The 55,005-nt window shown below is 70.7% G+C and carries 39 protein-coding genes; 23 read left to right on the top strand and 16 right to left on the bottom strand.

Going from position 1 to position 55,005, the window contains the following annotated elements:
- On the top strand, nt 1-11,107 hold an 11,107-nt coding region (locus ACZ7L5_RS13575; RefSeq protein ID WP_471516732.1), incomplete at its 5' end, for an amino acid adenylation domain-containing protein.
- A gap of 46 nt (nt 11,108-11,153) precedes the next feature.
- The gene (locus ACZ7L5_RS13570) at nt 11,154-11,357 is read left to right on the top strand and encodes an MbtH family protein (protein ID WP_319367050.1); all 204 of its coding nucleotides are present in this window, start codon (nt 11,154-11,156) and stop codon (nt 11,355-11,357) included.
- A gap of 80 nt (nt 11,358-11,437) precedes the next feature.
- On the opposite strand, the gene ACZ7L5_RS13565 is transcribed toward ACZ7L5_RS13570, so the two are convergent.
- Entirely contained in the window at nt 11,438-12,247 is an 810-nt protein-coding gene (locus tag ACZ7L5_RS13565) for an acetoacetate decarboxylase family protein (RefSeq protein WP_471516731.1), read from the bottom strand.
- A 115-nt stretch (nt 12,248-12,362) separates the two neighbouring features.
- Between ACZ7L5_RS13565 and ACZ7L5_RS13560 the strand changes: the two genes are divergently transcribed.
- From ACZ7L5_RS13560 to ACZ7L5_RS13550, 3 genes are all read left to right on the top strand, one after another.
- Nucleotides 12,363-13,487, top strand: a complete 1,125-nt coding sequence (locus tag ACZ7L5_RS13560) for an aminotransferase class I/II-fold pyridoxal phosphate-dependent enzyme (RefSeq protein ID WP_471516730.1) — start codon at nt 12,363-12,365, stop codon at nt 13,485-13,487.
- Between the two features lie 5 nt (nt 13,488-13,492).
- Nucleotides 13,493-14,236 (top strand): GNAT family N-acetyltransferase, encoded by a 744-nt coding sequence (locus ACZ7L5_RS13555; RefSeq protein ID WP_471516729.1) that lies wholly within the window; start codon nt 13,493-13,495, stop codon nt 14,234-14,236.
- 452 nt (nt 14,237-14,688) lie between these two features.
- Nucleotides 14,689-15,723 (top strand): cation diffusion facilitator family transporter, encoded by a 1,035-nt coding sequence (locus ACZ7L5_RS13550; RefSeq protein WP_471516728.1) that lies wholly within the window; start codon nt 14,689-14,691, stop codon nt 15,721-15,723.
- 24 nt (nt 15,724-15,747) lie between these two features.
- Here ACZ7L5_RS13550 and ACZ7L5_RS13545 read toward each other — a convergent pair whose 3' ends face one another.
- Nucleotides 15,748-17,559: a thiamine pyrophosphate-requiring protein gene (locus tag ACZ7L5_RS13545; RefSeq protein WP_471516727.1), complete on the bottom strand. Its 1,812-nt coding sequence runs from the start codon at nt 17,557-17,559 to the stop codon at nt 15,748-15,750.
- Between the two features lie 260 nt (nt 17,560-17,819).
- On the opposite strand from ACZ7L5_RS13545, the gene ACZ7L5_RS13540 reads away from it, so the two are divergent.
- Nucleotides 17,820-18,611: an RNA polymerase sigma factor SigF gene (locus ACZ7L5_RS13540; RefSeq protein WP_328878153.1), complete on the top strand. Its 792-nt coding sequence runs from the start codon at nt 17,820-17,822 to the stop codon at nt 18,609-18,611.
- A 16-nt stretch (nt 18,612-18,627) separates the two neighbouring features.
- Here ACZ7L5_RS13540 and ACZ7L5_RS13535 read toward each other — a convergent pair whose 3' ends face one another.
- Nucleotides 18,628-19,764, bottom strand: a complete 1,137-nt coding sequence (locus ACZ7L5_RS13535) for a GAF domain-containing protein (RefSeq protein ID WP_471516726.1) — start codon at nt 19,762-19,764, stop codon at nt 18,628-18,630.
- Nucleotides 19,765-19,888: 124 nt separating this feature from the next.
- Between ACZ7L5_RS13535 and ACZ7L5_RS13530 the strand changes: the two genes are divergently transcribed.
- From ACZ7L5_RS13530 to ACZ7L5_RS13515, 4 genes are all read left to right on the top strand, one after another.
- Nucleotides 19,889-20,605: an ANTAR domain-containing response regulator gene (locus ACZ7L5_RS13530; RefSeq protein ID WP_471516725.1), complete on the top strand. Its 717-nt coding sequence runs from the start codon at nt 19,889-19,891 to the stop codon at nt 20,603-20,605.
- Nucleotides 20,606-20,758: 153 nt separating this feature from the next.
- Nucleotides 20,759-21,628, top strand: coding sequence for a hypothetical protein (locus tag ACZ7L5_RS13525; RefSeq protein WP_471516724.1), 870 nt, complete (start codon nt 20,759-20,761; stop codon nt 21,626-21,628).
- Nucleotides 21,629-21,710: 82 nt separating this feature from the next.
- On the top strand, nt 21,711-22,958 hold the full coding sequence (locus ACZ7L5_RS13520) for an aminotransferase class I/II-fold pyridoxal phosphate-dependent enzyme (RefSeq protein WP_471516723.1): 1,248 nt from the start codon (nt 21,711-21,713) through the stop codon (nt 22,956-22,958).
- On the top strand, nt 22,955-24,022 hold the full coding sequence (locus ACZ7L5_RS13515; RefSeq protein WP_471516722.1) for an MBL fold metallo-hydrolase: 1,068 nt from the start codon (nt 22,955-22,957) through the stop codon (nt 24,020-24,022). Before ACZ7L5_RS13520 ends, ACZ7L5_RS13515 begins: the two co-directional genes overlap by 4 nt.
- Before the next feature lie 46 nt (nt 24,023-24,068).
- Here the strand turns inward: ACZ7L5_RS13515 and ACZ7L5_RS13510 are convergent, their stop codons facing one another.
- On the bottom strand, nt 24,069-24,689 hold the full coding sequence (locus ACZ7L5_RS13510; protein ID WP_471516721.1) for a DedA family protein: 621 nt from the start codon (nt 24,687-24,689) through the stop codon (nt 24,069-24,071).
- Nucleotides 24,686-25,459, bottom strand: a complete 774-nt coding sequence (locus ACZ7L5_RS13505; protein WP_471516720.1) for an MBL fold metallo-hydrolase — start codon at nt 25,457-25,459, stop codon at nt 24,686-24,688. The genes ACZ7L5_RS13510 and ACZ7L5_RS13505 overlap by 4 nt, the downstream gene beginning before the upstream one ends.
- Nucleotides 25,460-25,542: 83 nt before the next feature.
- On the opposite strand from ACZ7L5_RS13505, the gene ACZ7L5_RS13500 reads away from it, so the two are divergent.
- The 6 genes from ACZ7L5_RS13500 (at nt 25,543) to dnaK (ending at nt 33,782) form a co-directional block, all read left to right on the top strand.
- Complete coding sequence (locus tag ACZ7L5_RS13500) at nt 25,543-25,950, top strand: hypothetical protein (protein ID WP_362381629.1); 408 nt, start codon at nt 25,543-25,545, stop codon at nt 25,948-25,950.
- Nucleotides 25,951-26,139: 189 nt separating this feature from the next.
- A complete protein-coding gene (locus ACZ7L5_RS13495) occupies nt 26,140-28,188 on the top strand; it encodes a phage holin family protein (protein ID WP_471516765.1) in 2,049 nt (682 codons plus the stop codon).
- 102 nt (nt 28,189-28,290) lie between these two features.
- Entirely contained in the window at nt 28,291-29,352 is a 1,062-nt protein-coding gene (locus tag ACZ7L5_RS13490; RefSeq protein ID WP_471516719.1) for an ATP-binding protein, read from the top strand.
- On the top strand, nt 29,349-31,154 hold the full coding sequence (locus tag ACZ7L5_RS13485) for a vWA domain-containing protein (protein ID WP_471516718.1): 1,806 nt from the start codon (nt 29,349-29,351) through the stop codon (nt 31,152-31,154). The genes ACZ7L5_RS13490 and ACZ7L5_RS13485 overlap by 4 nt, the downstream gene beginning before the upstream one ends.
- Before the next feature lie 64 nt (nt 31,155-31,218).
- Nucleotides 31,219-31,647 carry an OsmC family protein gene (locus tag ACZ7L5_RS13480; RefSeq protein WP_365053885.1) on the top strand — a complete coding sequence of 143 codons (429 nt, stop codon included), beginning with the start codon at nt 31,219-31,221 and terminating at the stop codon, nt 31,645-31,647.
- Between the two features lie 260 nt (nt 31,648-31,907).
- Nucleotides 31,908-33,782 carry a molecular chaperone DnaK gene (gene dnaK, locus ACZ7L5_RS13475; RefSeq protein ID WP_471516717.1) on the top strand — a complete coding sequence of 625 codons (1,875 nt, stop codon included), beginning with the start codon at nt 31,908-31,910 and terminating at the stop codon, nt 33,780-33,782.
- 7 nt (nt 33,783-33,789) lie between these two features.
- Here the strand turns inward: dnaK and narI are convergent, their stop codons facing one another.
- The 6 genes from narI to ACZ7L5_RS13445 all read right to left on the bottom strand — a co-directional run bounded on the left by narI (nt 33,790) and on the right by ACZ7L5_RS13445 (nt 42,186).
- Entirely contained in the window at nt 33,790-34,512 is a 723-nt protein-coding gene (narI, locus tag ACZ7L5_RS13470; RefSeq protein WP_471516716.1) for a respiratory nitrate reductase subunit gamma, read from the bottom strand.
- Complete coding sequence (narJ, locus tag ACZ7L5_RS13465; RefSeq protein ID WP_467483340.1) at nt 34,509-35,003, bottom strand: nitrate reductase molybdenum cofactor assembly chaperone; 495 nt, start codon at nt 35,001-35,003, stop codon at nt 34,509-34,511. The genes narI and narJ overlap by 4 nt, the downstream gene beginning before the upstream one ends.
- The gene (gene narH / locus ACZ7L5_RS13460; protein WP_471516715.1) at nt 35,003-36,652 is read right to left on the bottom strand and encodes a nitrate reductase subunit beta; all 1,650 of its coding nucleotides are present in this window, start codon (nt 36,650-36,652) and stop codon (nt 35,003-35,005) included. The genes narJ and narH overlap by 1 nt, the downstream gene beginning before the upstream one ends.
- Nucleotides 36,652-40,344, bottom strand: a complete 3,693-nt coding sequence (locus tag ACZ7L5_RS13455; protein WP_471516714.1) for a nitrate reductase subunit alpha — start codon at nt 40,342-40,344, stop codon at nt 36,652-36,654. Before ACZ7L5_RS13455 ends, narH begins: the two co-directional genes overlap by 1 nt.
- 116 nt (nt 40,345-40,460) lie before the next feature.
- Nucleotides 40,461-41,276 carry an SAM-dependent methyltransferase gene (locus tag ACZ7L5_RS13450; protein WP_471516713.1) on the bottom strand — a complete coding sequence of 272 codons (816 nt, stop codon included), beginning with the start codon at nt 41,274-41,276 and terminating at the stop codon, nt 40,461-40,463.
- Between the two features lie 46 nt (nt 41,277-41,322).
- Nucleotides 41,323-42,186: a helix-turn-helix domain-containing protein gene (locus tag ACZ7L5_RS13445; protein ID WP_471516712.1), complete on the bottom strand. Its 864-nt coding sequence runs from the start codon at nt 42,184-42,186 to the stop codon at nt 41,323-41,325.
- A gap of 221 nt (nt 42,187-42,407) precedes the next feature.
- Between ACZ7L5_RS13445 and ACZ7L5_RS13440 the strand changes: the two genes are divergently transcribed.
- A complete protein-coding gene (locus ACZ7L5_RS13440) occupies nt 42,408-42,842 on the top strand; it encodes a hypothetical protein (RefSeq protein ID WP_471516711.1) in 435 nt (144 codons plus the stop codon).
- Here the strand turns inward: ACZ7L5_RS13440 and ACZ7L5_RS13435 are convergent.
- A complete protein-coding gene (locus ACZ7L5_RS13435; RefSeq protein WP_471516710.1) occupies nt 42,824-43,669 on the bottom strand; it encodes a helix-turn-helix domain-containing protein in 846 nt (281 codons plus the stop codon). The genes ACZ7L5_RS13440 and ACZ7L5_RS13435 overlap by 19 nt on opposite strands.
- 30 nt (nt 43,670-43,699) lie before the next feature.
- Between ACZ7L5_RS13435 and ACZ7L5_RS13430 the strand changes: the two genes are divergently transcribed.
- The 3 genes from ACZ7L5_RS13430 to ACZ7L5_RS13420 all read left to right on the top strand — a co-directional run bounded on the left by ACZ7L5_RS13430 (nt 43,700) and on the right by ACZ7L5_RS13420 (nt 45,927).
- Complete coding sequence (locus ACZ7L5_RS13430; RefSeq protein ID WP_471516709.1) at nt 43,700-44,788, top strand: ADP-ribosylglycohydrolase family protein; 1,089 nt, start codon at nt 43,700-43,702, stop codon at nt 44,786-44,788.
- Between the two features lie 87 nt (nt 44,789-44,875).
- Nucleotides 44,876-45,178: a 4a-hydroxytetrahydrobiopterin dehydratase gene (locus tag ACZ7L5_RS13425; protein WP_328878131.1), complete on the top strand. Its 303-nt coding sequence runs from the start codon at nt 44,876-44,878 to the stop codon at nt 45,176-45,178.
- 5 nt (nt 45,179-45,183) lie between these two features.
- Nucleotides 45,184-45,927 (top strand): class I SAM-dependent methyltransferase, encoded by a 744-nt coding sequence (locus tag ACZ7L5_RS13420; protein WP_363032738.1) that lies wholly within the window; start codon nt 45,184-45,186, stop codon nt 45,925-45,927.
- On the opposite strand, the gene ACZ7L5_RS13415 is transcribed toward ACZ7L5_RS13420, so the two are convergent.
- Together ACZ7L5_RS13415 and ACZ7L5_RS13410 are read right to left on the bottom strand one after the other, a co-directional pair.
- Entirely contained in the window at nt 45,896-46,372 is a 477-nt protein-coding gene (locus ACZ7L5_RS13415; RefSeq protein ID WP_471516708.1) for a hypothetical protein, read from the bottom strand. The genes ACZ7L5_RS13420 and ACZ7L5_RS13415 overlap by 32 nt on opposite strands.
- Nucleotides 46,369-46,866 carry a hypothetical protein gene (locus ACZ7L5_RS13410; RefSeq protein WP_471516707.1) on the bottom strand — a complete coding sequence of 166 codons (498 nt, stop codon included), beginning with the start codon at nt 46,864-46,866 and terminating at the stop codon, nt 46,369-46,371. The genes ACZ7L5_RS13415 and ACZ7L5_RS13410 overlap by 4 nt, the downstream gene beginning before the upstream one ends.
- A gap of 39 nt (nt 46,867-46,905) precedes the next feature.
- Between ACZ7L5_RS13410 and ACZ7L5_RS13405 the strand changes: the two genes are divergently transcribed.
- Nucleotides 46,906-47,856 carry a helix-turn-helix transcriptional regulator gene (locus tag ACZ7L5_RS13405; RefSeq protein WP_471516706.1) on the top strand — a complete coding sequence of 317 codons (951 nt, stop codon included), beginning with the start codon at nt 46,906-46,908 and terminating at the stop codon, nt 47,854-47,856.
- 250 nt (nt 47,857-48,106) lie between these two features.
- Here the strand turns inward: ACZ7L5_RS13405 and ACZ7L5_RS13400 are convergent, their stop codons facing one another.
- Nucleotides 48,107-51,022, bottom strand: a complete 2,916-nt coding sequence (locus ACZ7L5_RS13400) for a glycoside hydrolase family 48 protein (RefSeq protein ID WP_471516705.1) — start codon at nt 51,020-51,022, stop codon at nt 48,107-48,109.
- Between the two features lie 368 nt (nt 51,023-51,390).
- Between ACZ7L5_RS13400 and ACZ7L5_RS13395 the strand changes: the two genes are divergently transcribed.
- On the top strand, nt 51,391-53,115 hold the full coding sequence (locus ACZ7L5_RS13395) for a glycoside hydrolase family 6 protein (RefSeq protein ID WP_471516704.1): 1,725 nt from the start codon (nt 51,391-51,393) through the stop codon (nt 53,113-53,115).
- 83 nt (nt 53,116-53,198) lie between these two features.
- Here ACZ7L5_RS13395 and ACZ7L5_RS13390 read toward each other — a convergent pair whose 3' ends face one another.
- Nucleotides 53,199-53,969 (bottom strand): phytanoyl-CoA dioxygenase family protein, encoded by a 771-nt coding sequence (locus ACZ7L5_RS13390; RefSeq protein ID WP_471516703.1) that lies wholly within the window; start codon nt 53,967-53,969, stop codon nt 53,199-53,201.
- A gap of 139 nt (nt 53,970-54,108) precedes the next feature.
- Between ACZ7L5_RS13390 and ACZ7L5_RS13385 the strand changes: the two genes are divergently transcribed.
- Entirely contained in the window at nt 54,109-55,005 is an 897-nt protein-coding gene (locus ACZ7L5_RS13385; RefSeq protein WP_471516702.1) for a class I SAM-dependent methyltransferase, read from the top strand.

The raw sequence follows: 55,005 nt of genomic DNA, 5'->3' as shown, positions 1-55,005 counted from the left end.
GCATGTGTTGTGTCTGGTGTTGCATCACATTGCGGGTGATGGGTGGTCGTTGACGCCGTTGTTGCGGGATGTGGCGGTGGCGTATGAGGCGCGGTTGGCGGGTGTGGTTCCTGGGTGGGTGCCGTTGCCGGTGCAGTACGGCGATTACACGGTGTGGCAGCGTGCGTTGCTGGGCGGTGAGGATGATCCGGGCAGCGTCGCTTCACGCCAGTTGGCGTTCTGGGAGGGGGCGTTGGCGGGGTTGCCGGATGAGTTGGTGTTGCCGTTCGACCGGCCGCGGCCGGTGGTGGCGGGGCATCGGGGTGCTTCGGTGGCGTATGGGTTGGATGCGTCGGTGCATCGGCGGGTGGTGGCGTTGGCCCGGGAGTGCGGGGTCAGTGTGTTCATGGTGCTGCAGGGTGCTCTGGCTGCGTTGCTGACCAGGTTGGGGGCGGGGGAGGATGTTCCGCTGGGGTCGCCGGTCGCGGGGCGGATGGACGAGGCGCTGGACGATCTGGTGGGGTTCTTCGTGAACACTCTGGTCCTGCGTACGGACACGTCGGGTGATCCCACGTTCCGTGAATTGCTGGAGCGGGTGCGGGAGGCGGATCTTGCTGCGTTTGCGCATCAGGATCTCCCGTTCGAGCGGTTGGTGGAGGTGCTCAACCCGGCCCGGAGCATGGCCCGGCATCCGTTGTTCCAGGTCATGCTGGCGTTGAACAACACCACCCACACCACCCCCACCCTCCCCGGACTTGAGCTGGAGCTCCACCCGCTCGACACCGGCACGACCCAATTCGACCTCGCCCTCAGCGTGGCCGAGGAATTCGACAGTGACGGCCGACCGGCCGGCATCACCGGACAACTGACCTACGCCACTGAGCTCTTCGACGGCATCACAGCCGAGCAAATGCTCCGGCGCTACAGCCGTCTGTTGCGGCAGGTCACGAACGACGCCGACCAGCGACTGTGGTCGGCGGACCTTCTCGGCGTCGACGAACGCAGGCTGCTCCTCGAAGGACACAACGCCACTCGAACGGCCCTGGGCGGTGAGCTACTGCCCGATCTCATCGCCCGGCAGGCCGCGGCCACCCCTGAGGCGACAGCGCTCATCAGCGCCGACGAGTCCCTCACCTACGCCGAACTCACCAGCCGGGTCAACCAGTTGTCTCGGCTGCTCGTCCGACACGGTGCCGGCCCCGAACGAACGGTGGCCGTCGCCCTGCCGCGCTCCATCGACCTCGTGGTCTGTCTGCTCGCCGTGTGGGCCGGCGGCGCCGCGTTCCTCCCGCTGGACCTCGCGTACCCCGCCGAACGCCTCGCTTTCATGATCGGAGACGTCGACCCCGTCCTGCTGGTGACCACCGGGCAGGACCAGGACGCTCTGCCCGGCGACATCCCGCGGCTCCTGGTCGACGACGGGCTCCGCTCCCGCCTGGCCACTTTCCCGGACCACGAACTCGGCGACGCGGACCGCGACACACCCCTACGAGCGGAGCACCCCGCCTATATCGTCCACACCTCCGGCTCGACGGGAACGCCCAAGGGAGTCGTCGTCACCCACGCCGGTCTGCCCAACTTCGCCCACGGATACGGCGGCCCGCTGCACGTCGACGAGAGCAGCCGCGTCCTGCAGTTCTCGTCCATCAGCTTCGACGCCGCCATGAGCGAGATCATCCCCGCCCTCACCTCCGGCGCGGCCCTCGTCGTCGCCCCGGCCGAGGATCTGTCTCCCGGCGAGCCCTTGGCACGTACGGTCACCGAGGCCGCGGTCACGCATCTGTGCGTGCCCCCGTCGGTGCTGGACACACAGGCCGCGACCGCACCGCTGCCCGATTCACTGCGCACCCTGATCACCGCGGGCGAGAGGTGTTCCGGCGCGACCGTCGCCCAATGGTCGCCGGGCCGCCGCATGATCAACGCCTACGGGCCCACCGAGTACACCGTCTGCGTCAGCATGACCGGACCACTCCACGGTGACGCCCGCCCCTCCATCGGGCGTCCCATCAGCAACACCCGCGTCTATGTTTTGGACCAGCATCTCCAACCGGTGCCCCCCGGCGTCATCGGCGAACTCCATGTGGCGGGCCACGGGCTCGCCCGCGGCTACGCGGGCCGCCCCGGACTGACGGCCGGCCGCTTCGTCGCCGACCCCCACGGGCCCACCGGCACCCGCATGTACCGGACCGGAGACCTCGCCCGCTGGAACGACAACGGAGAACTGGAGTACGCCGGCCGCGCCGACGAGCAGATCAAGGTCCGCGGATTCCGCATCGAACCCGGAGAGATCGAAGCCGCCCTGACCGGCTTCGACGAGGTCGCGCAGGCCGCCGTCGTGGCGCACGACCATCGACTGGTTGCTTACGTCGTGCCGTCACAGCCGTCGCGGACCATCGACACACGGAACCTGCGCGAGCGTCTCACCGCCGCGGTTCCCGCCCACCTCGTCCCCGCCGTCATCGTCGTGCTGGAGGCACTTCCCCAGCTGCCCAACGGCAAGCTCGACCGGTCCGCGCTGCCCGCGCCGGACTTCGCCGAACGTGTCTCCAGCCGGTCCCCGCGCAACGCCACGGAAGAAGCGGTGTGCGGTCTGCTGGCGGAGGTCCTGGAACTGCCCTCGATAGGTATCGACGACGACTTCTTCGCCTTGGGCGGCCACTCTCTGCTGGCCACCCGCCTCGTCAGCAAGGTCCGGACACAACTCGGCGCGGAGATCTCCGTACGCAACGTGTTCGAGCACCCCACCGTCGCCGGCCTCGCCGAGCGACTGGCCGGCACCCAGCCCCTGCGGCCGGTCCTCGGACGCCGTACGAGCACGGGACGCGCCGCCCCCTCCCACGCACAGCAGCGCCTGTGGTTCTTGCACCAGTTGGCCGGGCCGAGCCCTGCCTACAACATCCCGATGGCCCTCGATCTCTCCGGCGCGCTCGACGTCGCCGCGCTGCGCGGAGCGCTCGTCGACGTGACCACCCGCCACAAGGCCTTGCGTACCGTGCTCGTCGACGAGGACGGCACGCCCTGGCAGCAACTGTTGGCGCCGGCCGGCCCGGACGCTGTCCTGACCGTCACGGACACCACCCCCGAACAGCTCAGGGCACAGCTGGAGTCGGCGGCCGCGCACTGCTTCGACCTCTCGGCCGAGACGCCCCTGCGCAGCCACCTGTTCCGCATCAACGACCAGGAGCACGTTCTCCTTCTGGTGCTGCACCACATCGCGGGCGACGGATGGTCGGTCGCACCGCTCACCCGCGACCTCGCCGCCGCATACCGAGCCCGGCTCGACACCGGCGGACCGCCCCGATGGGCGGAGCTTCCCGTGCAGTACGCGGACTACAGCGAGTGGCAGCGAGAGCTGCTCGGCGACGCGGACCGCCCCGACAGTCTGGCGGGACGGCAACTCGCGCACTGGCGAGCGGCCCTGGACGGGCTGCCCGAGCGCATCCACCTGCCGCTCGACCGGCCGCACCCGGCCTCCATCAGCCACCGCGGCGACAGCGTCCCCTGCACACTCAGCCCCGCCCTCCACACCGCCGTGGCGGAACTCGCCCGGAGCCACAACGCCACTGCCTTCATGGTCCTGCAGGCAGCGTTCGCGGCTCTCCTGTCAAAAATGGGAGCCGGCGACGACATCCCCATCGGCACCCCCGTGGCCGGCAGGACGGACGAGTCCCTGGAAGATCTCGTGGGCTTCTTCGTCAACACCCTCGTCGTCCGCACTGACATGTCCGGTGACCCCACCTTCGGTCAGCTGCTGGCACGCGTACGACAGACCGTGCTCAGCGCCCAGGAGCACCAGGAACTGCCGTTCGAACACCTCGTGGAGGACATCAACCCGACCCGCAGCATGGCCCACCACCCCCTCTTCCAGGTCATGCTCGCCTACCACAACCTCCCGCCGGCCCCTCTGGAGATGCCCGGCCTGGAGCTGCGGGTGCACGAACTGCCCATCCGCACCGCCAAGTTCGACCTGCATCTGGAACTCGGCGAGTCGCAGCCGCTGCACGGCGAGCCCGGCGCTCTCACCGGGGTGCTCCAGTACAACACCGACGTCTTCGACCGACTCACGGTCGAAGATCTCCTCCGACGCTTCGTCTCGCTTCTGGAGACTGTCACCCGCGCCCCCGACCAGCCGATGAGCACGATCGACGTCCTCACCGACGACGAGCGCCGGCGACTGCTGGTGACCCCGGCCGACACAGCCAGACCGCTCGCACCGGCGACCTTGCCGCAGCTCTTCGAGGAGCAGGTCGGGCGCGGCCCGGACGCCACGGCCGTCATCGACGAATCCGCGGAGCTGAGCTACGGGGAACTCGACGATCGCGCCAACCGGCTCGCCCACGAACTCGTACGCCACGGCGCCGGACCGGAGCGCGTCGTCGCGGTCACCCTGCCGCGCTCCGTCGACCTGGTGGTCGCACTGCTGGCCATCGCCAAGACGGGCGCCGCCTATCTTCCCCTCGACCTGAGCCACCCCGCCGCACGCACCGACTACATGCTGCGGGACGCCGCACCGGTGTGCGCGGTGACACGACCCGGCGACACACTCGGCGGGCACGGGCAACTGACGACCGTCACCGTCGCCGGCCTCGCGCACACCAAGGGCCGAACCCCGCCCCCGGACCGGACGGCACTCAGGCCCGAGCACCCCGCATACCTGCTCTACACCTCAGGCACCACCGGAACACCCAAGGGCGTACTCAACACGCACAGCGCGATCGTCAACCGCCTGCTGTGGACCCAGGCCCAGTACCAACTCGACAGTGACGACCGCGTACTTCAGAAGACCCCCACCGGCTTCGACGTCTCGGTATGGGAGTTCTTCTGGCCTCTCATCTGCGGCGCCACACTGGTGATGGCACGCCCCGAAGGCCACCGGGACCCCGCCTACCTGGCCCGCCTCATCATGCGCGAGCGCATCACCACCATCCATTTCGTACCCTCCATGCTCCAGGAGTTCCTCGCCGAACCCACGGCACGGCACTGCACGAGCCTGCGCCGCATCCTGAGCAGCGGGGAGGCGCTCACCCCGGAGCTGTGCGATCGCACCCAGCGCCTCCTCCCGGCCGGCCTGCACAACCTCTACGGGCCCACGGAAGCCGCCATCGACGTCACATCCTGGACGTGCCCGCCTGAGGACGACAGCGCCGTCGTACCGATCGGCCACCCGGTGTGGAACACGGGTGCCTACGTTCTGGACGCCCACCTCAACCCCGTCGCCGCTGGGGTCACCGGCGAGCTGTACATCTCCGGCGCGCAGCTCGCCCGCGGCTACGTCAACCGGCCCGCTCTCACTGCCGAACGGTTCGTCGCCGACCCCTTCACCGACGACGGCACCCGCATGTACCGCACCGGAGACCTCGCCCGCTGGTCCCGCGCCGGCGTCCTCGAATACGTCGGCCGCGCGGACGGCCAGGTCAAGCTCCGTGGTGTCCGAATCGAGCTTGGTGAGGTCGAATCCGTCCTCGCGTCCTGCCCAGGAGTGAGCGCTGCGGCTGTCGCGACCTATGAGGCAGGCGAAGGTGACACCCGAATCGCTGCCTACCTGGTCCCACGGCCGGACCTGGACGATGCCGGCGCGTACAGCGAGGAACACGTCCAGGAATGGGCCACCGTCTACGACCACCTGTACGACCGCGGTGAAAGCACCGGCTTCGGGGAGGACTTCGCCGGCTGGACCAGCAGCTACGACAGCGAGCCCATCCCGCTGGAGCAGATGCAGGAATGGCGGGACAGCACGGTGGAGCGCATCAGGGGACTGCGGCCACGCCGCGTCCTGGAGATCGGCGTGGGCTCCGGACTGCTCCTTGCCCACCTCGCACCGGACTGCGAGGAGTACTGGGGCACCGACGTCTCACGGGTTGTCGTCGGCCGACTGGCGCGGCAGGTCGCAGCCGAGACGGACCTGCGCGGCCGCGTACAGCTGCGCGCGCAACCCGCCGACGACCTCAGCGGACTCCCTCGGGGCCACTTCGACACCGTGGTCCTCAACTCGGTCGTTCAGTACTTCCCCGCTGCCGACTACCTGCTGACGGTGCTCGACGGCGTCACTGACCTGCTGGCGCCCGGCGGTGTCGTGTTCGTGGGAGACGTACGCCATCGAGGACTGGTGCGCTCGTTGCGCACCGCCGCGCATCTGGCCCGCAGCACGCCAGGCACCGACGCCGCGCACCTCAGGCAGGCCATTGCCCAAGACCTGCTGATGGAGAAGGAACTCCTGCTCGATCCCGCCTTCTTCGCCGGTGCCTGCGCCCGACTGGACGGCTACACGTCGGCCATGGCGACGCTCAAGCACGGTATGCATCACAACGAACTCAACCGCCACCGCTACGACGTCATTCTCCACACCGACACCCAGCTGCCCCATCCGGACTCCGAGGAGGCCACGCTGACCTGGGGCGACGACGTGGCCGATCTGGAGGACCTCCAGCGCGCTCTGCGGCAGCACTGCACGACACGGGTCCGCGTACGCGGCCTCCCCAACGCGCGCATCACCGGTGAGGCCGCCGCGACACGGCACTTCGACGAGCACGCCGCTCCGGATGCAGCGCGCCGTCTCCTCAACGACCGTACGGGTATCGACGTCGAGGATGTCCGCACGCTGGGGCGCACGGTCGGGAGGGGAGTGACCGTCACCTTCGCGGCGGCAGCCGACGACCGGTTCGACGCCGTGTTCGCGGTGGATGCAGAGACTCCGCTGGTGCCGCTCGGGCCCACGGCACCGGATGAGACGCCCGACCGCTTCGCGAGCAGCCCGGACGCCGGTCGCTTCCTCAGTGGCCTGACAGCAGCGGCGCGGGTGCACTGCGCCGCCAGGCTCCCGGCGCACATGGTGCCCGCCACGTTCACCCTGCTCGACCGACTGCCGGTGAACCGCAACGGCAAGCTGGACCGCAAGGCACTGCCGGCCCCGAAGCCCGTCACCGGAACGTCGCGACGGGCACCGGCCACACGGCTCGAAGCAGTGCTGTGCACGTTGTTCGCAGACGTCGTCGGCGCCGAAGCCGTCGGGCCCGAGGACGACTTCTTCGACCTCGGCGGGCATTCATTGCTGGCCACCCGGCTGATCAGCCGCATCAGGACCGAACTCGACATCGAGACGAGCGTCGGGCGACTCTTCGACGCGCCCACCCCCGCCGGCCTCGCGGCGACCCTCGACCCTACGGACCCGACCAGGCCGACCATCACCGCTCTGACCGACCGCCCGGATCCGCTGCCGCTGTCCTACGCGCAGCAGCGCATGTGGTTCCTGCAACAGCTGGACGGCGACGCGCTGACCTACAGCATGCCTGGTGTGCTTCGGCTGGTTGGTGGGGTTGATGTGTCGGCGTTGGCTGGGGCGTTGGTGGATGTGGTGGGTCGGCATGAGGTGTTGCGGACGGTGTTTCCGCAGGTGGGTGGGGGTGTGCCGGTTCAGGAGGTGCTGGCTGTGGAGTCGGTTGGGGAGGTGTTGAGGGTTGTTGAGGTGAGTGGTGGGGGTCTTGATGCGGCGATCGAGTCGGTGGCGGGCCGGTCGTTCGATCTGTCGTGTGAGGTGCCGTTGCGGGCGGTGCTGTTCCGGTTGGGGGAGCGGGAGCATGTGTTGTGTCTGGTGTTGCATCACATTGCGGGTGATGGGTGGTCGTTGACGCCGTTGTTGCGGGATGTGGCGGTGGCGTATGAGGCGCGGTCGGCGGGTGTGGTTCCTGGGTGGGTGCCGTTGCCGGTGCAGTACGGCGATTACACGGTGTGGCAGCGTGCGTTGCTGGGCGGTGAGGATGATCCGGGCAGCGTCGCTTCACGCCAGTTGGCGTTCTGGGAGGGGGCGTTGGCGGGGTTGCCGGATGAGTTGGTGTTGCCGTTCGACCGGCCGCGGCCGGTGGTGGCGGGGCATCGGGGTGCTTCGGTGGCGTATGGGTTGGATGCGTCGGTGCATCGGCGGGTGGTGGTGTTGGCCCGGGAGTGCGGGGTCAGTGTGTTCATGGTGCTGCAGGGTGCTCTGGCTGCGTTGCTGACCAGGTTGGGGGCGGGGGAGGATGTTCCGCTGGGGTCGCCGGTCGCGGGGCGGATGGACGAGGCGCTGGACGATCTGGTGGGGTTCTTCGTGAACACCCTGGTCCTGCGTACGGACACGTCGGGTGATCCCACGTTCCGTGAATTGCTGGAGCGGGTGCGGGAGACGGATCTTGCTGCGTTCGCGCATCAGGATCTCCCGTTCGAGCGGTTGGTGGAGGTGCTCAACCCGGCCCGGAGCATGGCCCGGCATCCGTTGTTCCAGGTCATGCTGGCGTTGAACAACACCACCCACACCACCCCCACCCTCCCCGGACTTGAGATCAGCGACTACTCGCTCGCGCCGGACATCGCCCGCTTCGATCTCACCGTCAGTCTCACCGAGTTGCACGACGAAAAGGGCACCCCCGCGGGCATCGAAGGAGTCCTGACCTACGCCACGACGGTCTTCGACCAGGAGACCGTCGAAGCACTCGGCCGACGGCTCAACCGTCTGCTGTCCGCCGTGGTCGAGGCACCCGACTCGACCCTCCACTCACTCGACCTCTTCGACCCGGCGGAGAAGGAACTCCTCCACCCCGCCCACACCGAGGGGGAACCGACAGCGTTCGAGGACCCGGTCGTACTCTTCCGCCGACAGGCACTACGTCGGCCCGACGCCACCGCCGTGGTCTTCGACGACCGGACCCTCACCTATCGCGAACTGGACGAGGAATCGGACCGGATCGCCGGCTTCCTGGCAGACCGAGGGGCCGCGCCGCACACGGCCGTCGCCGTCGCCGTGCCGCGTTCGCTCGAACTCGTCTGCACCCTGGTCGCCGTCCTCAAGACCGGCGCCGCCTACGTTCCCATCGACCCCAGCCACCCGGCGGACCGTACGGCGTACGTGCTCAAGGACGCGGACCCGGTCTGCTGCGTGGGCGTATCCAGCGCTGCCGGCAATCTCCCACGTACCGCGCTCCTACTGGAGAACCTGACGGCTCGGCAGTCCCCCGTCGCGCCCCTGGACCTGCGGCAGCCGTCCCCGGGGCTGCCGATGGCCGTCCTGTACACGTCCGGAACCACCGGGACCCCCAAAGGCGTGGTGCTGACCCGGCGCAACGTCGCGGCGATGCTCGACGCCGTACAGCAACTCTTCGGTCTGGACGAAAGCGACGTGGTTCTGCACAAAGCGCCTCTGACCTTCGACGCCTCCATCGAGGAGATCCTCTGGCCGTTGACGACCGGCGCCCGCCTCGCCGTCGCCGGGCCAGGCGCCGACGCCGACCCCGAGCAACTGGCATGGCACATCCGCAGGCACGACGTCACCACACTCGACGTGGTGCCGGCCGTACTGGACGCCCTCCTCGAACACTCCGCACCGCAAGGCTTCCCGACACTGCGGCGTGTTCTCAGCGCCGGTGACGTCCTCGGCCGCCAGACCGTACGCCGTCTCCACAGCACGACGTCGGCGCGGCTGACGAACCTCTACGGCCCCACCGAGGCGACCGTCAACGCCACGCACTGGACCGCCCGCCCCGACCTCGGCCGGACACCACCCATCGGCGGCCCCACCCCCCATACCCGGGTGCGCCTGCTCGACGAGCGACTCCAGCCCGTGCTCCCGGGCGTCATCGCGGAGCTGTACATCGCCGGTGACGGCATCGCGAAGGGTTACCTCAAGCGGCCGGCGCTCACAGCCGAACGCTTCCTGCCCGACCCCTTCGGCCCGGACGGGCAGCGCATGTACCGCACCGGCGATCTCGCTCGCTGGAACAACAGGGGTGAGCTGGAGTTCACCGGCCGCAGTGACCACCAGATCAAGATACGAGGGGTACGCATCGAACCTGCCGAGGTCGAGGCGGCCCTGGAATCCCACCCCGCCGTGCGCAGCGCCGCCGTGGCGGCTCGTGGGAACCGGCTGGTTGCCTACGTGACTGCCCAGGAACCCGGCAACCCGCCCACCCACGAGGCACTCAGCGCACACGCAGGCGCGACCCTCCCGGCCCACATGGTCCCCACCGCTTACGTCATCGTGCCGCGACTGCCCCTGACCTCCAACGGCAAGATCGACCGGGCCGCCCTGCCCGACCCGCAGGACAGTGCCCCGTCCGACTCCGCTTCCCGGCCCACGACACCTCAGGAAGAGGTACTGGCCTCCTTGTTCGCCCAGATCCTCGACCTGCCGCACGTGCGCCCGGACGACGGCTTCTTCGACCTCGGCGGCCACTCACTGCTGGCCACCCGGCTCACCCGTCTGATCCGGGACACCTTCGGCGTCGACGTGCCGATCGGCGCGCTCTTCGACGCACCGACCCCGCGCACACTTCTCCACCGCTACCTCTCCGGCAGCCGGACCGAAGAACCCCAGCGCGCGCTGACTCCCGTGCTGCGGCTGCGCGGCGGTGATCGTCCCGCGCTCTTCTGCGTCCACCCGGTGGCCGGGGTGAGTTGGGCCTACGCCCGCCTGCTGCCGCACCTTGATCCCCACACCCCGGTGATCGCACTTCAGGCCCACGGACTGCTCCCGGGCGAGACCCTGCCGAGCAGCCTCTCCGAGATGGCCGCCCGCTACGCCGAGGCCATGGTGAGCGAACAGCCGGACGGGCCCTACCACTTGGCCGGCTGGTCGATGGGCGGCACCATCGCGCACGAGATCGCCGTGCAACTGAAGCGGCAGGGGCACGAGCTCGGCCTCGTGGTACTCCTGGACGCCCATCCCCAGGACCCGCCGGAGGCCGAGAGCGGCGACACCCTCGAAGTCTCCGTACTGCGCTCGCTCCTGGACCACTTCGGGATCGGTGCGGGTGACATCCCGCCGGGGCAGCTGCGCGCCACTCTGACCGCCTTTCTCGCCGAACACGACACCGTGCTGGGCCAGGACGAGGAGGGCCTTGACCGGCTCGTCGACGTCTACACGAACAACGCACGCCTGGCCGGCGACTTCACTCCGTCGCGGCTGACCCACGACGTGCTCACCTTCACCGCCACCGGGGAGGAAGGCGCCGTGGACTCCGCTCGGCGATGGGCGCCGTTCGTCGAAGGCCAGGTCATCGACCACCCCGTCCCCTGCCGGCACACCGAGATGCTCGATCCCGACGCGGCCCGCACCGCCAGCCATGTGCTGAACGACCACCTCAACCGCAGTCGCACACCCTGACCGGCGACAACCGTCACCAGCAACCACCGAGAGGACGACGAACGCCATGACCAACCCGTTCGAGGACGACGAAGCCGACTACCTGGTGCTCGTGAACGACGAGAACCAGCACTCGATCTGGCCCGCGCACCTGCCGGTCCCCGGTGGCTGGAGGACGGTGCACGGGCCGGAGCCCCGGCAGGAATGTCTTGCCTTCGTCGACCGGGAGTGGACGGACATGCGGCCGCGCAGTCTGGCCGAGCAGATGTAGGACGGCTGATCCGAAACATGTGTGTCCGCCCCGCACAGAGGCGGGGCGGACACAAGAACTTGCCATTTCCCGACCGGCGGCTAGTCCAGGTAGGCGCCCCCCTCAAGTGTCTCGGCATAGGCGAAGGAATACCCCGTTCCTGTTTCCAGGGGAAGCAGCGAGAGGAGGTCGCGATCTCGGGTGCGGACAGTTTCTCTGTCGAATTCAATTTCCGCGGTCCCGGACCATACGTCACCGAATTCCACTCCGGAAACGCGGGAAGTGATGAGTCGCGATCCACTGCTTTCCTCGCCGGTCCACCGCGACACCATCTGGCTGTGTACCAGCGGTACCCGCGCGAGGGGCGGGGCGGATCCTTCCGGCTGTCGCAGGGTGATCGTCGCGGAGGCGAACCGGCGGTCGTGCACGCCGAGCGAGCCGGACAGCCGCGCACCCGGGCGTCGGCGCCCGCCAGCCAGACCCACGGGAAACATCCTGGTCAGATGAACGGAACCGAACTGCTTCGGCATCCCCTGGATCCAGCCGCGGGACAGTGACGTGGCCGAGTCGACCCATGCGTACGGGCATCGGGCCATCGGTCGTCCCCGGTGCTCGCACGCCAGCACGATCTGGAACTCGGAGAACTGGCAGCCAACCGGGTCGGAAGACTCCCGGGCGTCGGCCGAACACCATTCCCATTCCGAGAAGACCGCGGCCGCGGTGAGATCGCCCTGGCTCAGGGCAAGCCCATCGGGCAGGAACGACTGAGCTGCTTCCTGATCGACGGCGTACTCGATCCAAAGCATGTTTCCGGAGAAATGCCAGGGTGGCGGAGTAATCATCGACGAGCCCCCCGAAGGGGACAAAGGGTAAGAGTATCCGGATAATTTCGAGGAGGTTTTTCCGGGCATGCAGAGAGAATACACAAATGATTCCGTGGGGGAAGGGAGAGGCGAGAGGCGAGGGCAACGACTCCATGGGCTCGATGCCGTCGGCCGGTACGCGGCTGCGGACATCGTCCAGCACGTGGCGCCCACCGGATTCCTCGACCTGGGGCCTGGCTACCTCGATCCCGAACTGGTCACCACGGACATGATCGGGCGGGCGTACTCGGCCGCTCTTGCCCGCTATGGCGATACGGCCCTGGCGTACGGGCACAACCAGGGGGCCCTGCCCTACCGGGCGGCTTTGGCCCGGCACCTCACCCGCACGGACGCCGAACCCTGGACGCCGTCGCACCTCCTGACCACCTCGGGGACGTCCCAGGCGCTCGAGATGCTCGCTTCGGTATTCGCCCGCCCTGATGACGTCGTGCTCGCCGAGGCACCCACGTACGACTTGGCCCTGAACATCTTCCGGGACCACGGACTGGCCGTCAGCGCCGTTACGTGCGACGCCGAAGGCCCTGATCCCGAAGCGATGGAACGGACAGCGCAGGCGCTCCGCGTGTCCGGGCGCCGTGTCGCCTTCGCCTACCTGATCCCCACCTTCCACAACCCCACCGCGCGGCTCGTTCCGAGGGCACGACGCATGGCTCTGATAGCTGCGGCACGCCGCCACAACCTGCTGATAGTCGAGGACGACGCCTATGCCGACCTCTCCCTCGACGGCTCGCCGACTCCGCCGTCCCTGACTGCGCTCGCCCAGTGGGACGGCGTCCTTCGCGTGGGCACGTTCTCCAAAACCCTGGCCCCCGGACTGCGCCTGGGCTGGCTGGGCGGCTCGCCGCACCTGTGCCGTCGACTGGCGGACCGGGGAGTGGCACACAGCGGAGGATCCCCCAGCCACCTCACTTCCCTGGCGGTGGCGCAACTCATGGACGACGGAAGCTACGTCGAACACCTTGAGCAGTTGCGCGCCCAGCTGGCACACCGCCGCGAGGCCCTCAGCGCCACGCTGCGCGAGCATCTACCACACGACTTCACCCTGCGGCCCGTCCACGGCGGACTGTTCGTCTGGGTCGACATCCCGCCGTGGCTCCCGGAACAGGAGGCGGTGGTACGAGCAGCTGCCGTGGGCGTGCTCGTCCAGCCGGGTTCACGGTTCGGCAGCCGTGAACCCGGGATCAGGCTCGCCTACTCCGCCCATCCGCCGACCCGCCTTCGCGCTGCTGCGGCGCGCCTGGCCGGCGTCTGGCGCCAGAAAGGATGACAAGGATGCCTTACCAAACCCACACCCTGGCCGAACGTCCTGACCTGGTAGGGGAGGTGTGGACCCTCAACCCCACCTGGCCCGAGTTCATGTTCCACGGCCCCGTCGCGGACGCACACTACGGCCAGTTCGTCGATACCTTCCACGAGTACACCGTCGTCGCCACCGAAGGCGGACGCGTAGTGGCGCGCGGACACAGCGTCCCGCTGGCACTGGACATCCCGGGCCGCAGAAACCTCCCGCCCGACGGCTGGGACCGGATGCTCATCTGGGCCTTCGACGACCACCGCCGAAAGCGTAGGACGGACGTCGTCGGCGCAGTGGAGGTCGTCATCGACCCCGACCATCGCGGTCGGGGACTCTCCGCCCTGATGCTCCGTGCCATGGCGGACAACGCCCGGGCCGGCGGGTACCGCCGCATGGTGGTCCCTGTACGTCCCACGGCCAAGCACCAGCATCCTCACCTGCCGATGGACGAGTACGTGAAGGACGTCGGCCCTGACGGCCTTCCGCGTGATCCCTGGCTGCGGACGCATGTGCGGATGGGAGGGGAGATCGTCGGCACAGCCCCCACTTCCATGGTCATTCCGGGCTCGCTGGAGCAGTGGCGCCGATGGACGGGGCTGCCTTTCGACAAGGACGCAGAGGTCATCGTCGAAGGAGCACTCGCCCCCGTGCACTGTTCTGCGTCGGCCGGGCACGCCATCTACGTGGAGCCCAACGTCTGGATCTCCCACGACCTCACCTAGTCCGAATGGCTTGGCAGTCGCGTCACGGCACTGGCATCCATTGTCATCAGGGCTGGAGGGCGCTGACCTGTGCAGCCAGCAACCAGAAGAGCTGTCGGAGGCCGGAGCAGCCCGAGTTGCGGCAGCGAAGGCGTTCTCCTCGTAACCTGTGGATGGCCTTGCGGGTCACGATGCCCCCCGCAAGGCCTCCAACAACCTGGCCCCGGCCCTTGCCCACACCGTGTGCACCGGCGTTGTTCAGGAAGGGTACCGACCGGCTCGCCCGAGGGTTCACGACAGGGTGGCACTCGCTGCCGGCGGGACTGGACCACCATGCATGAGCGACGCGTTATCGCAGGTCAGAGGCGCGCTAATCGACATGACAACGGTCACCGATGCAGCCTTTGGTGATTCGCTTGGGTGTGCGTTTCACTGCGGGCAGGACATCCGTCGTCTTGAGGGGGAACGCCGGCATGAGTGACCACGACCATGAGCACGGCCCGGGCCACGACCACGGTCCGGGCGGCCACGCTGGACACTCCCACGGCGTCTCGGCGGACGCCGACCGCCGCTGGCTGGCCATCGCTCTGACGCTCATCACCGCGTTCATGGCGATCGAGGTCGTGATCGGCGTCATCGCCCGTTCCCTGGCCCTGATCTCGGACGCGGCGCACATGCTCACCGACGCCGCCTCCATCGTCCTGGCCCTGATCGCGATGAGGCTGGCGGCCCGCCCCGCCAAGGGCGGCTACACCTACGGCCTCAAGCGCGCGGAGATTCTCTCCGCCCAGGCCAACGGACTGAGCCTGCTCCTGCTCGGCGCGTGGCTGGCGTACGAAGCCGTGCTCCGCCTGATCGACCCGCCCGAGGTCGAGGGCGGCCTCATGCTCGCCACCGCCCTCGCCGGCATCGTCGTGAACGTGGCCGCGACCTGGTGCATCTCCAAGGCAAACCGCACGTCCCTCAACGTCGAGGGCGCCTACCAGCATGTCCTCAACGACCTGTTCGCCTTCATCGGCACCGCGGTCGCCGGCCTGATCGTCGTCCTCACCGGCTTCGCCCGCGCGGACGCGATCGCCACCCTCGTGGTCGTCGCCCTCATGTTCAAGGCCGGCTACGGACTGCTGCGCGATTCCGGCCGGATCTTCCTGGAAGCCGCCCCGGCCAACATCGATCCCGACGCACTCGGCGACAGGCTCGTGGCCCGGCCCGCCGTGGTCGAGGTCCACGACCTCCACGTCTGGCAGATCACCTCAGGACAGGCCGCTCTCTCCGCCCACATACTCGCCGAGACCGGCGGGGACTGCCATGCCGTACGCCGCGACCTCGAAGAACTCCTGCGCGACGCCTACGGCATCACCCACACCACCCTCCAGGTGGACCACGCACCGTCCCCGGTGCCGGAGCTCGCCCTGCCCGGCAACCGCGACCTGCTGGTATCCAATGCCGCCCTGCACTGCGAGGGTGCGCACGGCCCGGTTCACAGGGACGAACCACACGACCACTGAGCCACCGAGCATCTTCAGCGCCGTTCAACCGCTCTTCTTGTCCCGCCCCTCCCGCCCTTGCAGGAAGTCCTGCATCTTCGCCTTGAACCCCTGCCGGATCATCGACCCGCGATCCGCGTCCCCCTTCAGGATCGACGCGGCCGTCGCCTCCATCTGGTCCCAGGTGGCGTGCGGCGGGATCGGTGGTACGGCCGGGTCGGTGAGGAACTCGATCACCGCGGGCCCGTCCGCCTCCAGCCCGGCGCGCCAGGCGGCCGCCACGTCCTCCGGCTTCTCCACGCGGATGCCGGTCAGGCCGAGGGAGCGGGCGAAGGCGGCGTACTGGACGTCGGGGAGCTCCTGGGACGGCAGGAAGGACGGGGCGCCCTCCATGGCACGCATCTCCCAGGTGACCTGGTTGAGGTCGTGGTTGTTGAAGATGCCCACGACCAGGCGCGGGTCCTCCCACAGGTCCTTGTACTTCGCAGCGGTGATCAGCTCCGCCAGGCCGTTCATCTGCATCGCCCCGTCCCCGACCAGCGCGATCGCCGGACGGTCCGGGTGGGCGAACTTGGCGCCGATCGCGTACGGCACTCCGCAGCCCATCGTCGCGAGCGTCCCGGACAGCGACCCGCGCATGCCGGGGCGCATCGTCAGGTGGCGGGCGTACCAGTTCGCCGCCGAACCCGAGTCGGAGGAGATGATCGCGTTGTCGGGGAGCAGCGGGTCCAGGGCGCGGGTGACGTACTCCGGGTTGATGGGGTCGGCCGACAGATTCGCCCGCCGGTCCATGACCTCGTGCCAGCGAGCCACGTTGTCGCACACCGTGTCGTACCACTCGCGGCCGCGCTCCTCGGAGCGGATCAGCGGGATCAGCCGGTCCAGCGTCGCCTTCGCGTCGCCGACGAGATTCACCTCGTACGGGTAACGCATGCCGACCATGTGCGGATCGATGTCGATCTGCACCCCGCGCGCCTTGCCGAAGTCCGGCAGGAACTGCGTGTACGGGAAGGAGGACCCGATCGTCAGCAGGGTGTCGCAGTCCCGCATGAGCTCGTACGACGGGCGGGTGCCCAGCAGGCCGATCGCGCCCGTGACGTACGGCAGTTCGTCGCTCAGGGCGTCCTTGCCGAGCAGCGCCTTGGCCACGCCGGCGCCGAGCAGCTCGGCGATCTGCTCGACCTCGGCCCGTGCACCGGACGCGCCCTGCCCGACCAGGATGGCCACCTTGTCCCCGGAGTTGAGGATCTCGGCCGCCCGGAGCACCGAGTCGTCCGCGGGGGTCGCCGTCCAGCTGCTGCTGTCCAGGCTGGAGGGCACCATCTTGAACTCGTGCGTGGGGGCGGAGTATTCGAGTTCCTGGACGTCGCCGGGGATGATGACCGCCGTGGGGGCGCGGCGCGCGTACGCGGTGCGGATCGCCCGGTCCAAGACGTTCGGCAGCTGCTCGGGGACCGTGACCGTCTCCACGAAGTCCGAGGCGACATCCTTGTAGAGCGTGTGCAGGTCCACCTCCTGCTGGTACGAGCCGCCCATCGCGGTGCGGTGCGTCTGGCCGACGATCGCCAGGACGGGGACGTGGTCGAGCTTGGCGTCGTACAGGCCGTTGAGCAGGTGGATCGCGCCGGGTCCGGAGGTCGCCGCGCACACCCCGAGACGCCCGCTGAACTTGGCGTAGCCGACCGCCTGGAACGCGGACATCTCCTCGTGCCGGGACTGGATGAACAGGGGCTGGTTGTGGGCGCGTCCCCACGCCGCGAGCAGGCCGTTGATGCCGTCGCCGGGATAGCCGAAGACGTGCTCCACACCCCACTCGCGCAGGCGCTGCAGGACGTGATCGGCGACCTTGGTGCTCATGGGGGACCTCCCGGCTCCGTGGGACTGCGCGGCGCCGCTACGAGTGACCCCGCGCGCGGGCGGAAAACGCGCGGGCGGAAAACCTGCGTGGGTGTTTGCGGACCGGGAGTGAGGGCAGGCGAACAACCAGTGCTTCGGACAGGAGGCACGTCCGTGGGAGCGGCAATTCCCGCCACGGGTGTGTCCGGTCCCCGGCGCGCGCCCGCACTCCCTCGGTGACCGTCCAAGCCAAAGCACAACCAAGGGAGTTGCGACGCCCGATGCCCACTTCAGTGAGCGCGAAGCACCACCCGCACGACGACGCCCCCGACACGGCGGAAGACTTCCGCAAACTCGCCACCCTGCCCGAGGGGCAGCAGCGCGACACCGTCCGCGAGCGGATCGTCGAGGCGTGGCTGCCCATGGCCGACCGGCTCGCGGGTCGTTTCCGCAGCCGCGGCGAGAGCTTCGACGACCTGCGTCAGGTGGCCGCCCTCGGGCTGGTCAAGGCCGTCGACCGCTACGACCCCGAGCGCGGCAACGCCTTCGAGAGCTACGCCGTGCCCACCATCACCGGCGAGATCAAGCGCCACTTCCGCGACCACATGTGGACGCTGCACGTACCGCGCCGGGTCCAGGACCTGCGCAACCGCGTCCGGTTCGCCGTCCAGGACCTGCAGACCGTCTCGGGCCGCAGGCCGACCATTGCCGAGATCGCCGCGCACGCCGACATGAGCGAGGCCGACGTCAAGGCCGGTCTGGAGGCGCTGGAGAGCTTCACCGCCCTGTCGCTGGACGCGGAGCTGCCCGGCAGCGAGGACGGCTACTCCCTCAGCGACGCGCTGGGCGCCGCCGATCCCGCGCTTGACACGGTCGTGGACCGCGAGTCCGTGGCGCCGCGGCTGGCGGCCCTGCCCGAGCGTGAGCGCGCCATTTTGTACATGCGCTTCTTCGGGGACATGACGCAGAGCCGGATCGCCGAACAGCTCGGTATCTCGCAGATGCACGTGTCCCGGCTGATCAGCCGGTGCTGCAGCCGGGTGCGGGAGCAGGTGCTCGACGACGTGGGCTGACACGGCCACGCGCCGCTCAGGGCGTTCCTGTCGCCGCCAGTGCGATGTGGCGGGACATGGTGTCCATCGCCCGCGCCTCCGCCATCGAGAACGCCAGGCGGGCGCCGCATCTGAACAGCGTCAGGACGCCGGCCACGGCGCCCTCGGCGGCGAGGGGCACACACAGCAGTGAGGTGACGTTCGCCTGCACGAGGACCGGGGCGCCTTCGGCATCATGGCCGAAGGCGTCCGGGTTCGGCGGGCGGACCTGAAGGGCCGGGGAGGCGGTGCGTGCCGTCTCCACGACGAGGGGGCACCTGGCCGGCGACTGGGCCGCCAGCGTCTTCGCCTCCGGCTCCGAGGGGGCCAGCACGGTGGTGCGGGACAGTCCCGTGGCGGCGGGCGTGCCCGTGTCGACGACGACCCAGTCGGCGAAGCGGCCGTGCAGGACCTGGGCCGCCCGCCGGACCACCGCCTCGCGGTCGCCGCGCGGCGCCGTCAGCAGGGCGGTGGTCATCTCGTCCAGGACGTCCATCAGGGCCGCATGCCGAGTGGTCTCGGTGAGGTCGGGGACCTGGGTCGTCGGGCTGTCGCCCGGAGCCGGGGCCCCGGTCGCGCGCAGGTCGCCGGGCTGCAGCACGACCAGCACGGTGGTGTGGGGCTCCCCGCTGGGGCGTACGGCCGTCAGGGTCGCGTGGACCGGGACGGACGGGCGCTGCTGGAGGTGCACGGTCAGGCTGCGGTCTCCCTCGCCGCGCGCCACCGCAGCGGCCTGCGAACGGAACGCCGCCCGGTCGGCGTGGGCGAGGAACCCGGTCAGCGGCCGGCCCGTCGCATACCCGGCCCGGACGCCGGTGAAGGACGTCCCCGCGAAGTTCAGCCGGCGCACCACCGCTTCCCGGTCCACCAGCGCGACCGGCAGCGGAAACCGCTGGAACACCGCCCGCAGCAGATGCTGTTCCTGACGGTCGTCGGACGTCGTACGGGGCAGCCCGCCCGAGGTCAGCCGCTCGTACGACGGCCACAACCGGCCGGCCACATGGTCCAGTTCGAAGATCGCCGCGTCCAGGACGGTCGGCAGATCCCCTCCCGAAACGGACCGTGCCGCCTTGAGCTCCGCGACGCGGCGCACGAAATCCGCAAGTTCTTCACCGAATTCGTCGGTCCTCTCCATGGGGACGAACCTAGCTGGCGGCGATGTGGTCCGGGGCGGCGGGGATCCAACCGGTCCCCCCTGTTCTCCCACTGTTTTCCCCGCGCAGTACCGGGAAAGCGCCCAAAATGAGGAGGAGTTGAGGATGCCCGCTCACGATCGTGTCGGTCGCTGGGGAGACCAGTCCGCCGAAGCCGCCCTTCCGGGGCGCAGGCTGTCCGAACTGGTCGAACAGGCCGTGCGCTGCACCGCCGACTGCTGCGGCGCGAGCAGCATGGTGGCCGAGGCGGATGCCGAGCGGCCCGCCGCCGTCACCCACCCCGACCTCGCCGGACTCGTCGCCGTCCAGCTCCGCTCCGGGGACGGGCCCATCCCGGCGGCCCTGGAACGCGGCGAGCCCGTCGACTCGGCCGACCTGCTGCGCGAGGAGCGCTGGCCGGAGTACCGCGCCATGGCGCTCGACTCGGGGGTGCGCTCCAGCGTCACGCTCCCGTTCCGCCGCTCCGGGCTCGCGGTGACGCTCAGTCTCTACAGCTTCCGGCCCGGCGCCTTGGAGGACGTCGTGCACGGGCCCGTGCACGCCCTCGGCGAACTCGCCGCCAGCTGCCTGGTCCGCGACCGCTCCTACCGCGCCGCGCTCAGCGAGCTGGACCACCTCGGCACCGCCCTGCGCTCCCGACCGGTCGTCGACCAGGCGTGCGGCATCGTCATGCACGTCCTCGGCTGCGACGCCGACTCCGCCTTCGGCGTACTGCGCCGCATCTCCCAGGGCACCAACCGCAAGCTGTCGGACGTCGCCGCCGGCGTGGTCGGCAGGCGGGGGCGCGGGCTGGAGCGGGACTTGGCCGCGCTGCTGAACTGAGGCTGCGGCCGACCCGTACGGCGTCACCCACTCGGCCGTGCCCGTCGCGCGAATGGTGCCCGGCCGCGCGCGCCCGGACGCCGGGCGGGCTGTCATGGCTGCTGGGGCACGACCGCCGTACCCCCGCAGCCGTCGGCCGAAGGAGCTCACCCCATGCGCCGCACCGCCCGCGCCCTGTCCGTCGCCGCTCTGGCCGGTGTCGTCCTGGGCTTCGTCGCCTCGGCCGCCTTCGCGGAGCCGACCGCGGAGGTCAGCCCCGGTTCCGTCTCCCCGGGCGGCAGCGTCACGGTGTCGGTGTCCTGCGACGCCCTCGGCACAACCGCTCCGGCCACCATCGACGCCACCTCGCAGGCCTTCGAGGAGGGCACGGTCCAGCTGAAGCGGGTCTCCGGCAACGAGGAGAAAATCGCCGGGCCCGCCTACAGCGGCACCGCTCGCATCCCCCCTGCCGAGAACTTCGAGGATGATCCGGACGCGGCCGGACCGGACTCCGCGTGGACGGTGGACGGCACCTGCCCGGCGGCGCCCGGCGGGGAGGGCAAGGAGTGGAGCGCGACACTCACCGTTGCCCTCGACAGCGGCGGCGGCAAGGAAGGTGGCAAGGGCGGCGGCAAGGGCAGCACGGAGGGCGGCAGCGCGGGCGGCGGAACAGAGACCGGCGGCGAGGGATCCACGGGCGGCACGCAGAGCGGTGGTGAGGGCGGCAAGGGCGGCACCGAGGGCGGCTGGAGCGGCGCCGACGGGGGCGGCGATCCCTGCACCGAGCCCCACTTGGGCAACACGGAACCCGACAAGACCGGAACCGGGTGGGCAGACGGCGCGCCCTCCGGCAAGGGCGAGCACATCGGGTCACACGCGCAGGACTGCGAGGGTGCTACCGTCGACCACGGCGTGCAGGCCGGTGACGGCGGCACCTTCACCGACTCCGTCCCCGCCCTCGTCGCCGGTGGCGTGCTGATCGCGGGCGCGGCGGGCGGTGCGGTGTACCGGCTGCGTCGCAAGACGCCCACCGCGCAGGACTGACTCCCGGCGGGCGCCCATGGTGTGGCGCCACGATGGGTACTCAGAGCACCACTGAGGCACCTGGCACAGCGCGGAGGCAAGGATGCGCCCGACGGACCCCGAAGGCCACGGCCCCGTCCGTTACGGGCCCCCGCTCCCGGGCGACGGACTGCCCGTGCTGCCCGAACTTGCCGCCGTCCTCGCGGCTGCCGCCGGCCGGGCCGAGAGCGAGCTGATCGGCGGCGGCGACGGCCTCCTGGCGGCCGCGTGCGGATACTGGGGCCGGCGCGGGCTGCCGACCGAGCCCGAGCACGCGGTGGCCGCTCCCGGGGCGCCCGCCCTGCTGCTCGCCCTGACCGCCGCGATCGGCGGCGACGTCCTGGTACCGCGGCCCTGCGCCGCCTGGTGGGCGCCGTACGCACGCCTGTTGGGCAGACCCGTCTTCCACGTGGCGACACCGGCCGAGTGCGGTGGTGTGCCGGATCCGTACGCCCTGCTGGAGACCGTACGCCGGGTCCGGGCCGAGGGCGGTGACCCGCGGTTGCTCGTGCTGTCCGTCGCCGACGACCCCACGGCCACCGTGGCCCCGCCAGAGGTGCTGCACGAGACCCTGGAGGCGGCCACCGGAGAGGGGCTGCACCTCGTCAGTGACGAGACCTGGCGCGACACCGTGCACGCCCGCCACGACACCGTGCTGCTCAGCCCCGCCGAGATGCTGCCCGAACAGGTCACCGTCGTCACCGACCTGTCCGGCGCCCACCTCCCGCCGGGCTGGCCGGCCGCGGTCGCCCGCTTCCCCGCCGACACCGCCGGCGACGGCCTCCACGCGCGCGTGCTCGACGTGCTGACCGCGCTCGGCGCCCGGGTCGCCGGCCCCGTCGCTCTCGCTGCCACGTACGCGCTGGAGGAGCCCGAACCGGTCACCGAGCGGGTCGCCGCGACCGTACGCCTGCACGCGGGCGTGGCAGCCGCCGTGCACGCCGCTGCCGTAGGAGCGGGCGCCTTGGCGCGGCCCCCGCAGGCCGGGCGGCACGTGTACGTCGATCTCGGCCCGCTGCGCGCGGCGCTGTCCGCGCACGGCGTGGCGGACGCGCAGGACCTGGAGGACTTCCTCGCCGAGCGGCTCGGCATGCCCGCACCGGGCGGGCACCGCTTCGGCGACGACCTCGGCGCGCTGCGCGTACGGCTGTCCACCGGGCCCCTGCTGGCCGGTACCGACGAGGAACGCGCGGAATGCAGCACGTCACCCTCGCCGTTGGAACTGCCGCACGTGCAACGTGCGTTGATCCACTTGAAGTCGGTCTTCGACGATCTTCGTGACGAAGCTCAGCGATGGGAGCCTCCTCGATGACGCAGCAGTCCGAGTCATCCATGTCGACAACACGGCGTACGGCCCCCCGGAAAGCCGACGCCCCGGCGGACCCGTCCCCCTTCGCGCCCCCGTTCCCGCCGCTCGCCGCACCCCGCCCGCTGGGCGAACGCCGGGTGTGGCCGCGGACCTTCCACGACCGGCTCACCGCCCCGCTGCCCGGCTTCAAGACCCTCGCCCGCTTCGCCCGCGAGGGCGCCGTACGCCCTGGCCGGGAGGGCCTCGCCGACATCCCGAAGCTGCCCTTCGAGCCGGTCCCGGTGCCCCGCGTGGACGCGCGCACGGTAGCCGTCTCCTGGGCGGGACACGCCAGTTGGGTGGTCCGGATCGGCGGACTGACGGTCCTCACCGATCCCGTCTGGTCGCGCCGCATCCTCGGCACCCCGGCCCGCGTCACGCCCGTCGGCGTCGCCTGGAGCGCCCTGCCGCGCGTCGACGCGGTCGTCATCAGCCACAACCACTACGACCATCTGGACGCCCCCACCCTGCGCCGACTCCCGCGCGACACCCCCGTGTTCGTGCCGGCGGGCCTCGCTGCCTGGTTCCGTCGCCGCAAGTTCACGCAGGTCACCGAGCTGGACTGGTGGGAGGCGGCCGAACTGTCCGGTGTCCGCTTCGACTTCGTACCGGCCCACCACTGGTCCAAGCGCACCCTCGTCGACACCTGCCACAGCCTGTGGGGCGGCTGGGTGCTCACCGCGCCCGACGGACAGCGCCTGTACTTCGCGGGCGACACGGGCTACGGCCACTGGTTCGCCCGCATCGGCGAGCGCTACCCCGGCATCGACCTCGCTCTCCTCCCCATCGGCGCCTACGACCCCCGCTGGTGGCTCAGCGACGTCCACTGCGACCCGGAGGAGGCGGTGCGGGCGGCCCGGGATCTGGGGGCCCGCAGGATGGCGCCGATGCACTGGGCGACGTTCGTGCTGTCGGCGGAGCCCGTCCTGGAGCCGCTCACGCGGGTGCGGGCGGCGTGGGAGAAGGCAGGACTGGACCGCGAGAACCTGTGGGATCTGCCGGTGGGGGGATCGCGGGTACTGAACTAGGGCCGCTTTCGCAACAGGCCCCAGCCGACGGCCAGAGGCCGAGACGTCACCGGGCGGACCGGATCCGCCTCCACAGACTCGGCACCGCGCTGATGACCAGCGTCAGCGCCACGGCAGCGACGACGCCCTCCCACGGCTCGTCGAACAGCGACCCACCCAGAATCCCGATCAACTGATACGTCACCGCCCACGCCAGACACGCCGGAAGGTTCCCGCGGGCGAACCGTCGCATCGGCCACTCGGCCAGCAGACACGCCAGCATCACCGGCAACCGCCCCGCGGGAACCAACCGGGACAGCACCAGTACGGCCACACCGTGCTCGGCGAGCTTCTCCTGCGCCTGAGTGAGCCGCTCCTCCGGCGCGCGCGAGCGGATCGCCTCCAGCCAGCGCGAACCGTTCTTCGAGCGCATGCCGCGCCGCCCGAGCCAGTACAGCGTCGCATCGCCCAGGAACGCCGCCGTCGACGCCGTCACGAACACCAGCGCAAGCGAGAAGGGCGCCGTCTGGTGAAACGCCACCACCGCCGCCGAACTCACCAGCGCACCCGTCGGGATCACCGGCACCAGCGCCCCGATCAGCACCAGCAGGAACAACGTCGGATAACCGATCGCCTGCTGGGTCGACTCGTACGGCACCGTCGTCACGGCGGTGGCCAGAACGGTCACCGGGCCACCTCCGGGCGCACGCGCTCCCCGTGCGCGAGCCGGTGCACCGCCACGCCGGGCGCGCGCTCCGCCGCGAACCGTGCGAACTCGTCGCCGGGCGCATGGAATTCATGGGGGCGCACGGCGTCCATGCCGATCGGCCAGTACGTGCCGTAGTGCACCGGCACCGCGCTGCGCGGTGCGAGCCGGATCAGCGCCTCGGCCGCCCGCCCCGCGTCCAGATGCCCCTCCCCGAGGTACGGTCCCCAGCCGCCGACCGGCAGCAACGCCACGTCGACCGGCCCGACCTCCTTCGCCATCGCGTCGAACAGCCCGGTGTCCCCGGCGAAGTAGGTGCGTGCCTCGCCCTCGATGACGTAGCCAAGGGCGGGGGAGCGGTGCGGGCCGAGGGGCAGCCGGCGTCCGTCGTGCCGCGCGGGCACGGCTCGTACGGCCACATCGCCGACCGTCGTCACGTCCCCCGGCGCCACCTCGGTAACCCGCAGATGCGTGAGCCGGCGCAGGCCCGGCACCGCCCGGCGCGCGCCCCGGGGCACGAGCAGCCGGGTGTCCTGCGGCAGCCTGGCGAGAGAGGGAACGTGCAGGTGGTCGGCGTGCAGGTGGGAGACCAGGGCGACGTCCGCGCGCCAGGCGCCGGGCGGGGGCGGTGCGCCCCGGCGGCGGCGCAGGTGTGCGAGCCGGCGTGCGAACAGAGGGTCGGTGAGGAGGCGCACGTTCGAATCCTCGACCGTGCAGGTGGCGTGGCCCCACCAGGTGATCTCCACCGGCACCTCTTTGCCTCCTTCGCGCGACTCCCCGAAGCGTACGGGCTGGAGTAGGGTCGGCGGCGAAACCCGGAGGTGAGGGGGACGCCATGGGGTCATCCGTAGTGCGTGTGACGGCGATCGCCAGTCTGACGCCGCTCGAAGAGCTGGACGCCGACCCCTTTCTGGTGGACTCCCGCAGCCAGCACGCGATGTGCGCGCGCTGGGCCGCCGAGCACGGGTACGTCGTCGCACGCGAGCTTCTCGTACGCCGGTTGCGGGCGGACCACAGCGTGCTGTGGGAGGGCGTCCGCCCCGGCCTCGACCTGTTCGTGGCGCCCAGCCGGAGAGTGCTGGAGAGCGCGCTGTCGTCCGTCGACGACTTCTCCGCGGAGTGCGCCCGGCGGGGCGTGCGCGTGGAGATCGTGGGGCGCGCGGAGCCGTTGTACGACGCGCAGATGAAGGCGCGGGTGCACCGGAGGCTGTCGATGCCGACGGCCGGCTACGACGGGCGATGACGATCACGGCACGCGGCGCGTGACGAAGCAGCCGGGCGGGACGACGTGCCCGGCCGGGTGTCACAGGGGTGTGCCAGGCTGGGGGCGTGAAAGGCCCGTTTCGGGTGCTGGGCCGGGACGTGAGGTGGGCTGGGCGTGCGTGGTGGGCGTTGGCGGCGGGTCGCCAGTCAGATCGGGCGGAGCGTGGCCGTGTGGGCCGTCTCCACCGTCACCATGCTCGTGCTCGCCGGGATCCTCCCGGATTTCCAGCTGCAGTCGGCCGACGGTGACAGCGCCACCCACATCGCGATGACCGCTGCCCTCGGCGCCGGTGCCTTCGGTCTGCTCTCCGCGCTCGCCTGGCCTCTTCTCGTACGGCTCCTGCTGCTGGTGCCCGCCCTGGTGCTGGGCCTGCTGGTGTTCTTCCTGAACGGCTCCCTGCTGATCGTCGCCCTGCGTCTCGTGCCCTCCGGCGACAGCGAGGCCGCCCCCGAGACCGCCGTCATCGTCGCCGCCGTGATGTCCGCCGTGGCCTCAGCCACCGGCGCCGCCCTCGCCGTCCGGGACGACGACGCGTACCGGCGCCGCCTGTACCGCCTGGCCGACCGCCGCCGCAGGGCCCTGCCGCCCGGCCCGTCCAGCCCCGGCACCGTCTTCATCCAGCTCGACGGCGTCGGCCACGACGTCCTCCTCGACGCCGTCGGCAAGGACCTGATGCCCACCGTCGCCCGCTGGCTCGGCCACGGCGCCAACGGCGGCGGCACCGGTGGCGCCGACGGTCCCCGCGCCACCCACCGGCTCACCCCCTGGCGCACCGACTGGTCCAGCCAGACCGGCGCCAGCCAGCTCGGCATCCTGCACGGCAGCAACCACGACGTCCCCGCCTTCCGCTGGTACGAGAAGGCCGCCCGCGAGGTCATGGTCTGCAACCGCCCCGCCAACGCCGCCGAGCTCCAGCGCCGTGCCATCGACCGCACCGGCGACGGCGGCCTGCTCACCGCCGACGGCGCCAGCCGCGGCAACCTGTTCAGCGGCGGCGCCGACGAACAGGCCCTCGTGCTGTCCATCGCCACCAAGCGCCGCAGCCGCGAGAACCGCTCCCGCTCGGGCTACTTCGCCTACTTCTCCGACCCGGCCAACGCCGTGCGCACCGCACTGTCCTTCACCGCCGAGGTCGGCCGCGAGATCGGCCAGTCCACCCGGGCCCGCGCCCGCAAGGTCAGGCCAAGGGTCTCCCGCGGCGGTCTCTACCCCCTGGTCCGTGCCTTCGCGACCGTCGTCGAACGGGATGTCGTCGTCGCCGCGGTGATGGGCGACATGCTCGCCGGCCGGACCGCCGTCTACGCCGACCTCGTGGCGTACGACGAGGTGGCGCACCACTCCGGGCCGCGCGGCCGCGACACCGAGAAGGTCCTCGAACGGCTCGACCGGGCGCTGGCGTTGATCGAGAACGTTGCCGAGCACGCGCCGCGGCCGTACCGGATCGTCGTGCTGTCCGACCACGGCCAGAGCCCCGGCGAAACCTTCCGCGCCCGCTACGGCCTCGGCCTCGGCGACCTGGTGCGGGCCGGCTGCGGGCTGCCCGTGCCGCGGCGGGCGCGGCGCACCCACAGCGGCGCCGAGGCCCGCGCGGCCGTGCGCGCGGCGCTGCGCCGGCCCGTCGAGGACGGCGGCGAGCAGCACCGCCCGTCCCGCCGTTCGGAGCCGATCGTGCTGGCCTCCGGCAACCTGGGCCTGGTCTCCTTCCCGGACGTGCCGCACCGGATGACCAAGGAGGAGATCGACGCCCGTCACCCGGCCCTGCTCACCACCCTCGCCAACCACCCCGGCATCGGCTTCCTGCTCGTCCGCAGCGAGGAACACGGAGGGGTCGTGCTCGGCGCGTACGGCGCCGAGATCCCGCTGGACCAACTCGACGACAAGCCGGGCCCGTTGGAGGCGTTCGGGCCGGGCGCCGCCGACACCGTGCGCCGTACGCACTTCTTTCCCAACGCCGCCGACATCATGGTCAACTCCGCCTACGACGAGGCCGACGGCGAGGTCCTCGCGTTCGAGGAGCAGATCGGTTCGCACGGCGGACTCGGCGGGGCACAGGGCAAACCGTTCCTGCTGTCACCGCTCGCCTTCTCCGCGCCGGTCGGCGCCGGGGAGGACCTCGTGGGCGCCGAGCACGTCCACCGTGTGCTGCGGCGCTGGCTGCGGGAGGTGAGCGGCCCGCAGGTGCCCGTGGAGGCGAAGCCGGAGGAGCGGGCGGCCTGAAAATCGGATGACGACCGCAACCATCAATTGAGAACCTCGACGGCGAGCAACCACATCCGCGAGAGCGGCGCCGGTTCAGGCGCAAAGAGGGGAGCCCCTGCTTTGCAGGCAGCCGTAACCGTCACGCCCGCCCGTATCCCCGACCTCCTTCTCGGCCTCGCCACCGTGCGGCCGGTGTTCATCTGGGGTGCCCCCGGCATCGGAAAGTCCTCCCTCGTCAGGAACTTCGCCGAGTCGCTGGGGCTTGAGTGCGTGAGCCTGCTCGGCACCCAGCTGGCGCCGGAGGACCTGATCGGCGTGCCGCAGATCCGCGACGGGCGGTCGGTGTTCTGCCCGCCGGAGGCCATCGCCCGGGACGAGCCGTACTGCCTGTTCCTGGACGAGCTGAACGCGGCCACCCCGGATGTGCAGAAGGCGTTCTACTCGCTGATCCTCGACCGCCGTATCGGCAACTACGAGCTTCCCAAGGGCTCCATCGTCATAGGCGCCGGAAACCGGGCCACCGACAACGCGCTCGCCCGGCCCATCGCCTCCGCCCTCGTCAACCGTCTCACCCACGTCCACCTGGAGGCGTCCGCCACGGACTGGCTGGTCTGGGCCGCGAACAACGGCATCCACCCCTGGATCCTGGACCACCTCACCGACCGGCCCGACCACCTGTGGTCCAAGCCGCCCAAGACCGAGGAGCCGTTCTCCACGCCCCGCTCCTGGCACATGCTCTCCGACGCCCTGCACTCGTTCGGCCGGGACCTCGACGAGGAGACGCTGAAGGTCCTCGCGCACGGCACGCTGACGCCCGTGCACGCCACCGCGTTCTGCGGATACGTCAAGATCGTGCGCAGCCAATACGGCATCGACGCCATCATCAAGGGCGACGCCCGCTGGCCGCACCGGATGCAGGACCGCGACCTGCTCTACTACCTCGCCGAGTCCTTCCGCGGGCGCCTCATCAAGGAGCTGCCGGTCAGCAAGGACCACATGTCCGCGACCGGCCGCCAGACCGCGTACCGCGCGAAGTCGCTGCTGGTGCAGCTCGCGGAGATCTCCGTCGAGGTCGCCCAGAGCGTCATCGCCTCCGACGCCGACGGCAACCCGGTCCTGCCGTCCTGGTTCCTGGTGGAGGCCGCGCGGGACATGCCCCGGCTGGTCGAGGCGCGCCGATGAGCCGTACCCCCGACAAGGGGAAGGGGAAGAAGAAGCGGGACCTCGCGGCGGAGGCGTTCGCCGAGGGCCTGCGACTGGTGCGCGCCAATCCCGCGCTCGCCACCGTCGAGTTCGCCGTCTGCCGCCAGGAGAAGTGCGAGCAGGCGCCCCACGACGGACTCGTCCGCGTCGACTCCCAGGGCGACCTGCACATTCACCCCGATCGCATCGCCGAACCGGCGACCTGGGCCTGGGCGATCGCGCACGCCGTCCTGCACCTCGGCTTCGGCCACTTCCCTTCCAAGAAGGGCACACCCGTGCAGCCCGACCGCGCCGACCTCGCCGCCCGCTGCGTCGTCGTCAACCGCTTCCTGCTCAGCTTCCCGATCGGCACCGCCCCGGACCACCTGCCGCTGAGCTACCCGGACGGCGACGAGGAGCAGCTCGCCGCGCGCTGGCGGCGCGACGGCGTTCCCGCCGCGTACGAGCGCTGCGGCACGGCGGGATCCGAGGCCGACCAGCTGCTCGTGGAGTGGATGGGCTGGTTCGGATCGCCCCCGGACCACCAGCTGGCCTTCGCGATCGCGCTGACCCGGACCGTCTCCACCGCGATGGACGTGGCGGGCGGCCGCCGCGACTCCATGGACGGCGAGCCCGTCAAGAAGCGGCCCTGGCAGTGGGCGCTGGAGTGGTTCATCACCTCCTACCCGCTGCTCGGCGGCCTCGCGGCCGGCATCAAGCTGGTCGCCGACGCCGAACTCGCCCGCGCGCACGGCATCGCCGTCGCCGCCGTCAACGCCGAGGCCGGCGAGATCTACATCAACCCGCTGCGGACGTTCGAGGACGAGGAGTGGCGGTTCATCCTGGCCCACGAGATGCTGCACGCCGCCCTGCGCCACGGCGACCGCTGCGGCACCCGCGACCCGTACCTGTTCAACGTCGCCTGCGACTACGTCATCAACGGCTGGCTGCGCGAGATGCAGGTCGGCGAGATGCCCCAAGGACTGCTGTACGACGCGCAGTTCAGCGGCCTGTCCGCCGAGGAGGTGTACGACCGCATCGTCGGCGATCTGCGCCGGATGCGCCGCCTGGCCACCCTGCGCGGCAAGGGCGTCGGCGATGTGCTGGGCGCCCCGCTCGGCGCCCCCGGCGACTACTGCGACCTCGACGAGTTCTACCGCCGCGGCCTTTCCCACGGCCTCGACCTGCACCAGCAGCAGGAACGCGGCTTCCTGCCCGGCGGTCTGGTCCAGGAAATCCGGGCGCTCAGCCATCCACCGCTGCCCTGGGACGCCCGGCTGGCCCGCTGGTTCGACGAGTTCGTGCCCCGTCCGGAGCCGGTGCGGACGTACGCCCGTCCCTCGCGCCGCCAGTTGTCGACGCCCGACATCCCACGCGCGGGGCGCTACTTCCCGCCCGAGGAGATCGCCCGCTGCACCTTCGGCGTCGTCCTGGACACGTCCGGCTCGATGGGCAGCGTGCTCCTCGGCAAGGCGCTGGGCGCCATCGCCTCCTACGCCGCCGCCCGGGACGTACCGGCCGCGCGGGTGGTGTTCTGCGACGCGGGACCGTACGACGCCGGCTATGTGCCGGTGACGGAGATCGCGGGGCGGGTGCGGGTGCACGGCCGTGGCGGTACGGTCCTGCAGCCCGGGATCGACCTCCTCCAGCGCGCGGACGACTTCCCGCCCGGCGCGCCCGTCCTGGTCATCACGGACGGCTGGTGCGATGTGCTGCGGGTGCGGCGCGAGCACGCGTACCTGCTCCCGCAGGGCCGTCGCCTGCCGTTCACCCCGCGTGGGCCGGTCTTCCGGGTGAGTTGAGCCGGAGTGTGATCGGATGGGGGCACGGACCCAGGAAACGGGCCCCCACGCGAAAGGAAGAACCGTGGCTACCACGCGCTCCGCACACACCGTCTGGGAAGGCAACCTGCTCGAGGGCAACGGTGTCGTCAACTTCGACTCTTCCGGCGCCATCGCCGCGCAGCCGGTCACGTGGGCCTCGCGCTCCCAGGACGCGAACGGCAAGACCAGCCCCGAGGAGCTGATCGCCGCCGCGCACTCCAGCTGCTTCTCCATGGCGCTGTCCCACGCCCTGGCGGGTGCCGGCACCCCGCCCACCAAGCTCGTCACCTCGGCCGACGTGAACTTCCAGCCGGGTGAGGGGATCACCGGGATTCACCTCACCGTGGAGGGCACCGTGCCCGGCCTCGATGACGAGGGCTTCGCTGCGGCGGCGGAGGATGCGAAGAAGAACTGTCCGGTCAGTCAGGCGCTGACCGGCACCACGATCACGCTGTCGGCGAAGTTGGCGTAGCGGGTCGCCTACGGGGGTGCCGGGAAGGGCTGTGTGGCGGGTGCGGCGCCGTCGTGGCTTGTCGCGCCCACGCGGCGGAGCCGCATATCGATACAGCCCCGCGCCCTCGGGGGGCGGCCCTTCGGGCCGGCCCCCCGAACCCTGAGCGAGCGCTCAGCCACTGTTTGGTGGCCGTCCCCGCGGTCACCCGTCCCATTGACAAGAACCCGCTCAAGTTTTGTGCTGGAGTTCAAGGGGTGCCCTGGCGGAAGGGGACAGCGATGGCACGCGCGGTCGGGATCGATCTCGGGACCACGAATTCGGTGGTCGCCGTCCTGGAGGGCGGCGAACCCACGGTCGTCGCCAACGCGGAGGGGGCCAGGACCACACCGTCGGTCGTGGCCTTCGCCAAGAACGGCGAGGTACTCGTCGGTGAGGTGGCCAAACGGCAGGCGGTGACGAACGTCGAGCGCACCGCCCGCTCCATGAAGCGGCACATGGGCGACGCGAACTGGCGCTTCCCGGATCAGGGCGACATCGACGGCTCCCGCTACCGGGCCCAGGAGCTGTCGGCCCGGGTGCTGCAGAAACTGAAGCGGGACGCCGAGTCGTACCTCGGCGAGGACGTCACCGACGCGGTGATCACCGTCCCGGCGTACTTCGACGACGCCCAGCGGCAGGCCACGAAGGAGGCCGGGGAGATCGCCGGCCTGAAGGTGCTCAGGATCATCAACGAGCCCACGGCCGCCGCCCTCGCCTACGGACTCGACCGGGGCGAGGAACAGACCGTGCTGGTCTTCGACCTCGGCGGCGGCACCTTCGACGTCTCGCTGCTGGAGATCGGCGACGGCGTCATCGAGGTGAAGGCCACCAACGGCGACACCCACCTGGGCGGCGACGACTGGGACCAGCGGGTCGTCGAGTACCTGGTGAAGAAGTTCAAGGGGCAGTACGGCATCGACCTCGGCAACGACAAGATGGCTCTGCAGCGGCTGCGCGAAGGCGCCGAGAAAGCCAAGATCGAGCTGTCCAGCTCCACCGAGACGACGATCAACCTGCCCTACATCACGGCCTCCGCCGAAGGGCCCCTCCACCTCGACGAGAAGCTGACCCGCGCCCAGTTCCAGGAGCTCACCGCGGATCTCCTCGACCGCTGCAAGACCCCCTTCCACCAGGCGGTCAAGGACGCCGGCATCAAGCTCTCGGCGGTCGACCACGTCATCCTCGTCGGCGGCTCCACGCGGATGCCCGCCGTGACCGAGCTCGTGAAGGAACTCACCGGCAAGGACCCGCACAAGGGCGTCAACCCCGACGAGGTCGTCGCCGTCGGCGCGGCCCTCCAGGCGGGTGTCATCCGCGGCGACGTCAAGGACGTCCTGCTGCTCGACGTCACCCCGCTGTCCCTCGGCATCGAGACCAAGGGCGGCATCATGACGAAGCTCATCGAACGCAACACGACCATCCCCACCCGGCGTTCGGAGATCTTCACCACGGCCACCGACAACCAGCCCTCGGTCGGCATCCAGGTCTACCAGGGCGAACGCGAGATCGCGGCGTACAACAAGAAGCTCGGCGTCTTCGACCTCACCGGCCTGCCGCCGGCCCCGCGCGGCGTCCCGCAGATCGAGGTCGCCTTCGACATCGACGCCAACGGGATCATGCATGTCTCCGCGAAGGACCTGGCGACCGGCCGTGAGCAGAAGATGACGGTGACGGGCGGCTCGGCCCTCCCGAAGGACGACATCGACCGCATGATGCGGGAGGCCGAGCAGTACGCCGAGGAGGACCGCAAGCGCCGCGACGACGCCGAGACCCGCAACCAGGCCGAACAGCTCGTCTACCAGACCGAGAAGTTCATCCGTGACAACGAGGACAAGGTCCCGGCGGACACCAAGGCCGAGGTCGAGTCGGCGATCACGGACCTGAAGCAGCAGCTGGAGCAGAACGCCGAGACGAACGCCCTGCGCACCGGCATCGAGAAACTCGCCTCGGTCAGCCAGCAGATGGGCCAGGCGATGTACGCCCAGTCCCAGCAGACGCCGAGTGAGAGCTCCGCCGGCACGGGCACCGAAGAGGCCTCACCGCAGGACGACGACGGTGTGGTGGACGCGGAGATCGTGGACGACGAGAAGGACCAGAAGGGCGGCGCCGCGTAGAGGCCGCTCAGGACCCGGTCTTCTCCCAGCCCCGCCGCTCCGGCCGGGGCCCCAGCTGCTCGGGGTCCCGGCTGCGGTACACCAGGTACGGCCGGAACAGGTACTGCACCGGCGCGCTGAACATGTGGACCAGCCGGGTGTACGGCACCAGCGCGATGAGCACCATGCCGATCACCGCATGCACCTCGTACAGCACCGGCACGCCCGCCATCCGGTCCAGGTCCGGCTGGAGGGTGAACAGGCTGCGGGCCCACGGGGCGATGGACTGGCGGTAGTTGTAGCCGTCGCCGGAGGAGTGGGACAGCTTGGCGACCATGCCCATCACGATCGCCGCCGCCAGCACCACGTACATGAGCTTGTCGTTGGCCGTCGTCGCCCGGAGCACGGGTGCCTTCGTGCGGCGGCGGTAGATCAGCAGGGCGATCCCGGCGACCGTCAGCACCCCGGCCGCCGTGCCGCCGTAGAGGGAGAACAGGTGGTACGTCCGCTCGCTGACGCCGAGCGCGTCCGTCCAGGACTCCGGGACGAACAGGCCCACCAGATGGCCGACCAGCACGAACAGGATGCCGTAGTGGAAGGCGGGCGAGGCGATGTTCAGGAGCCTCGACTCGTAGACCTGGGACGAGCGCGTGGTCCAGCCGAAGCGGTCGTAGCGGTGGCGCCAGATCAGGCCGGCGACGAGCAGGGCGAAGACGACGTAGGGCAGGACGCCCCACAGGAGTGTGGTCATGGGCGTGCCCCCGGTTGCGCGGTCGGCAGGGTGGCGCACACGGCGTCCAGGACGGACGCGTACGGTGTGCCGAAGTCGGTGAGGCGGGCGCGGAGCTCCTCCAGGCAGTCCCGGTGTTCCAGCAGGAGGTCGGTGTCGCCGGTGCGGGCCGCGAACTCCAGTACCGCGGGCAGGAAGTCGGGCAGTTCCTCGCCGGTGAACTCCAGGCCGTGGGCGCGGTAGAGGTCCTTGAAACGCAGCAGTGACATGCCGCGCCGTCGGGTGTCCCCGTCGCGCCACCAGCTGAGGTACAGGCTGTGGCGGTTCTTGAAGTCGAAGACCTCGACGTAGTGGGCGGCCAGTTCCTCCGGGGACGTGAGGGCCGCGTGGTCGGTGAACTCCCGTAGCTGCGGGGCCGCCTCGCGCAGGAGCGGCAGACGGGCTCGGAAGTCGTCGTCGGGGTAGGTCAGGCAGAGTGCGGCCGCCTGGTACAGCACCTCGAAGGACGGCATCAGGCCTCCTCGGTCTTGGCTGTGTCGGCTGTTTGGGCCATGGGGGCTGTGGGAGGCAGGCCGGCCGGGTCGTCCGCCGTCTGCCGTCTGCGCAGGGCGTGGAAGTTCTCCACCGACACCAGCGGCAGCAGCTTGCGGCCCGAGTCCTGCCCGAAGGGGCCGTCCCCGCCCATCCCGGGCCCGCCGTCGTAGTCGAGGCTGCACCCCTGCGGCAGCGCGGACTCCTCCAGGTGCCGGGCGTCCGCGACTGCGGCCGTCGGAATCACGTACCGGTCCTCGTACTTGGCGATCGCCAGCAGCCGGTACATCTCCTCGATCTCGTGCGCCCCCATCCCGACGGCGGCCGACACCGCGGGATCCGGATCCTCGCCGAGGTTGATCGCCCGCATGTGGGAGCGCATCGCGGCGAGCTTCTCCAGCGAGGCGCGGACCGGGCCGATGGCGCCGGCCGTGAACATCTCCGCCAGGTACTCCAGCGGAATGCGCAGGCTGTCGATCGCACCGAACAGGTTCCCCGCGTCCTCACCGTCGTGCCCGGTCTCCGTCAGCACGTCCACCACCGGGGAGAGCGGCGGGATGTACCAGACCATCGGCATCGTCCGGTACTCCGGATGCAGCGGCAGCGCCACCTTGTACTTGCTGATCAGCGCGTGCACGGGGGAGCGGCGCGCCGCCTCCACCCAGTCGTACGGGATTCCCGCCGCGTCGCACGCGTGCCGCACCCCGGCGTCCTCAGGGTCGAGGAAGACACCCAACTGCGCCTCGTACAGATCCCGTTCGCTGCGAACCGACGCCGCGGCGGTCACCTTGTCGGCGTCGTACAGCACCACCCCGAGATAGCGCAGCCGGCCCACGCACGTCTCCGAGCAGACCGTCGGCAGACCGACCTCGATCCGCGGATAGCACATCGTGCACTTCTCGGCCTTGCCGGTGGCGTGGTTGAAGTACACCTTCTTGTACGGGCATCCCGTCACGCACATCCGCCAGCCCCGGCACCGGTCCTGGTCCACGAGGACGATGCCGTCCTCCGCCCGCTTGTACATCGCCCCCGACGGACACGACGCCACACAGGACGGGTTGAGGCAGTGCTCGCAGATCCGCGGCAGATAGAACATGAAGGTCTGCTCGAACTCGAACCGCACCTTGTCCGAGGCCTGCGTGCGCGCCCGCTCCACCATCGGGTCGAAGTCGCCGTGGGCGGGGGCGCCGGCGAGGTTGTCGTCCCAGTTCGCCGACCACTCGATCTTCATCGGTTTGCCGTCGAGCTGCGAGATCGGCCGGGCGACCGGGTAGTCGTCGCCGAGCGGGGCGTCGGTGAGGTTCTTGTAGTCGTACGTCCAGGGCTCGTAGTAGTCCTTGATCTCCGGGAGTTCGGGGTTGGAGAAGATCCCGGCGAGCTTGCGGAAACGGCCGCCCGCCTTCAGCTTCAGCGCGCCGCGCCGGTTCAGCTCCCAGCCGCCGCGCCACCGCTCCTGGTCCTCGTAGCGGCGGGGATAGCCCTGGCCGGGGCGGGTCTCGACGTTGTTGAACCAGACGTACTCCATGCCCCGCCGGTTGGTCCACGCCTGCTTGCAGGTGACCGAGCAGGTGTGGCAGCCGATGCACTTGTCGAGGTTCATCACCATCGCGATCTGGGCCATCGGACGCATCAGTACTCGACCTCCTGGCTGCGGCGGCGGATCACCGTCATCTCGTCGCGCTGATTGCCCGTCGGACCCAGGTAGTTGAACGCCCAGGACAACTGGGCGTACCCGCCGACGAGATGGGACGGCTTGAGGATCAGCCGGGTGAGCGAGTTGTGGGTGCCGCCGCGCCTGCCGGTGGCCTCCGTCCTCGGGACGGCGATGGTGCGTTCCTGCGCGTGGTGCATGTAGACGGTGCCGGGCGGCATCCGGTGCGAGACGACGGCGCGGGCGACGACGACGCCGTTGCGGTTGGCCGCCTCCACCCAGTCGTTGTCGACGACACCGATCGCGTCCGCGTCCTGCGGGGACATCCAGATGTTCTGGCCGCCACGGGAGAGCGCCAGCATGAACAGGTTGTCCTGGTACTCGGAGTGGATCGACCACTTGTTGTGCGGGGTGAGGTAGCGGACCGTCACCTCCTTCTGCCCGTCCGGTCCCAGGCGCGGTTCGCCGAACAGCTTGTTCATGTCCAGCGGCGGCCGGTAGACGGGCAGCGCCTCGCCCAGCTCGTGGATCCAGTCGTGGTCGAGGAAGAAGTGCTGGCGGCCGGTGAGGGTGTGCCAGGGCTTGAGGTGCTCGGTGTTGAGGGTGAAGGCGGTGTAGCGCCGCCCGCCCGACTCGCTGCCCGACCACTCCGGCGACGTGATCACCGGCACGGGCGCGGCCTGGGTGTCCGCGTACGTGACCCGCTTGCCCTCGTGCTCGGCCGCAAGGTGCGCCATCTCCTGCCCGGTGCGGGCCTCAAGGGTGCGGAAGCCCTGGGTGGCGAGGCGGCCGTTGGTGGTGCCGGACAGGGCGAGGATGGTGTTCGCCGCCTTCACGGCCGTGTCGAGCAAGGGCCGGCCGTCGGAGGACACGCCGTTCAGGTGCCGGAGGTCCTCGACCTCCTCGTCCGGCCTCAGCGTGATGCCCTTGGCGGGCAGGCCGAGCTCTTCCGCCAGCGGCCCGAGCGCGGCGAACTTGGCGCCGATCGCCGTGTAGTCACGCTCCACGACGGTGAGGTTCGGCATGGTCTTCCCCGGCACCGGATCGCACTCCCCGCGCCGCCAGTCCAGGACGACCCCGCCCGGCTGGGCCGTCTCGCCCGGGGTGTCGTGCTGGAGCGGGGTCGCCACCAGGTCCTTGCGCACCCCCAGATGACCGACGGCCAGCTCACTCAGCCGCTCCGCCAGCGCCTTGAACGCGTCGAAGTCGGTGCGGGCCTGCCACGGCGGGTCCACGGCCGGGGTGAAGGAGTGCACGAAGGGGTGCATGTCCGTGCTGGACAGGTCGTGCTTCTCGTACCAGGTCGCGGCGGGCAGGACCACGTCCGACAGCAGCGTGGACGACGTCTGCCGGAAGTCCAGCGACAGCAGCAGGTCGAGCTTGCCCTCGGGCGCCTCGCCGTGCCAGGTCACGTCCCGCGGCCGTACGTCCTCGGGTGCCTCCTCCGCCCGCAGGGACGAGTGCGTGCCCAGCAGGTGCCGTGTGAAGTACTCGGCGCCCTTCGCCGACGAGCCGAGCAGGTTGGACCGCCACAGCGTCAGCACCCGCGGCCAGTTCTCCGGCGCGTCCGGGTCCTCGCAGGCGAACTTCAGGGTTCCCGCGCGCAGTTCGGCGACCACCCGCGACACCGGATCACCGAACACCTCGCCCAGCTCCAGCGGATTGCGGTCGAACGTCGGATACGACGGCATCCACCCCGTCCGCGCCGACAGCGCGAGACAGTCCGCGCCCGTCATCCCCCGGAACCGGCCCGTGCCGAGCGGCGACGCGAGCACGTCGGCCGTGAACCGGTCGTAGCGCCACTGGTCTGTGTTGAGGTACCAGTACGCCGTGCCGATCATCTGGCGCGGCGGCCGCGACCAGTCCGACGCCGAGGCGAGCGTCGCCCAGCCGGTCACCGGACGGCACTTCTCCTGGCCCACGTAGTGTGCCCAGCCGCCGCCGTTGCGGCCCTGGCAGCCGGTGAGCTGGAGCAGGGCGAGGAAGGCACGGTAGATCGTCTCGGAGTGGAACCAGTGGTTGGTGCCGGCGCCCATCAGGATCATGCAACGGCCTTTCGACCGCTCGGCGGTGCGCGCGAACTCCCGTGCGATACGTATGCACTTGGCGGCCGGGACGGAGGTGTGCGCCTCCTGCCAGGCCGGGGTGCCGGGCGCGTCACGGTCGTCGTACGACGTGGGCCAACGGCCGGGCAGCCCCTCCCGTGCCACCCCGTACTGCGCGAGCAGCAGATCGAAGACCGTCGTCACCAGTGGCCCCCGCGTGCCGCCGAGCTTCGTCGCCGGGACACCACGCCTCACGACGTCCCCGCGCCCCTGCCCATGTGCCCCGCCCTCGGTGTCGAAGCGCGGCAGCAGCACCTCGACACCCGCGGCGACTTCACTGCCGTGCAGGGTCAACTGCGGGCGTATTTCCCCGAGTTCGAGGTTCCACTTGCCCATGCCCGACTCGGACCAGCGGAAGCCGAGCGAGCCGTTCGGGGCGACCGCGCGGCCCGTGGCGGCGTCCAGCACGACCGTCTTCCACTCGGCACTCGCACCCTTCTGGCCCAGGTCCGAGGCGCGCAGGAACTTCGCCGGGACGTAGGCCCCGCCCCGCTCCTCCAGCGTGACCAGGAAGGGCAGGTCGGTGAACTGCCGTACATAGTCCGCGAAGAACGGTGTCTCGCGGTCGACGAAGAACTCCTTGAGGACGACGTGCCCCATGGCGAGGGCCAGTGCGCCGTCCGTGCCGGGGTGCGGGTGGAGCCACTCGTCGGCGAACTTGGCGTTGTCGGCGTAGTCGGGGGCGACCACCACGACCTTCTGGCCCCGGTAACGGGCCTCCGCCATCCAGTGCGCGTCCGGTGTGCGGGTCACCGGGACGTTCGAGCCCCACATCATCAGATACGCGGCGTCCCACCAGTCGCCCGACTCCGGTACGTCGGTCTGGTCGCCGAAGACCTGCGGGGAGGCGACGGGCAGATCGGCGTACCAGTCGTAGAAGGAGAGCATCGGGGCGCCGATGAGGGAGTGGAAGCGGGCGCCCGCCGCGTGCGACACCATCGACATCGCGGGGATGGGGGAGAACCCGGCGACGCGGTCCGGGCCGTACGCCTTGATGGTGTGGACGTGCGCGGCGGCGACGATCTCGACCGCCTCGTCCCAACTCGCCCGCACCAGGCCGCCCTTGCCGCGCGCCTGCTGGTAACGGCGGCGGCGCCCGGGGTCGTTCACGACGTCCGCCCAGGCCAGGACCGGATCGCGCAGGCGTTGCTTCGCTTCCCGGTACATCTCCAGGAGGACGCCGCGCACGTATGGGTAGCGCACCCGGGTGGGGGAGTAGGTGTACCAGGAGAAGGCGGCGCCCCGGGGACAGCCGCGGGGCTCGTACTCGGGGCGGTCGGGGCCGACGCTCGGATAGTCGGTCTGCTGGGTCTCCCAGGTGATGATCCCGTCCTTGACGTACACCTGCCAGCGGCACGAGCCCGTGCAGTTCACGCCGTGCGTCGAGTTCACGACCTTGTCGTGGCTCCACCGGTCCCGGTAGAAGGCGTCCGCCTCACGCCCGCCCGTCAGAGCCACGCTGTGCAGATCGGGCGCGGGCGTGCCCGGCCGGAACCACCTGCCCGCCTTGAGCAGTGCCGCGCCCGGTTCGGCGGGCGGGACGGGCGGTATCCGTGTGTCGGTCACAGGCGCTCCCTTGCTTGCCCGGGGGCCGGGGCTCTGGTCCCGAACCTAGGGCGGGGCGCGGGAGCGCACCCCTTCACAGCAGCCGTACGGGTCACCTCCGCACGGCATCCGGACGACTAGGGCTTGCGGGCGACCCCCGCGTACACCGGCACGATGCCCTCCGCCTGGGCCGCCACGTCCGCCGCCTCCGGCCGCCAGCCGTAGACCGGGATGATGCCGGGGCCGAGCAGGTCCAGACCGTCGAAGAAGCGGGAGAACTCGGGCAGCGACCGGGGAAAGAACGGGGTGCCGCTGTGCCGGAAGTGGTTCGCCGCCTTCTCTATGGCCGCCGGGCTGAGGTCAGGGGTGACCTGGGAGAGGATCAGATAGCTGCCGGGGGCGAGCGCGGCGACGTACTTCCCCAGCAGGCCGTACACGTCGTCACCGTCGGCGTCGGCGCCCAGGTAGTGGGTCAGCGCGACCAGCGACAGCGCGACCGGCCGGCCGAAGTCCAGGGACTCGCCGGCCCGGCCCAGCAGCATGTCGACGTCACGGACGTCGGCGTGCACATAGTCGGTGCTGCCCTCTGCCGTCCCGTGCAGCAGCGCCTCCGCGTGCCGCAGCACGATCGGGTCGTTGTCCGCGTACACGACCTTGGAATCCGCGGCGACGCCCTGCGCCACCTGGTGCAGATTGGGCTCGGTGGGGATGCCCGTGCCGATGTCCAGGAACTGGCGTATCCCGGCCTCGGCGACGGTGCGCACGGCACGCTGCATGAACCGGCGGTTGGCGCGCGCCCCGCGCAGGACCGTGTCGTCCACGGCGAGGATCTTCCGCGCCAGCTCCTCGTCCACCGGGTAATTGTCCTTGCCGCCGAGCCACCAGTCGTAGACGCGGGCCGGGTGCGGCCGGCTGGTGTCGACGCGGGCGGGCACGGCCTCGGAACCGGTCATGCGGTGTGTTCTCCTCGGGGATCGACGGCCTACGTGGCCGGCTGCCTCAACAGTCCTCGCGGTGTTCCCGCAGGATCTTCCTCGTGCGCTCGGCCGACGCGGCGGCCGTCGACATGTGGTCCAGGACCTCCAGATGCGCGGCGACCTCCTTGCGGGAGTCCAGATACAGGGCACCGGTCAGGTACTCCGTGTAGACCATGTCGGGCAGCTCGGGCTCGGCGAACCGGAACAGGGTGAACGGCGCATACGTCCCCGGGTGCGGGCCCGAGGCGAACTCGGCGATCTGCAGCGTGACCCGGTCGCGCTCGGCGAACTCCAGGAGCTTGTCCAGCTGGTCGCGCATCACCTCGCCGCGGATGCTCACCGGGCGCAGCAGCACCGTCTCGTCCATGATCACCCACATGTGGGGCGGGTCCGGGCGCTCCAGCAGCCGTTGCCGTTCCATCCGCAGCGACACATGCCGCTCGATGGTCTCGGGCCCCGTCTGCCCTATCGTCCCCGCCTCCAGCACGGCGCGCGCGTACTCCTCGGTCTGCAGCAGGCCGGGGACGAAGTGCGGCTCGTAGGAGCGGACGATACGGGCGGCGCCCTCCAGGCTCACGTACAGGCTGAACCAGTCCGGCAGCACATCGTGGAACCGCTGCCACCAGCCCGGCTGGTTGGCCTCCTCGGCCAGCGACACGAACGCGGCCGCCTCGTCCTGCGGGACGCCGTACGTTTCCAGCAGCACCTGGACGTACGGGATCTTCAGCGCGACCTCGGCCGTCTCCATCCGCCGTACGGTCGCCGCGGCCACACGCAGCACGCGGGCAGCCTCGTCACGTCCCAGCCCGGCCGCCTCCCGCAGCTCCTGCAGGCGCCTGCCGAGCACCACCTGACCCACGGTCGGCGCGGGCCGCCGCTCACTCACGCCACGCCTCCCCTACGCGCCGAAAGTACGTCGAGCAGTGTGTCATGTTCCCCGCGTCCCCGGGGCGTTGCCATTACCCCGCGAGTAATCGACCGCCCGATCCGGACACGAGACGGTGGAGTCACCGGATCCCGGGCCGGCGCACTCCGGCCCGGGATCCGGGCCCGCGCATCCGTAGTCGACCTGCCTCTCGACCCGACCTCGACGGAGGGTGATTCGTCATGTCCGCCATCTCGCTCGCCACGCTCACCCGGACCTCCGACCCGCAGACCGTGCTGCGCCGACTTCTGGCCCTGGACGCGGTGGTGACCGGCGCGAACGGGCTCGCCTACCTCGCCGTGTCCGGTCCGCTGGGACGGCTGCTCGGGGTCGACGACACCCTGCTGCTCGCCCTCGGCGCCTTCCTCACCGTGTACGCCGCCGCCGTGGGCCTGCTCGCCTCCCGGGCCCGCCCCGCCGCGCTCCCGGTCCGTGCCGTGATCGAGGCCAACGTCGCCTGGAGCGCGCTGAGTCCGGTGGCCCTCGCGCTGTGGCTGTCGCCCTCCACCGCGGGGGCCGTGTGGACGGTCCTTCAGGCTCTCACCGTCGCCGGTTTCGCGACGCTCCAGCACCTGGCCCTGAAAGCCCGTCAGGCCCGTCAGGACATCAGTGACTGAAGGTACTTGACCGTCGCCGGGTCGGCCGGGAGGAACGTCTCGATGGCCAGCTCGGCGACGGTCACGTCCATGGGGGTGTTGAACGTGGAGATGGAGGAGATGAAGGACAGGACGCGGCCCTCGTGCTCGATCTGCATCGGCAGGGCGAAGTACGGGGCGGATTCGAGCGGTTCGGGGTTCGCCTCCCGTGAGCCGGGCCTCTCCTCCGGCGCCGGATACGCCGCGACCTCCTCGTACAGCCGGCGCAGTGGTTCGGAGCGGTGCAGGGCGATCTGGCGCTCCATCTGGGACAGCAGGTGGCCGCGCCACTCGTGGAGGTTGCGGATGCGCGGCGCGAGACCTTCCGGGTGCAGCGTCAGACGCATCGCGTTCAGCGGGGGCGCGAGCAGGCGCTCGGGGACGCCGTCGAGGAGCATCAGGATGCCCCGGTTGGCCGCGTGGACGTTGTACATCGCGTCGACCACGACCGCCGGGTACGGCTCGTAGCCCTGGATCAGCCGCTCCATGCCCGCGCGCAGCGCGTCCAGCGCCGGGTCGTCCAGCGGGGTCTCCGGATAGCGCGGGGCGTACCCGGCGGCCAGCAGCAGCGCGTTGCGTTCGCGCACCGGCACATCCAGGTGCTCGGCCAGCCGCAGCACGATCTCCTCGCTCGGCCGCGAACGGCCCGTCTCGATGAAGCTGATGTGCCGCGCCGAGGAGTCCGCCCGCAGCGCCAACTCCAGCTGACTGACCCGCCGTTGCTCCCGCCAGGCCCGCAGCAGAGGGCCTACGCCCCGATCGGCGGGGGCGGTGCGGGGGGCGGCAGCTCCGGGCGGGACCATGGTCATGTGTACGACCGTAGTCGAGGAGCGTGTGAAATGACCGAGCCGTGGACGTCGACCCTGGTGGGCGAGGCCGGGTACCGCGCCCGAGTGCGTGGCTGCCTCCTCGGTGGAGCCCTCGGTGACGCCCTCGGCTATCCGATCGAATTCAGCTCGCTGGACCGGATCCGGTCGGCGCACGGCGAGCGCGGAGTGACCGGACTCGTCTTCGCCGGTGACAGCCGCGTGGCCCTGGTCAGTGACGACACGCAGATGACCCTCTTCACCGTCGAGGCGCTGATCCAGGCCCATCGGCGCGAGCGGCTCAAGGGCATCGGCGGCGCATGGGCCCTCCTCGTGCGCCGGGCCTACGAGCGCTGGCTGGAGACCCAGCGCCACCCCGGCCCGGACCAGGCCGCACCGCCGCAGAACGGCGCCCCCGAGGGCGGCCTGATCACCCAGGCGTGGCTGTACGCCCGCCGGGCCCCCGGCAACGCGTGCGTGTCGGGGATCGCCCAGATGTACGCCCCCGACCCCGGGCTCGCCCTCGACGGCACGCCCGGACAGGTCAACCCCGACTCCAAGGGCTGCGGCGCGGTCATGCGCTCGGCCCCCTTCGGCCTGCTGAATTCCGCCGACGGCGCCTTCGCCATGGCCGCCCGCGCCGCCCAGATCACCCACGGTCACCCCACCGGCTACTACGCGGCGGGCGCCCTGGCCGCGATCGTCGCGCACCTCGGCGCAGGCGACTCCCTGGAGGGAGCGGTCCTGCGCACGCTGCGGCTGCTGGCGCGCCACCCCGGCCACGAGGAGACCTCGGCCGCGCTCACGGAGGCCCTCGACCTGGCCGAGGAGGGCTCGCCGACGGCGGAGAAGGTCGAGTCGCTGGGCGCCGGCTGGGTCGCCGAGGAGGCGCTCGCGATCGGCGTGTACTGCGCCCTCGTCGCGTCCTCCGTGCCGGACGCCCTCCTGCTGTCCGTCAACCACTCCGGCGACAGCGACTCCACCGGCTCCGTCTGCGGCAACCTGCTGGGCGCCCGGCACGGCGACCACGGCCTCCCGCACGCATGGCTGGAGCGGGTCGAGGGCCGGGCGCAGATCGCCGCTCTGGCCGACGACCTGGCGGCCGAAGGCGTGCGGCGCTGACCCTGGGGGAACCGTCTGACCAGGGCCGCCGCGCGCAGGCTGTGGCAGGCTGAAGACGAACCCTCCCGTGCAGGAAGGAGCGAGGCCATGCCCCTCGAACCGCTGTCGCAGAAGGAGATCGAGGACCGGCTCGCGGAGCTGCCGGGCTGGACGTCGGACGGCGACCGCATCGCCCGCTCCTACCGGCTCGCCTCGCACTTCGCGGCCACGGCGATGGTCGTGCACATCGCCCAGGTCCAGGAGGAGCTCGACCACCACTCCGACCTCACCCTCGGCTACAACACGGTGTCGCTCACCGTGAACACGCACACCGTGGGCGGCGTGACCGAGCGGGACTTCGCGCTCGCCCACAGGATCGAGGAGCTCGCCCCCGGCCACGGGGCACAGTGACGCGCGTGCTCGACTACGACAAGGAAGCCGAGCGGTACGACGCCTCGCGCGGCGGCGAGCCCCGGGCCGCCGCCGCGGCCCAGGCCGTGCTGGGCCTGCTGCCGGACGGGACCCGGCGGCTGCTCGACGTCGCCTGCGGCACCGGCATCGTGACGCGTCGGCTCGCCGCCGGGCGGGACGGCCTCCGTGTGACCGGCGTCGACCTCGCGCCCGCCATGGCCCGGCAGGCCGCCACCCGCCTGCCCGGCGCCGTCGTGCTCGCCGACAGCCGCCGACTGCCGTTCCCGGGCAACGGCTTCGACGCCGTCACCAGCGTGTGGTTGCTGCACCTCGCGCAGTCCGCGCAGGACGTACGGACCATCGTCGGCGAGTGCGCCCGCGTGCTGCGGCCCGGCGGGGTCTACGTCACCACGGTCGACAAGGGCGCCGCGCACAACGTGGGCAGTGACATCGACGCCGTCATGGCGTCCCGCCCGCCCCGCCCGGCCCGGGACGCGGCGGAGCTCGTCGAGTCGTACGCACTGGGCCACGGCCTGGTCCCGGCCGGCGGGGCCGGCTTCACCGGTCACGGCCAGGGCCGCAGCCCTCGCCGCACGATGGCCGACCTGCGCCGGGGCTGGTTCGTCACCGTGCCGCCCGGCGGCGCGCTCGCCGACGGTTTCGCCGCCCGCCTGGCGAAGCTCCCGGACCAGGACCGGCCCCGGCCGGACCCGGTGTTCACGCTCCGGGCGTTCCGCAAGACCGAGTGAAGTCCATGGTCCAGTTGGTCAGCCAGGTCGCACCGCCGTCCGTGGAGAACGCCTGCTCCCAGCGTGCCGTGGTGGCCGAGATGCCGGACCAGACAAACCGCACCCGTACGTCCTTGCCGTCGTGGACGTCGTCGCCGTAGAAGGCGCCGCGTTCGCCCTCGAAGCGCCCGAACACCGGCGGGAACAGCTTGCCGGTGCGGCTGGAGGACCAGGTCAGCGACCACTGCTCGGTCTCCCGGTCGAAGAGCCGCAGCGTCAGCCCCTTCGAGCCCAGGTACGGCATGTCGATCTCGTCGAGGTTCGCGGCCCCGTCGAACAGCGGTTGGCAGCGGCTGGTGGCAGGGAACTCCTCCCAGTCGCTGCCAGGGTCGAGGAAGTCGGTGCGGCGGCGGTGGCGGACCTCCCACTGGCCGTGGAAGAAGTCGAAGTCGTGCGGGCTGCTCATGTGCGGTCCCCAGTGGTTTTGGCGGGCAGGGAATCGGCCAAGTAGGCCGTCAGATCCGGGACGTCGGGCGCGAGCATGTGCCGCACCCAGGCGTCCCGTTCGTGCAGGATCGGCGGGAGCTCCCAGACGCAGCCGATCCACGGCAGGCCGGGCGTGATGAAGTGCGTCGGGTCGTTGTCCGGGCAGCCGAGCACCGGCTGTCCCGCCGACGCGCCCTTGAAGTGCAGGACGTTGTCCCACACCCAGCTGTAGGCGTTCAGATAGGCGCCGTCGTCCCCGCCCCGGTGCAGTACGACGAACGTCGCCGGGGGTGTGCCGTCCGGCTCCGGGAGCAGCTCCGGCAGGATCGCGTACGCCGCCCGCGCCACCTCGGGCGCGATGCCCGCGGGGTCGGCGGTGACGTGGTAGCGCTTGATCCGCCGCCCGGCCACCTCGATCGGCGGCGGTACGGTCAGCAGTTTCTCGGCGAAGGCGGGGGTCTCCGTAAGGGCCATGGCAGGACGCTATGACCGCTTCACTGACATCCTGTGGCAGTGAAGTCCAGCCGACTCGTCTCGATCCTCCTGCTGCTCCAGACCCGCGGCCGGATGACCGCCGCGCAACTCGCCGAGGAGCTGGAGGTGTCGGTGCGCACGGTCTACCGGGACGTCGAGGCGCTGGGCGCGGCCGGCGTGCCGCTGTACGGCGATGCGGGCCACGCCGGTGGCTACCGCCTGCTCGACGGCTACCGCACTCGCCTCACCGGCCTGACCAGCGGCGAGGCCGAGGCCCTCTTCCTCGCCGGCGCGCCCGGCCCCGCGGCCCAACTCGGCCTCGGCTCCGTGCTGGCCGCCGCCCAGCTCAAGGTCCGCGCCGCCCTGCCCGCGGAACTGCGCACCCACGCCGACCGGATCAGCGGCCGCTTCCACCTCGACGCGCCCGGCTGGTACGCCGACGCCGACGAGACGCCGCACCTCCCGGCCGTGGCCGACGCGGTCTGGAACAGCCGCGTCCTGCACGTCCTGTATCGCCGCTGGCGTGAGCCCACCGACGTGGAGCGCCGCCTGGAGCCGTACGGACTCGTCCTGAAGGCGGGCCGCTGGTACGTCGTCGCGGGTCCCGGACCCCGCACCTTCCGCGTCGACCAGATCCTTCAACTCACCTCCACCCACGAGGAGTTCACTCGCCCCGCCGATTTCGACCTGGCCGCGTACTGGAGGGCGTACCAGCGCGACTTCCACGACCGGCTGTACCGCCGGGAGGCGGTGGTGCGGCTGGCGCCCGGAGTGACCCTCGACCGCGCGGCCGGCCACCGTACGGAGCAGGACGGCTGGACCAGGGTCACCGTCCCCATCGAGTCCGTCGACCACGCCCACGCCGAGTTCCTGCGCCTCGGCACCGGCATCGAGGTGCTCCAGCCGCCCGAACTGCGCGAGAGGATCGCCCGGACGGTGGCCGAACTGGCCGGGAGATACGGCAACTTCGGCACGCACGGCGGCGACTGAGGGAGCGGAACCCGTCCGTCCTCCCGAGGAGGTACGTCACGTGCAGCACCCGCGCAAGCACCGCAGACGCCGGGCCGCGTTCGCCGCGACCCTCGCCACCGCGGCCCTGGCCGCCGCCGGGCTCACCACCCTGAACGGCGCCGGAACGGCCGAGTGGCGCGGGCGTCACAAGGGGCGCGGGGAACTGCGCGACCAGCCGGAACCAGCTGGCGTCGCCGTATTCCCGCGCCCCCGGACGCTCTGCGAACCGCTACTCGAGCAGCTCCGCATACGAGCCCATGGCCAACGCTATGTCCGCCTGAGCCCAGAACCGGTGATAGATGAATGACGGCGCCGCCCCGCCCGCGAGATACGCTTCGATCTTCGACCAGGCCGGATCGTCCTCGTAGAACGACCGGATCGAATCGAAGGTCGACGACGAGTTGATCGCGTCGCCGTTCGGCATCGTGCCGCTCCACCCGCTCGGGACGTGGACCGCGTCGTCGAAGCGGTTGTAGTCGGCGCGGGTCTCCGGGACGGCGATGCCGAGGTCGTCCTGGTGGTTGTCCCACATGCCGTCGAGCAGCGCCTTGGCCGTGGCCGCGGCCTGCGAGTCACCGGAGCGGTCGGCGTAGTACGTCAGGGTCTTGGCGTACGCGGCCGCAACGCCGACGTCGTTGGTGTAGTCGGCGACGGTGACGTGAAGTGCGGTGTTGGCGCCGGGATTTGACGCGTTCCAGGTGTCGGGCTGGCCCGACCACTGGAGCGTGGACGGGAACCTGAAGGTGCCGTCCGGGTTGACGGTGGTGTGGGAGAGCGCCCAGTCGACCCACTTGTCGAGGACCGCCTTGGCGGCGGCGTTCCCCGTCTGCTGGTAGTACTCGGCCACCCGCTCCATCGACCACGCCTGGAAGCCGAACCACTGGTTGGACGGCGGGTCGTGGTAGACGGGCTGCTGGTCGTAGTACATGCCGTAGAAGGTCGGCTTGCCGCTCGGCGGGGTCGCGTAGCGGCCCGCCCAGCTGTTGGTCGCCCCGCCCGCGATCGCGCCCTCGCTGGACTGCAGCCAGCGGTAGAACTCGACCTGCCGCCCGAGCGACTTGGCCCAGTCCGCCTGCCCCGTCGTCGACTTGGGCAACAGATCGGCATACGCGCTGAGCGCATACGCGGCCATCGGGTTCTGGTAGCCGCCGTGGGCATGGCTGGAGCCGATGCGCCAGGCCCAGCCCGCCGAGGTGTCGGTGGCGCCGCCCCAGGCGTAGTACCAGGAGAGCAGGTAGTGCGAGGCGTCCTTGCCGGTGCCGGCGGGACAGGCGGCTGGCCCCACGCAGTTGCCCACCTTCTTGAAGTACTTGTCGTACATCGCGTAGCGCAGGTAGTCGCCCATCTTCGCGGCCTTCGCCACGGTCGCGGAGATGTCACCGCCCTTGCCCTGCTCGTCGGCCCACTTGTCGGCCCAGTACGCGGCCTGCACCGCACGGGCGTCGGCGTCCGGGGCGTTGGTGAACTTCCACTGCCTCGCATACGACGCGTCACCGGTGAAGAGGTCCAAGTACCCGTTCCTGCCGCCGTACTTGAACTGATCACAGGTCGGCTGAGGCACCGTCTCCCACACCGACTCCTGCGCACCGCGCTGGAAGGTGTTGATGTACGACGGCCCCGTGTCGCCCGGCCCCGCCTCGCACTTGCCCGGCGAGTTGCCGTAGCCGTAGGTGTTGTCGACGTCCTGCAGCCAGTGCATGCCGTACACGTCGTCCGTGCCGTACGCGCTCTTCAGCTCCCCGGCGATCGGGTCCGAACCGACCGAGACCGACGCGTCGAGCTTCGCCGGGTACTCGTCCGGGGTGTCGAGCTCGGGCGCGTAGGTCGCCGGTTTTGAGGAGTTGTAGAAGGAGTTGGTCGGCTGGTCGGCGTGGGTCGGGATCATGTACTTCTCCATGATTTCCCAGGCGCCGTTGAACTTGGACCAGTGGCCCGTGACCTTGCCGTACATCGCCTGCAGCCAGAGAAGGTAGCTGTAGGCCTCGGACGTGGTCTCGTGGCCGTGGTCCGGCGCCTCGACGATCAGCGTCTCGACCGAGTGGTAGGGGATGCCCTCGGGGGAGAAGTAGCCGCTCGCCGGGTTGGTGATCTTCCCGTACAGCTCCAGGAAGCGGGCGTCGTACGCCTTCGCCGCCGCGATCTGGGTCACCGTGACCGACGCCTTCGCATGGCCGTTGGCCGTCGACTCGAAAGTCGCCGCGCCGGTACCGGAGTTGGCGGCGGTGATGGTCACCTGCTGTGCGGTGTTCCAGTTCGAGGGCGTGAAGGTGAGCGAGGCGTCACCGGTCACGGACAGACCCGAATTGCCGCCGGTGCGGGCGGTGGTGACCGTCACGTCGGCCGACGGTCGGGTCGACAGCTTGATGTCGTATGAGGCCGTTCGGCCCTGCTGGAAGGGGAGTTGGGTCGGTGAGGCCACCACCGCGGGACCCGAGGCGACCGTGATGCCGACCGGCGTGGAGTCCGCGGACGCGCCCAGGCTGTCGTACCCCTTCGCGAGGAGCGAATGACTGCCCACGGTCAAGCTGGAGACCGAGAGCGAGTAGGGTGCCGTCGTGTCCGTGCCCAGCAGTGTCGTGTTGTCGTAGAACTCGACCTTGCTGATCGTCGCGCCGTCCGCGGCAGCGGCGGTGGCCGCGAGCGGCACGGCGTCGCCCCGCGTGTAGACGGCGCCCGCTGCCGGGCTGGTCAGCACGGTGATGGGGGGCTGGTGGGCGCCGGTGCAGCTCGTGCCGTTGATCGCGAAGTTCGTGGGGGCGGTGTTGGTGCCGCTGTAGGCGAACTGCGCGCCGGTGGTGACCGAGGCTCCGGCGGCGATGCGCCCGTTGTGGCCGGCGTTCTTCACGGTGACCGACTGGCCGGACTGCGACCAGGTGCCGTTCCAGCCGTTGCCGAGCTTCTGGTTGCCCGCATAGCCGTACGTCAGGGTCCAGCCGTCGATGACGTCCGTGCCGCGGTTGGTGATCGTCAGGTCCGCGGTGAAGCCGGAGCCCCAGTCATTGGTCCGGTAGTCGACACCGCACTGAAGTGCCGCCGCGCGAGCGGGAGTCGACCCCGTGCTCAGCATGGTCAGGGGAAGCACCAGGGCCGCCACGACGGCCGTCCAGAACCGTCGTACGACTCTGCGTCTGTGTGGGGGATGCACGTGCTGGTTCCTCCTTGCGGCTCGGAGAAGTCAAGGCTTGAACCAGTGGGAGCGCTCCCATAGTGGAGATGGGGGTGCAAGGGGTCAAGGGGCTTGAAGAGTCGAAAAAGATTCGACGCGTTCCGTGAGTAAAAGTCAGCAACTCCCCTGTCCTTTGACGACACTTGGCGCTAGCTTCATGGACACCAGTGGGAGCGCTTCCATCAGTCGACGCGTCCGTCACGACGCGCCGGAGCTGTGAGGAGTCGCTCATGCGACACCCCCCGTGTTCAGTACTTCCAGCCGTCAATCGGCACCTCCTCCTTGCCTCTTGCGCGCCCTGCACGGACGAACCGTCAGCACCCGCAACCAAGAAGGAACCCGCACTCATGACTCGTACCAGAACCGCGATGCTCGCCGCCCTGGCACTGGTCGCCGGGGCCTCGGGGACCGCGCTCGCCGCGGACCCCGGCGGAATCGGCACGGCCGCCGTCCCCTGCACCGTCGACTACAAGGTGCAGAACCAGTGGGACACCGGCTTCACCGCCGCCGTGACGGTCACCAACCAGGGCGCCGCCAAGTCCAATTGGTCGGTGAAGTGGTCGTACGCCGGTAACCAGAAGGTCACCAGCGGCTGGAACGCCAGGATCAGCCAGAGCGGCGCCGCGGTGACCGCCACCAATGAGACCTACAACGGGACCCTGTCGACGGGCGGTTCGGTCAGCTTCGGCTTCCAGGGCTCCCACAGCGGCACCAACACCGTCCCGGCCACCTTCACCCTCGACGGCGTGACCTGCAACGTCGACGACGGCTCGGGCCCCACGGATCCCACCGACCCGACCGATCCCGACCCGACCGGCCCGAAGGTCGACAACCCGTACTCGGGCGCCAAGGTGTACGTGAACCCGGAGTGGTCCGCGAAGGCCGCCGCCGAGCCGGGCGGCAGCCGGATCGCGAACCAGCCGACCGGCGTCTGGCTCGACCGCATCGCCGCCATCAACGGTGTCAACGGCGGCATGGGACTGCGCGACCACCTCGACGAGGCCCTGACCCAGAAGGGGTCCGGCGAACTCGTCGTCCAGCTGGTGATCTACAACCTGCCCGGACGGGACTGCGCCGCCCTCGCCTCCAACGGTGAGCTCGGCCCGACGGAGCTAGGCCGGTACAAGACCGAGTACATCGACCCGATCGCCGCGATCCTCGCCGACCCGAAGTACGCCTCGCTGCGGATCGTGACGACCATCGAGATCGACTCGCTGCCCAACCTGGTCACCAACACCGGCAGCCGGCCCACGGCCACCCCGCAGTGCGATGTGATGAAGGCCAACGGGAACTACCAGAAGGGCGTCGGCTACGCGCTGGGCAAACTCGGTGACGCGCCCAACGTCTACAACTACATCGACGCCGGGCACCACGGCTGGATCGGCTGGGACGACAACTTCGCCGCCAGCGCCGCCGTGATGAAGGAGGCGGCCACCTCGGAGGGCGCCACCGTCAACGACGTGCACGGCTTCATCGCCAACACGGCCAACTACAGCGCCCTGAAGGAGAACAACTTCACCATCAACGACTCCGTCGGCGGCAAGTCCGTCCGCGAGTCCAAATGGGTCGACTGGAACCGCTACGTCGACGAGCTCTCCTTCGCGCAGGGCTTCCGCAACCAGTTGGTCACGACCGGATTCAACTCGGGCATCGGCATGCTGATCGACACGTCGAGGAACGGCTGGGGCGGCAGCGCGCGGCCCGCCGGTCCGGGCGCGACGACCGACGTCGACACCTACGTCAACGGCGGCCGCTACGACCGCCGGATCCACGTCGGCAACTGGTGCAACCAGTCCGGCGCCGGCCTCGGCGAGCGCCCGCAGGCCAATCCGGCGGCCGGGATCGACGCGTACGTATGGATCAAGCCGCCGGGGGAGTCCGACGGTGCCAGCCGGGAGATCCCGAACGACGAGGGCAAGGGCTTCGACCGGATGTGCGACCCGACCTACACCGGCAACCCCCGCAACGGCAACAACCTGTCCGGCGCCCTGCCCGACGCTCCGCTGTCGGGGCACTGGTTCTCGGCGCAGTTCCAGCAGCTGATGCAGAACGCCTACCCGCCGTTGTCGTAGTGCCACGACTGCGACTGTCCGTCCGATGTGGCCGGTCGCGCAGTTCCCCGCGCCCTGAGGGCGTGGCAGTCCGCCGGGGCTGGTCAGTTCTCGCCGGCCAGGCCCCGGCGGATCGCGAACTCCACCGCCGAGTAGTCGCCGTCGGCCCGGTCCAGCTCCAGCGGTGCCGCCGGATGCAGCGGCGGCTGCGCCATGAAGCGGGGGCGCGTGCCGTGGTTCGGCTGGGCCGCGTGGACCAGGAAGGGGTGGCAGAGGTAGACGTCGCCGGGCCGGCCGGTGGCGTGGGCGAGCGGGCGGTGCGCGGAGGCTTCGGCGACCTTCGGGCCGAGCTCCAGGAAGGACGCGCCGGCCTCGCCGTACGGCGCCAGGACCGGCGGTACGTCGAGATGCGAGCCGACCCGGATACGGGTCGCAGCGTTGTCCTCGGTGACCTCGCTGAACAGGAACAGCATGAGCAGCGCACGGTCCTTCGAGTGCACGTTCGTGTGCGGGAGATCAGCGCCCTCGGGCACGTAGCTGCCCTCGATGTGCCAGCCCGCGTCGTCCGGTTCCTCCTCGTGCGGGAACCGCAGCGGGAAGCTGCCCAGCGAGTAGCGCGACTGCCAGCGACCCTCACCCACCAGCATGTCGAAGGCCTCGTGCAGAGCGGGGGTGTTGACGGCGGCCGCGAACGGGCCCTGGGCCATGTCGTACACCCAGCGCACGGGGTCCTTCCAGGTGGTCGGGTCCTGAGGGTCGTACCCCGTCTCCCGCCACAGCAGCCGCTCGCAGTGCTCGGCGACGCGCGGCGGGAAGGCGCCCGCGATCCTCACGAACCCGTCCTCGAGGAAGCGCTCCACCATCTCGTCGTTCATCCGGCCATCGTGGACGACCCGCCATGCGTGCCGCACCCCCTTTTTTTTGCACTCCGTTGTTGCCGTTCCGGCAACGACAGTGGCCCCGCGGCGGTGCGTCGGCGCACGCTGGCCTCATCCGAAGGAGAGGCTGACGAGCATGGCGCACAACCACCACTCGGACCGGCACGCCGGTCACCACCACCACGACCACACCGACGTCGACTGGGCCGAGATGGGCCCGGAGCTGGAGGCGCAGGCGGAGCTCTTCACGCCCCTCTACGAGCACACCATGGCCTGGCTGGCCAAGCGGCAGACCGAACCGGGGCTGATCGTCGACGCGGGCAGCGGCCCCGGCGTCATCGCCTGTCTGCTCGCCGACGAATTCCCCGGTGCCCGGGTCGTCGCCGTAGACGCTTCCGAGCCGCTCCTGGCGCGGGCCGGTGCGCGGGCCGAGAGGCTCGGTGTCGCCGACCGCTTCGGGACCCTCGCCGGTGAACTCCCGGACGTTCTCGACGACTTGGACTATCCCGCCGATCTGCTGTGGGTCGGCCGCACCCTGCATCACCTCGGCGACCAGCGGGCCGCCCTCGCCGCGTTCGCCGCCCGCCTCGCCGTAGGCGGCACGCTGGCGCTGCAGGAAGGTGGTCTGTCGGCCCGGTACCTGCCGCGCGACGTCGGCTTCGGGCGGCCCGGGCTGCAGGCGCGCCTCGACGCGCTGGAGGAGGAGTGGTTCGCCGCGATGCGCGCGGACCTGCCCGGCACCGTCGTGGAGACCGAGGACTGGCCCGCCCTGCTCGCCGCGGCCGGCCTCAGGCCCAGCGGCACCCGCACCTTCCTCCTCGACCTGCCCGCCCCGACCACGGACCGCGCCCGCGCCTACATCGCCGCCACCCTGACCCGCACCCGCGACGGCATCGGCGACCACCTCGAAGCCGACGACCGCGCGACCCTCGACCGGCTCCTCGACCCGGACGACAAGGCGAGCGTGCATCACCGGCCGGATCTGTTCCTGCTGGCGGCACAGACCGTGTACACGGCCGTACGGGCGAAGTGA

The sequence above is a fragment of the Streptomyces sp. NPDC107528 genome, assembly GCF_055639295.1.
The sequence above is the reverse complement of the archived record's forward strand: the minus strand, read 5'-3'. Positions and strand labels throughout refer to the sequence as shown.

Excerpts from the sequence above, each read along its gene's own strand:
- ACZ7L5_RS13570 (WP_319367050.1), top strand. The coding sequence starts at position 11,154 with ATGACCAACCCGTTCGAGGACGACGAAGCCGACTACCTGGTGCTCGTG.
- ACZ7L5_RS13565 (WP_471516731.1), bottom strand. The coding sequence starts at position 12,247 with ATGCCCGGAAAAACCTCCTCGAAATTATCCGGATACTCTTACCCTTTG.
- ACZ7L5_RS13555 (WP_471516729.1), top strand. The coding sequence starts at position 13,493 with ATGCCTTACCAAACCCACACCCTGGCCGAACGTCCTGACCTGGTAGGG.
- ACZ7L5_RS13550 (WP_471516728.1), top strand. The coding sequence starts at position 14,689 with ATGAGTGACCACGACCATGAGCACGGCCCGGGCCACGACCACGGTCCG.
- ACZ7L5_RS13545 (WP_471516727.1), bottom strand. The coding sequence starts at position 17,559 with ATGAGCACCAAGGTCGCCGATCACGTCCTGCAGCGCCTGCGCGAGTGG.
- ACZ7L5_RS13540 (WP_328878153.1), top strand. The coding sequence starts at position 17,820 with ATGCCCACTTCAGTGAGCGCGAAGCACCACCCGCACGACGACGCCCCC.
- ACZ7L5_RS13535 (WP_471516726.1), bottom strand. The coding sequence starts at position 19,764 with ATGGAGAGGACCGACGAATTCGGTGAAGAACTTGCGGATTTCGTGCGC.
- ACZ7L5_RS13530 (WP_471516725.1), top strand. The coding sequence starts at position 19,889 with ATGCCCGCTCACGATCGTGTCGGTCGCTGGGGAGACCAGTCCGCCGAA.
- ACZ7L5_RS13525 (WP_471516724.1), top strand. The coding sequence starts at position 20,759 with ATGCGCCGCACCGCCCGCGCCCTGTCCGTCGCCGCTCTGGCCGGTGTC.
- ACZ7L5_RS13520 (WP_471516723.1), top strand. The coding sequence starts at position 21,711 with ATGCGCCCGACGGACCCCGAAGGCCACGGCCCCGTCCGTTACGGGCCC.
- ACZ7L5_RS13515 (WP_471516722.1), top strand. The coding sequence starts at position 22,955 with ATGACGCAGCAGTCCGAGTCATCCATGTCGACAACACGGCGTACGGCC.
- ACZ7L5_RS13500 (WP_362381629.1), top strand. The coding sequence starts at position 25,543 with ATGGGGTCATCCGTAGTGCGTGTGACGGCGATCGCCAGTCTGACGCCG.
- ACZ7L5_RS13485 (WP_471516718.1), top strand. The coding sequence starts at position 29,349 with ATGAGCCGTACCCCCGACAAGGGGAAGGGGAAGAAGAAGCGGGACCTC.
- dnaK (WP_471516717.1), top strand. The coding sequence starts at position 31,908 with ATGGCACGCGCGGTCGGGATCGATCTCGGGACCACGAATTCGGTGGTC.
- narI (WP_471516716.1), bottom strand. The coding sequence starts at position 34,512 with ATGACCACACTCCTGTGGGGCGTCCTGCCCTACGTCGTCTTCGCCCTG.
- narJ (WP_467483340.1), bottom strand. The coding sequence starts at position 35,003 with ATGCCGTCCTTCGAGGTGCTGTACCAGGCGGCCGCACTCTGCCTGACC.
- narH (WP_471516715.1), bottom strand. The coding sequence starts at position 36,652 with ATGCGTCCGATGGCCCAGATCGCGATGGTGATGAACCTCGACAAGTGC.
- ACZ7L5_RS13450 (WP_471516713.1), bottom strand. The coding sequence starts at position 41,276 with ATGACCGGTTCCGAGGCCGTGCCCGCCCGCGTCGACACCAGCCGGCCG.
- ACZ7L5_RS13440 (WP_471516711.1), top strand. The coding sequence starts at position 42,408 with ATGTCCGCCATCTCGCTCGCCACGCTCACCCGGACCTCCGACCCGCAG.
- ACZ7L5_RS13435 (WP_471516710.1), bottom strand. The coding sequence starts at position 43,669 with ATGACCATGGTCCCGCCCGGAGCTGCCGCCCCCCGCACCGCCCCCGCC.
- ACZ7L5_RS13430 (WP_471516709.1), top strand. The coding sequence starts at position 43,700 with ATGACCGAGCCGTGGACGTCGACCCTGGTGGGCGAGGCCGGGTACCGC.
- ACZ7L5_RS13425 (WP_328878131.1), top strand. The coding sequence starts at position 44,876 with ATGCCCCTCGAACCGCTGTCGCAGAAGGAGATCGAGGACCGGCTCGCG.
- ACZ7L5_RS13415 (WP_471516708.1), bottom strand. The coding sequence starts at position 46,372 with ATGAGCAGCCCGCACGACTTCGACTTCTTCCACGGCCAGTGGGAGGTC.
- ACZ7L5_RS13410 (WP_471516707.1), bottom strand. The coding sequence starts at position 46,866 with ATGGCCCTTACGGAGACCCCCGCCTTCGCCGAGAAACTGCTGACCGTA.
- ACZ7L5_RS13395 (WP_471516704.1), top strand. The coding sequence starts at position 51,391 with ATGACTCGTACCAGAACCGCGATGCTCGCCGCCCTGGCACTGGTCGCC.
- ACZ7L5_RS13390 (WP_471516703.1), bottom strand. The coding sequence starts at position 53,969 with ATGAACGACGAGATGGTGGAGCGCTTCCTCGAGGACGGGTTCGTGAGG.
- ACZ7L5_RS13385 (WP_471516702.1), top strand. The coding sequence starts at position 54,109 with ATGGCGCACAACCACCACTCGGACCGGCACGCCGGTCACCACCACCAC.